The following is a 57,671-nucleotide window of genomic DNA, read 5'->3' as shown; positions in this document are numbered from 1 at the left end:
GTTGTTGCCCAAGTACATTCATCCGTTGGCAACAGGGTGTATCGTGATTAACGGTCGTCTTCACGGATCGAAGACGGGTGCCGGCACAGAGGCGCGACTGTGATGTCCATATAAGGGAACAGCGGCAACTGGCTGATCAGGTCCTGTAATTCGGCGTTGTCGGCAACATCAAAGATGCTGACGTTGGCGTAGCTGCCAGCGACCCGCCACAGATGGCGCCACTTGCCCTGCTGCTGCAGATCCTGGGCGTAGGCTTTCTCCCGGGCCTTGATGTCTGCCGCTACGTCGGCGGGCATGTCGTGAGGGATATTCACCTTCATCTCAACTTTGAACAGCATGTGCTTTCCTCCGTCTGTTGAACTTTTGCGTACTGATGCCTGACCGGCATTCAGCCCTTGCGGCGATAGTGAGCGAGCTTGTCCTCGTCAATCTCAACGCCCAGGCCTGCGCCGGTCGGCAGATCCACGCCGTTGTCGTGGAAGCGCAGCGGTTTGACTACGATGTCGTCTTTCATCAGCAGTGGGCCGAACATCTCGGTGCCCCAGTGCAGGGTTTCGAGCGTGGACCAGGCGTGCAGGGCAGCCGCGGTGCCGATCGTGCCTTCCAGCAAGGTTCCGCCGTACAGGCCAATACCGGCAGCCTGAGCAACCATGGCCTGTTCCAGAGCGCGGGCGGGGCCGCCCGCCTTGGCAATCTTCATGGCAACGGCACCGGCGAAGCCGGCGGCGGCCAGGCTGTACATATCCTTGGCGTCGGCTACCGCTTCATCGGCGAGAATGGGCAGATGAAACTTCGAGGACAGGCGCACCAGCGCGGCGTAATCCTTCATCGGCGTAGGCTGTTCCACCAGGTCGATACCGGCCGCTTGCAACTCGGCCATGCCCTTGGCGGCCGTAGCTTCGTCCCAGGCCTGATTGACATCCACCCGAACGCTGGCCTGGTCGCCGACAGCTTCTTTAATAGCGGCAACGTGGCGGACGTCGTCCATCACCGGGCGCGAGCCGATTTTCAATTTGAAGTCACAATGACGGCGAGCGGCGATCAGGCTAAGGGCCTCATCGATGTCTTTGGCGGTATCGCCGCTGGCCAGGGTCCAGAGCACCGGAATGTGTGCATGTACGGCACCGCCGAGCAGGTCTGATACCGGGCGATTCAGCCGCTTGCCCTGCAGGTCAAGCAATGCCGTTTCAATGGCAGATTTGGCCAGACTGTTGCCCCGGGTGGAGCGGCCCAGCATTACCCTGAGAGTATTGATGTTGCCGGCAGGCTGACCAATCAGTTGCGGTTTGAAATAGGTATCAATGGTAAGCTTTACACTTTCCGGGCTTTCCGGGCTTTCCGGGCCGTAGGCCAGGCCGCCGATGGTGGTTGCCTCACCAAGGCCTTCGAGCCCGTCCGAATCCTTCATTCGCACGATCACCATGGTTTGAACCCCCATGGTTGTCATCGACAGCTTGTGCGGCCGGATGGTCGGGATATCAACCAGGATGGTTTCAAGGGACTCGATGGTGGCGGACATGTGCTCTCCGAATAACAGGTAAAAGATCTGTGATTCGAACAGTACGAAGTTTCACGAGCGTGAACCAATATTGATTAAGTAATAACCGATACCCTGGAGGTATGGATGGAGCTGAGACACTTGCGGTACTTCGTTGCCGTGGCGGAAGCGCGCAACTTCACCCGGGCGGCAGAAAAACTGTTTATTGCCCAGCCACCGCTTACCCGGGCCATCAAACAGCTGGAAGAGGAAGTCGGAGCAGAACTGTTTATCCGCAAACCCCGGGGCCTGGACCTGACCGCCGGCGGAGAATACTTTCTCGGGCAGGCGCAGCAAATTCTCGACAAGGTGGCCGCCACGGTCGACGACACCCGGCGCATTGCCGAACATCGCAAAACCGTTTTCTCGATCGGTTTTGTACCATCGGTGTTTTACGGCCAGCTGCCTTTGATGGTGCGCCGGTTACGCCAGAACAAAAACCTGGAGATTATTCTTCACGAGCTGAAGACCCGGGAGCAGGTCGAAGCCCTGAAGTCCGGCAAGATCGACATCGGCTTCGGTCGCCTGAGAATAGAAGACCCGGATGTCGAACAGGAAAACCTGTTTGACGAACCGATGATTGCGGCGATTCCGGCATCACACCCCTTAACCCGTCATCCGCCATCACTGAAAGAACTGTCTGAAGTGCCAATGATTACCTTTCCGGCCGGGCCCGGGCCTAACTTCGCGGACATCACCCAGGGGCTGTTCCATCGCCGGGGCTTACGAGTGCACGTCATTCAGCAGGTCAACGACGTTCAAACGGCGTTGTCACTGGTGGCTTCCGACATGGGTTTTACTCTGGTTCCAGAACAGGTACGGCGACTTCAGCGGGAAGGCGTGGACTACATGCCTCTGGAAGACGACAACATCACCACGCCTGTGATTGCCTCCCGGCGCCGGGGCGAGAATCCCAACGCCGTGATGCGACTGACCAACACCATCCTGGCGGAATTAGTGGAGAACCGGTTGACCGGCCGTTATCCGTAGCCAGTGAGCCGGGTTCGCTAACGCGTTGCCCGACTCACTGCTTCGGCCGCCTTCTGCAAACGGGGCAAATACACGGTTTTCAGGGTATTCATATCCACCCGAGCGGCGTTGGTACTGATGTTCAGGGCTCCCAGCAGTTCACCGCCGCCAGAGAATGCCGGCACCGCCACCGACCGAAGCCCAAGGTCCAACTCCTGATCCACCACCGCATAGCCCTGCTGCCGGGCCAGTTCGATTTGTGCCCGCAACCGGCCTTTATCCGTGACGGACGATTCCGTGAAACGCTCCAGTGACACCCGCTCCAGAAACTCGTCCAGCTCGCTGGGTGACAACTGGGCCAACAACACCCGACCCATGGAGGTGTAGGCCGCCGGCAGCCGGGTGCCCACAGAAAGCGTAATCGCCATCAACCGGTGCCGGGCGGCAGAGCGCACCACGTACACCACATCCTGACCATCCAGTACCGCCAGCGAGGACGACTCCCCCAGTTCTGCAGTGATGTCTTCCAGATACTGCTGGATTACCGCCCGGTACTGATTTGAGGCCTGGTAGGCATAGCCCAGCTGCAACACCCGCGGCGTCAGTTCAAATTGTCGACCGTTGCGTTTAACAAAGCCCAGGGCGTGCAACGTGAGCAGGAAACGCCGGGCCTTGGCCCGGTCCATGTCGGTGCGCACCGCCACTTCACTCAGAGTCATCCGTGGGTGCTCGGCATCAAAGGCCTGCAACACCTCCAGCCCCGAGGCCAGTGCCCCCACATAATCCCGGTCTCCGGGTTTGAGAGTCTGTTCGTCCATTCCGGCTCCTTTTGCGCCCCTTACAGTCAGTTGCAGCGCATAGTATCAGTTAGTTCGCACCCCGAACATCCGTGCATTTTTACAATCTGATGAAAATTTGTACTTGACGATAGAAAACCAATCGCGCCATTATGTTCGCATATAAAACATATATTCGTACAACGAACATTTCAACAACAGCACGATGGAGACACTGCGATGGCTGAATTCCTCTCCCTCCAGGAAGCGGTGAGTCAACACATCAACAACGGCGACACCGTGGCGATGGAAGGCTTCACCCACCTGATCCCGTTTGCCGCTGGCCATGAAATCATCCGCCAGGAAAAACGCGATCTGACCCTCATCCGCATGACCCCGGACCTGATCTACGACCAGATGATCGGTGCCGGCTGCGCCAAAAAGCTCATTTTCTCCTGGGGTGGTAACCCCGGTGTCGGCTCCCTGCACCGTCTGCGGGATGCCGTGGAAAAGGGCTGGCCCAATAAACTCGAGATCCTGGAGCACAGTCACGCGGCCATGGCCAATGCCTATGAAGCCGGTGCCGCCGGCCTGCCCCTGGCGGTGCTGCGTGGTTACGTTGGCAGCGATCTGCCCAAGGTGAACGACCAGATCAAGTTCATCGAGTGCCCGTTCACCGGCGAACGCCTTGCTGCCGTACCGTCAGTTCGTCCGGACGTCGCCGTGATTCACGCCCAGCGGGCTGACCGGAAGGGCAACGTGCTGATTGAAGGCATTGTGGGCATCCAGAAGGAAGTGGTGCTGGCCGCCAAGCGCAGCATCGTGACGGTAGAAGAGGTGGTAGACGATCTGGGCGCCTCGGTAAACGCCTGCGTACTGCCGTCCTGGGCCGTCACGGCGATCGCCGAGGCCCCCAGAGGGGCCAGCCCGTCCTACGCCCTGGGTTATTACGAGCGCGACAACGCCTTCTACAAAGCGTGGGATGGCATCGCCCGTGACCGGGACACCTTCCTGAGCTGGCTGAAAGACAACGTTTTCGAAAAAGGAGCTGCGTGATGAGCCTGGAATTTACGTCTTCCGAAATGATGAGCGTCACTGCCGCCCGCGCACTGACAAATGACATGACCTGCTTCGTCGGTATTGGCCTGCCCAGTGAGGCCGCCAATCTGGCGCGCCTGACCCACGCGCCCGACGTTACCCTGATCTACGAATCCGGCACCTTGCAGACCAAACCGGACGTTTTGCCGCTGTCCATCGGCGACGGCGAACTGTGCGAATCCGCCCTGACCACCGTCTCCGTGCCGGAAATGTTCCGTTACTGGCTGCAGGGCGGCCACATCAGCGTTGGTTTTCTTGGCACCGCCCAGATCGACCGATTTGCCAATCTGAACACCACGCTGATCGGTGACTACCGCGCGCCCAAGGTACGCCTGCCCGGCGGTGGCGGCGCTCCGGAAATTGCCACCAACGCGAAAGAAGTGTTCATTACCGTCAAACACTCCAAGCGCACCTTTGTGAAAGACGTGGACTTCATCACCACCGTCGGCTTCGGCCGTGACGGCAAAGCCCGGGATAACGTGCCCAATATCGGCCGTGGCCCCACCGTGGTGATCACCGACCTGTGCATCCTCAAGCCGGACCCGGACACCAAAGAATTGGTCGTCACCTCACTGCACCCGAACGTCACCCGCGAAGACGTGATCGAAGCGACCGGCTGGGAAATCCGGTTCGCGGACCAGTTGGCCACGACGCCAGAGCCGACTGCCAAAGAACTGGAGGTGCTGCGTGACCTGAAAGCCCGCACCGATGCCCACCATTCCGCCGCGCAATCCGGCCAACAGTGAGGTCTGCCATGACTGACGTCTATCTTTGCCACCCCCGCCGCTCGGCCATCGGCCGCTTCGGCGGCACCCTCGCCAGCGTGCGCCCGGACGATCTGGCCGCACACATTTTTAAAGCCGTACTGGAACAGGCACCGGAGCTGGACCCTGCCGCCATCGAGGAAGTGATGATGGGCTGCGCCAACCAGGCCGGTGAAGACAACCGCAACGTGGCCCGCATGTCTGCGCTGCTGGCCGGTTTGCCCACTTCCGTCCCCGGCACCACCCTGAACCGCCTGTGCGGCTCTGGAATGGACGCTGTGGGCACCGCTTTCCGGGCGATTCGCGCCGGCGAAATGGAGCTGGTACTGGCCGGCGGCGTGGAATCCATGTCCCGCGCGCCCTACGTGATGGGCAAGGCCGATTCCGGGTTTTCCCGGGGCCAGAAAATTGAAGACACCACCATCGGCTGGCGCTTTGTGAATCCGCTGATGAAAAAGCAGTACGGCATCGACTCCATGCCGGAAACTGCTGAGAACGTCGCCGAACAGTTTGGCATCTCCCGGGGAGATCAGGATTTGTTCGCCTTCCGCTCTCAGCAAAAAACCGCCCGGGCACAGCAGGAGGGCGTGTTCGCTGAAGAAATCGTGCCGGTGACGATTCCCCGCCGCAAGCAGGAGGCTCTGGTATTCGACACCGACGAGCATCCCCGCAGCACCACACTGGAAAAGCTGGCTGCGCTGCCTGCTCCGTTCCGCGACGGCGGCAGCATCACCGCCGGCAATGCCTCCGGCGTGAATGACGGCGCCGCCGCCATGCTGGTCGCCAGCGAAGCGGCGGTAAAGCAGCACGGCCTGAAGCCGATGGCGAAAATTCTGGGCATGGCCACCGCTGGCGTCGAACCCCGCATCATGGGCATCGGCCCGGTGCCAGCGGTGCGCAAACTGCTGGAAAAACAGGGCCTGACCATCGCCGACATCGATGTGATCGAGCTGAACGAAGCCTTTGCCGCTCAAGGTCTGGCGGTCCTGCGGGAACTGGGCATCGCCGACGACGACCCCCGGGTAAACCCCAACGGCGGCGCCATCGCCCTGGGTCACCCGCTGGGCATGTCTGGTGCGCGCCTGCTGCAGACCGCCGCCCACCAACTCCACCGTACCGGTGGCCGTTACGCCCTGTGCACCATGTGTGTCGGCGTCGGCCAAGGGATTGCCACACTGATTGAGCGGGTCTGAGACCCGCCGAATTCACAACTAACAACAGGTTTCCCTGATGGAAGCGATAACCAACTTCTCCGTTCGAATTGTTCAACGCTACCTGCCCAGCGCATTTGTCCTGGCCGTCATCCTGACTGCGATTGTTTTCGTTCTCGGCATCACGGTATCCAGCCAGTCCCCCATGGACATGGCCGGCTACTGGGGAGATGGCTTCTCCAAGCTGTTCACCTTCGGCATGCAAATGGTTCTGGTACTGCTGACCGGCTATGTGCTGGCACTCACGCCTGCGGTTCAGGCCATGCTCACCGGGCTGACCAAACACGCCAACACTCCCAGGCAAGCGCTGGTGATCACCATCGTGGTCAGTTTTGTCTGTTACTACCTGAACTGGGGCTTCGGCATGGTTGCGGGTGCCATTCTGGCCCGGGAGATGGGCCGCCGGGTGGCGGTTCACTTCCCGCTGATTGTCGCGGCCGCCTATGGCGGTGAACTGGTGCGCGGGCCCTCCACGTCTATTCCGCTGGTTATCGCCACACCCGACCACTTTATGGAAGACGCCATCGGCATTGTGCCGGTCAGCGAAACCCTGTATTCCAGCTGGAACATTGCACTGAACCTGGTCCTTCTGGTGTTGCTGGTTATATTCTTCCTGCTGCAAAAACAGCCCAAGCACATTATCCGCCTGCAAGCCGATGATGACGATGTGGAACCAGCACCGGTCAGCAAAGCCGGCCAAAGCCCTTCCGACCGCATTGAAAACAGCCGCTGGCCTACCCTGTTCCTGGGGCTTCTGGCCGCCTCTTACCTCGTAGGCAAGGTGATTGATCACGGTTTCAGCATCAACCTGAACACCATCATTCTGTTGTTCCTGGCCCTCGGTCTGATTCTGCACAGAAGCCCTGCGGCCTACCTGAAAGCTGCAGAAAAAGCCGTCAATGCAGGCCGTGGCATCATTGTTCAGTTCCCTCTGTATGCGGGCATTGCCGGCATGATGACCAACGCCGGGCTGGTCACCCAGTTCTCGGAGGCCATCATTGCCGTTGCGACGCCCGAAACCTTCCCGCTGCTAACCTTCCTCTCGGCCGGCATGGTGAACTTCTTCATCCCGTCCGGCGGTGGACAATGGGCCATTCAGGGGCCGATCATGATGGAAGCCGCTGCCGCTCTTGGCGCTGACCCGGCACAGACCATCATGGCCTTCACCTGGGGTGATGGCTGGACCAACCAGATTCAACCCTTCTGGGCGTTGCCGCTGCTCGGTGTTGCCGGACTGTCTGCGCGCGACATCATGGGCTATCTGCTGATCTGGTTATTGATTTCCGGGGTGGCGATTGCAGGCACCTTTGTAGCGCTGTCGGTATTCGGCTAAGCACCGGTTAACAAGGAGACCCTATGTCTTTTGCAAAGATCAACCAGCGCACAGTGGCCTACAGGCTGCTGGGCGACACGGACAAACCCTTACTGGTGCTGGCTCACCCCCTGGGTATGACCCAGGCGGTATGGGACGACATGCTGCCCGCCCTGATGGGCAAGTTCCGGGTGTTGACCTGGGACCTGCCCGGGCACGGCGCCAGCAGCGCCTGGCCAGCGGACGCCGGTGATATCACTCCGGAGAATCTGGCCCAGGAAGCCCTGGCACTAGCCCGGGTGGCGGGCACAACCCGCTTCCACTTTGCCGGCACCTCCATCGGCGGCGCGATTGGCCAGCAACTGGTTGCCAAGCACAGCGATAGCCTGTTGTCCGCAACCCTGACCAACACCGGCGCCGTGATCGGCACTCCTGAAGCCTGGAACCTTCGGGCTGCAAACGTGCGGGAACGAGGGCTGACAGCCATGGCCGGCGACATCGTACCGCGCTGGTTCGGCCCGATAGCCTGCCAGGAACAACCGGCCCTGCTTGATGGCTGGAAAGTCATCATGGGCCGCGGTGATGACAACAGCTATGCCCTGTTGTGCGAAATGCTGGGCAGGGCAGACTTCCGGGAAAGCTTGCTGAACCGGGGCGTACCGTTGCTGTTGATCGGCGGTTCCGACGACCTCGCAACCCCGCCCGAATCGCTGAAGGCGCTGGCTCAAGCCTGCGGCACCGGCGATCCGGTTATCCTCGAGGGCGTTGGCCATGTTCCGTCGGTTGAATGCCCGGCACGGCTCACCGAGCTGCTGCTGAAACATCTGAGCTGACGTCGACAACCGGCACCTCAACGAAAGGCGGTAACATGCAGGTAAAGCCATTTACGTACAACGCCAACCCGGCGCATATCCTTTTTGGCCCCGGCAGCCGCTCAGCGCTTGCACAGGAAGTGCGGCGCCTGGGTTGCCGGCGGGCATTAGTGCTTTCAACACCAGGCCAGCGCGCCAGCGCCGAACATCTTCTCAGGGAGCTTGGTAAGCTGGGCGCCGGCGTGTTTACCGAAGCGGCCATGCACACTCCGGTGAGCGTGACCGAGCAGGCTTTGATGGTGTTTGCAGGCATTAATGCGGACTGCGTGATCGCCGTCGGCGGAGGCTCGGCGATCGGGCTTGGCAAAGCCATCGCCTATCGTAACGGCGCGCCACAGATCGCCATACCCACGACCTATGCCGGTTCCGAAGTAACGCCGATTCTGGGCCAGACTGAACACGGCCTGAAAACCACTCTCAGGCAGGACTCCATCCTCCCTAATATGGTGATCTACGATTCCGAACTGACCCTGCAATTACCCGTTGCCGTAACGGTCAGCAGTGGCCTGAATGCCATGGCGCATGCGGTGGAGGCGCTTTATGCCCGGGATCGCAATCCGATAACCTCATTGATGGCGCTTGAAGGGCTTCGTAGCCTGAAAGCGGCACTGCCAGCCATCGTCCACCAGCCCCGAAACGTCGATGCCCGCAACAACGCACTCTATGGCGCCTGGCTGTGCGGAACCGTGCTCGGCACCGTCGGCATGGCGCTGCATCACAAGCTCTGCCATACCCTGGGCGGCAGCTTTGGCCTGCCCCACGCCGAAACCCACGCGATTCTGTTGCCCCATACCGCCAGCTATAACTCAGAGGCGGCGGCAGACGTGCTGGCGCCTGCTGCTGACGTGTTTGGCGGGAACCTGGCCCTTGGGCTTCAGGATTTTGCCCGGTCGTTGGGTGCGCCCACGGCGCTCAAGACGCTGGGACTGGCGAAGTCAGACCTGAAACGGGCAGCCAGTCTGGCGGTGCAGAATCCGTACTGGAACCCACGTCCTCTGGACGCTGACGCCTTGTTGGCGTTGCTTGAACGCGCTTGGGATGGCAGTCGCCCTCAATAGGGAACACTGACGATTCAGCGGGAAGAATGGTGTGAAATTTGAAGGCTCTGCCTCCCTGACCCTTCAACCAGGGAGGCCATACGTGCCGGTCAGAAGTGAATAACGGTCCGGATACTCTTGCCTTCGTGCATAAGATCAAACGCTTTGTTGATGTCTTCCAGCGGCATTTCGTGAGTGATGAAGACATCCAGCGGAATCTCACCGGTCTTGGCTTTCTCCACGTAAGACGGCAGCTCGGTGCGGCCTTTTACGCCTCCGAACGCTGAGCCTTTCCAGACCCGGCCAGTCACCAGCTGGAACGGACGCGTGCTGATTTCCTCGCCGGCACCGGCCACGCCGATGATGATGGATTCACCCCAGCCTTTGTGGCAACACTCCAGCGCAGCCCGCATCACCTTGACGTTGCCAATGCACTCGAACGAATAGTCCACACCGCCGTCGGTCATTTCAACAATGACTTCCTGAATCGGCTTGTCGTAATCGTTCGGGTTGACCACATCGGTGGCGCCCAGCTGTTTGGCAATATCAAACTTGCCGGGGTTGATATCAACGGCAATGATCCGGCTGGCCTTGGCCATGGTGGCGCCGATGATCGCAGCCAGGCCGATACCGCCGAGGCCAAACACCGCCACGGTGGCGCCTTCTTCAACCTTCGCTGTATTCAGCACCGCACCGATACCGGTGGTCACGCCGCAGCCCAACAGGCACACCTTGTCCAGCGGTGCTTCCTTGGGGATTTTGGCCAGGGAGATTTCTGGCAGCACGGTGTACTCGGAGAACGTAGAGCAGCCCATGTAGTGGTACAGCGGTTCGCCCTTGTAGGAGAACCGGGAGGTGCCATCGGGCATCACGCCCTTGCCCTGGGTAGCGCGCACCGCACCACACAGGTTGGTCTTGCCCGAAGTGCAGAACTTACACTCGCCACACTCGGCGGTGTAAAGCGGAATCACGTGATCGCCCACTTGCAGGTTCTTCACGCCGGGACCGACCGCTTCCACAATGCCGCCGCCTTCGTGGCCCAGAATGGTGGGGAACAGGCCTTCGGGATCGGCACCGGACAGGGTGTAGGCGTCGGTGTGGCACACACCGGTGGCCACGATTTTTACCAGAACCTCGCCTTCTTTAGGCGGGGCCACATCCACTTCGACGATTTCCAGTGGCTTGTTGGCGGCAAAGGCCACGGCTGCGCGGGACTTGATCATTCAGTGTCTCCTACTGTCCGGGTGGGCGGCTGAATGTGACACCAGCCGCAGAAATACAATCACGATTTTAACACGCATCCACGGCGAGCACTCACCGACCTATGGCGTCTATGGCGTCAAGCACTGCGTTAGCACCGTCTTTAATCTCGGCAATGACGCGCTCAACCGACTCCGCCTGCTCGCGACCCTCAATGGCCACATCCAGAACCTCACTGATCTGGCGCTCAACACCGCCAGACAACTCCAGAATGCTGTGAATCACATCGGCAATTTCACGGGTGGCCGCGCCGGTGTTGGCCGCCAGCTTGCGCACTTCATCCGCCACCACCGCAAAGCCACGGCCATGTTCGCCGGCGCGCGCTGCCTCGATCGCGGCATTCAGTGCCAACAGATTGGTCTGGTCGGCAACACCGGCAATGGTATCAACCATTTTCTCGATGCTTTGAGAGCGTTCATTGAGCTCGGCAATGATGCTTTTGGCCTTATCGACGCCCTGCTCGATTTGCTGTGCGGTTGCCTTTGATTGCCGCAACGCCTCATCGGCCCGGCCGACAATGTTGACTGTCTGAGTGGCAGACGCAGAGGCAACCGCCGCCGCATCCTGGGTTTGCAGGGATTGCTCTACGCGCTCGGTAATATCGCTGGCAAACTTCAACACCTTTTCCACCCGGCCTTTATCGTCCAGGACCGGGTTATAACTGGCTTCAAGCCAGAGATCACTGCCGTCAGAACGCCGACGATGGAAACGGCCGCTGCTGAAACGGCCGGCTGCCAGTGACGCCCAGAAATCCGGGTTTTCGCGATAAAAGGAATCATCACAGAACATTTTGTGGTGCTTGCCCTGAATCTGCTCAAGACGATAGCCGGTGACTGCCAGAAAGTTTCGGTTGGCCGTGATAATGGTCCCATCAGGGGTAAACTCAATCACCGCCATCGACCGGTCAATCGCATCAAATGCGGCCTGCTGATCTCTGAGCTGATCGTGCTTGACGCTGACGTCCGAGGCGATTTTCATCACCCGTTCCACGGCACCGCTGGCACCCCGAATCGGGAAGTAGGTCGCTTCCAGCCAGATCTTCTGACCATCCCGGCCGCGACGGGGAAAGGTGCCTGCGTGTGAGTTGCCGGCACGGAGAGAGTCCCAGAACTTGCGGTAGTCCGCAGAATTCGCCAGCTCCCGATCGCAAAACAGGCTGTGGTGTTTGCCCACGACTTCGTCCCGGCGATACTTCACCACATCCAGAAACAGGTCATTGACATCAACGATCAGCCCATCGGTCGTAAACTCGATGGTGGCAACAGACTCTTGAATAGCACGGTGAACCGCTTCGCACTTTGCGGCTCTGGTCTCGCACTCGGCCATTGCGTGTTTTTTCTTCGGGGTCAGGAACATAGTCATTCATCTCTAAATAAGGTCAACCACTAACGTCCTGTTTCATGGTGCTGAGTTATCGGCCCAGCAAGTCATTCCTCGAGTCGCGGCCAAGATCTTTTTTGCCATGTCTGGCGTAAGCTTATTCCAAAGCCGCAAAAACGAGACACTATACGTTGCGTACCCTTTATTGGTTTACCCGTGACCTGCGAATTCATGACAACGCCGCCTTGCTGGCCGCCGCTCGCTCGGACATGCTGTTGTGCGTGTATGTGGTCGACCCGCGCTGGTTTGCCAACGGACCCTTTCAGTGCCGTGGTATGGGCGAGCATCGGTGGCGTTTTCTGTGGCAAAGCCTGACCGACCTTGAGCGTAGCCTTCGCGCTCTGGGCCAGCGCCTGCATATTGCTTTTGGCGAGCCGGAACGAACCATTCCGGACCTTGTACACCAGCACAGCATCAGCCGGGTAGTACGTTCGCGTTTACCGGGTACCGTCGAAGCCCAGCAATGGCGTGCAGTACAGCAATCCTTGCCGGGCATTGTGATGCAAACATTCGAAACGCTGAGCCTGTTCACCGAAGGCACCTTGCCGATGCCACTCAGTGACTTGCCGGCAACCTTTTCCCAGTTCCGTAAGCAGGTTGAGAAACAGGGCGAGCGCGGCCCGGACATGTTGCGCATCCGCACCCTGACGGCCTTGCCACCACCACCGGGCTTCCCCGAAGACAATCGAGGCGAGTGCCCGCCCATACCGGAACCGACTTCCACACTGAGCTTCAGAGGTGGCGAGCATGCCGGGCTCGAGCGGGTTCAGGAATTTTCTTTCGGCAACCACGGCATCGCCACCTACAAGGAAACCCGGAACGCACTGGACGATTGGCCGTCGTCCTCCAAGCTTTCACCCTGGCTGGCTAACGGCAGTCTGTCGGTACGTGAGGTAGCAGCAACCATTGAAGACTATGAGCGCCGGGAAACCCGGAATGACTCCACCTATTGGCTGTGGTTCGAACTGCTCTGGCGGGAATACTTTTACTGGTACGCCATGAAACACGGCGACAGGCTGTTCTGCCGGGATGGCGTACAACGCAAGCACCGGCACGTCACTTTCTATGGTCACCGGTTCAAAGCCTGGTGTGAGGGCAACACCCATTACCCCATCATCAACGCGGCCATGAACCAACTTCGCCACACCGGTTACATCAGCAACCGCGCCCGGCAACTGGTGGCCAGCTGTCTGGTGCACGAACTGGAGCTGGACTGGCGCTACGGTGCCGCCTGGTTTGAACAACAACTGGTGGATTACGATGTCGCCAGCAACTACGGCAACTGGCAATACCTGGCGGGGGTCGGCGCAGATCCCAGAGGGCTCCGGCAATTCAATCTGGACAAGCAGGCACAACAGTACGATCCTGAAGGCCACTATGTACAACGATGGCAGGGTACAGCCGGACAACCGGTAGGCCTGCATACCGTAGACGCCGCAGACTGGCCAATTTTATGACCACAACCAACGACTCCCCCGCCAAGGTTCTGGCCCGGCTTATCGACATCAGCCAACCGGAAACCCTGCTTTGTTGCGGCCAGACCGCCCAACAGGTGGCCGCGGTCTGGCAACAGCAGGCCGGACAGCAGCTGTTAACGCTCGACACCACCGATCCTAACGCCCGGATGCCGCCAGCCCAGGTGGCGGACCTGGCGCTGATCAGCGAGACACTGGAACACCTGCCCTTTGAAGAGGGCGTACTGCTGCTCGGCCAACTGCGTAATTACGGCACCGCCCGGATCGCCGCGCTGGTGCCGGAGATGCCCGACTGGCGATTTACCGACTTTATCGGCCTGGGCTTTCAGCGCCACGCAGAGCTGGAAACCGAAAACGGTGCACTCACCTTGTATACCTATAACCTGGACACATACAACCACAAGCGGGCATGGAATAATCCCGACAACTGGGCCAATCCGCATATGTGGGGAAAATCGTGGTGGTAATAACAGCAACCTCAAAAGCACTGAAGCCAAGCACCATCCGCATCGGCACCCGCTACCGGGCCAACCGGCTGAAGGGGCCTTATGACGCCATTGTGATCGGCTCCGGTATCGGCGGCCTGACCACCGCCGCCTGCCTGTCCAAAGCCGGTAAAAAAATCCTGGTACTGGAACAGCACTACACCGCCGGCGGTTACACCCACAGTTACGCCCGCAACGGCTACGAATGGGATGTGGGTGTTCACTACATTGGCGACATGGGGGCAAAACACACCCTCGGCCGCCGACTGTTTGATTACATTACCGACGGCCAGCTTGATTGGGCGCCAATGGACGAAAACTACGACCGATTCTTTCTCGGTGACAAAGTGGTCAACCTCCGCGCCGGTAAAGAAGGGCTGAGACACTCGTTGCTGGCAGCATTTCCGGAAGAAAGTGACGCCATCGACCGCTACCTGGCACTGCTCGGTAAAGTGGCCGATGGTATGCAGTGGTACACCCTTTCGAAACTGGCGCCAGCGCTGGTCAGCCCGCTGATGTCTCGGGGGCTGAAATCGGTCTTGCCGGATTGCTTCAACCGCACCACCCGGGAGGTACTGAGCGAGTTAACCGATAACGAAGAGCTGATCGGCGCCATTACCGGCCAGTGGGGTGACTGCGGCGTTACCCCCAAACACTCCAGCTTCATGGTTCACGCCCTGATTGCCAAGCACTACCTGCACGGCGGCTTCTATCCGGTGGGCGGTGCTTCCGAGATCGCCAAAACCATCATTCCGGTGATCCAGGCCAGCGGTGGCGAGGTGTTTACCTACGCCGACGTGACTGACATTCTGATCGAAAACGGCAAAGCCGTTGGTGTGCGCATGGCAGACGGCGAGGAAATCCGGGCCCCGAAAGTCATCAGCAACGCCGGTGTTATCAACACCTTTGAGCGGTTGCTGCCGGCAGAGGTCGCCGATGAAATTGGCTACCCTCAGGAACGGGAGCATATTCGCCCCTCGATGCCCCACATTGGCCTTTATATTGGCCTCAAGGGCACGCCGGCAGAGCTGGGCCTGCCCCGCACCAACTTCTGGATCTACCCCAGCGCCGACCACGACACCAATGTCGAAAGCTTTTTGGAAGATCCGCACAACGCACCCTGGCCGGTGGTCTATATCTCGTTTCCCGCCGCCAAAGATCCGGACTATCAGAATCGCTGGCCCGGCACCTCGACGATCGAGATTGTCGCGCCAACCACCTGGGAGATGTTCGAGCCCTGGCAGGGCAGCACCTGGGGCAAGCGGGGTGAGGATTACGAAGCATTAAAAGTAAAAATCACCGATCAACTGATGGAAGTCCTCTACAACAAACTGCCCCAGCTGCGCGACAAGGTAGACTATGTGGAAACCTCCACGCCCCTGTCCACAGCCTGGTTCTGCCGATATGAGCAGGGGGAGTTGTACGGGCTGGACCACACTCCCGAGCGCTTCGAGCAACACTGGCTGAAACCGAAAACCGACATACCGGGCCTGTACCTGACCGGGCAGGACATCCTCACCTGCGGCGTGGTCGGTGCCATGATCGGCGGACTGATAACCACCCTGTCCATTCGGGGTCTGAAAGGCGCGGGGCTGGCTAAACGAATCTTCGTGGGTTGAGCATGGCCAGGGCTACCTGCGCACGCTGCGGTATGCATCCGAATACTTGCGTGTGCGACGAGTGTGAGCGTGTAGACAACAGCCAGCGGGTTGTCGTTCTGCAGCACCCGTCCGAAGTGAGTCACAGCAAGGGGACTGTGCGCGTATTGCGCCAGTGCCTGGCGCGTATAGACGTGCTGGTTGGTGAGGATCAAACGTCGTTTGCCCGTCAAGGACTGGAAGGCCTGCTGAGCAAAACCCGCACCGGACTGCTCTTTCCGTCTGCTGACAGTCAGCCGGTCGAAGGCGGCGCAACCTCTGACATCGACCAGTGGCTGGTACTGGACGGCACCTGGCGCAAGGCCGCGAAAATTCTGCATCTGAACCCGCAACTCGGGCAGCTACCCTGTTTTCACTTCGCTGATCCGCCAGTGTCGCAATACCGTATCCGAAAAGCCCCAAGGGCCGGGCAACTCTCCACCCTGGAAGCCGTCGCCCACTTATTGACGCTGACCGAGCCCGACACCGACATTGCGCCCTTACTTAATGCGCAGGAGGCCCTGGTTCGAAAACGGCTGGCCTTTGTGCCTGATGGCCACAGAGACAGCCGCCATCAAGCTTCCGGTATCGCCTACGCTTGCGGCCAACCCCAGTGCAAACCAAGGTGACTCGCCAGCCCGATTTCGCTATGTTGAAACGATCGCTTATCTCAAGGGTATCGGCCTATGGCATGGATCTCGGAAAAAACAGCTGCTAACGAGTTGAAGTCGCAAAGCGCCAAGGTTCACAGGCGCGATCTTGAGACACTCCTGGAGCGACAAAAGGCCATTGAGGAAAAAGTGAAAGGCAGTGGCCGCCTGAACCGATTCGCCACCGACATCCGGCTGATGTTTTCGCTGATCCGGGACTACTGGCAGGGCAATTATCGCGCGGTCCCCTGGAAAACCATAGCTGCCGTGGCCGGCGCACTACTGTACGTCATGAACCCGCTGGACCTGATCCCCGATCTCATACTGGGCATCGGGTTTATCGACGATGCGGGCGTGGTAGCGCTCTGCCTGAAACTCGCGGAGTCCGATCTTCACCGCTATGCCGCCTGGAAAGAATTACAGGAAACACCGGAAGGCAGCACCATTACCGATTGATCAAAGCCTGATCAGAGGATTACCATCCAGCCTTCTGATTTTAACCCAGCATTAACACTGGAGTTCCTTTGGATTTTGCCACCCTGATAGGTCTTGTGGGTGCCCTAATGCTGATCGCATCGTCGGTCATCCTGGGCGTTTCTCCCGACGTTTTCATCAACCCTCCCTCGCTGCTCATTGTGGTCGGCGGCACCCTGTTTGTGGTTCTGGCAAAATTCAGTGTTGCCCAGTTCTTCAGTGCTTTCCGGGTGGCGGCCAGGGCCTTCAAGTTCAAGCTGCCGGAAACCCGGGCGAGCATTGATGAGCTGGTTGAGGTCGCTCAGGTTGCCAGAAAGTCCGGCGTGCTGGGCCTTGAAGACCGGGAAGTGAGTTCGCCGTTCCTGGCCCAGGGTATTCAGATGCTGGTCGATGGCCACACCGCCGACACCATCAAGGCTCTGCTCTCCAAGGAACGACTGATGACCCTGGACCACAACCGGTCCGGCGCCAAGGTGTTTACCGCCATGGCGGACGTGGCACCCGCCATGGGCATGATCGGCACGCTGATTGGTCTGGTGCAGATGCTGTCGAACATGGAAGACCCCAAATCCATCGGCCCGGCGATGGCAGTCGCTCTGCTGACCACCCTCTATGGCGCCATGATAGCCACCATGATTGCCACCCCCATCGCCGACAAGCTCTCCCTGCGGATGACCGAGGAAGCCCGGATGCAATCCTTGTACATTGATGCCCTGGTGGCCATCCAGGAAGGCACCAACCCCAGAATCATCGAACAGATGCTGTCCAGCTACCTGACCCCGAAAGAACGGGTAAAGAACGAAGAACCCGAGGCCGCAGGCTGATACGTTATGGACGATTTGCCTGAAGAGGAAAAACCCGGCATTCCTGCCTGGGTAGTGACATTCGCCGACCTGATGTCGTTGCTGATGTGCTTCTTCGTGCTCCTGCTGTCGTTCTCGGAAATAGACGCCCAGAAGTTCAAGCAAATCGCCGGCGAACTGTCCAAGGCGTTCGGTGTTCAGCGTGAGGTGCCTGCACTGGAGATTCCGCAGGGCACCAGCCCGATTTTCGATACTTTCTCACCTGCCCCACCCCAGCCCACCGTGGTCAATGAGATCAAGCAGACCACAACGGATCAGCAGCCGGAACTGCAGACACTGAAAAGCCCGGACGAACAAGCCGTACAGGAAGCGGTGCAAGACAAGATGGACGCCAGCACGGCCCGGATCCTCGAAGTGCTGGAGCCCGCCATCATCGATGGGCGCATCAACGTATCTCAAGAGCAGCGCCGCATCGTTATCCGCATTGAAGAAAAAGGCTCCTTCCCCTCTGGCTCGGCCCAGCTGACCTGGGAATTCGAGGGCCTGCTACTGGACATGGCCGAGGTGCTCGCCGACATGCCCGGCGATCTGGCCATCGAAGGCCACACCGACGATGTGCCCATTCGCACCGACCGTTTCTACAGCAACTGGGATCTGTCCGCCGCCCGTGCCGCCGCCGTGGCCAATGTTTTGCTGGCCCGGGAGCAGGTGAGCCCGGATCGTCTTCGAGTCACCGGCCTCGCAGACACAGAGCCGAGGGTACCCAATAGTTCGGACGACAACCGTGCCAAAAACCGGCGCGTGGAGATCGTCATCGATCTGTCTGAACCGATGCAGGAGCAGGAGCTGCGCCTTCGAGAGCTGATCCGCTCCGAAAGTGAGCAGCAAGAAGCCATTATCGGCATTGAACCCGGCCAGGACACCCCGAGCGAAATCACCTGGTAAGCCATCCAGATTGGTGCACAAGCTCCCGGGGTGCACGCCTCTGGTGCATGCTCTCGAACAAAACTACCTCTCCCGCCACGATCAAATTCGCCAACCCCCCTGCGGTGCTTGATATGCATTGTTTTGGAACAGGGCTTGCTTACGTTGCACCCCATCAATGCACTACGGCTCGCCAGAAGCCGGATCATCAAAATACTCAGGAGAAAAACCCGTGGATATCACGAGTGCCGTACACACCCTGACCGAGAGCGCCAACACGCTCTTCATTCTGATTGGCGCCATCATGGTGCTGGCCATGCATGCCGGTTTCGCGTTCCTTGAGGTAGGCACGGTTCGACACAAAAATCAGGTCAACGCCCTGGTCAAGATCATGACCGACTTTGGCATCTCCGCGGTCGCCTACTTTTTCATTGGTTACTACATCGCCTACGGCGGCCATTTCCTGAACAGCGCGGCGGAGCTGACGGCCGCCAACGGCTATGAGCTGGTCAAATTCTTTTTCCTGATGACCTTCGCGGCAGCCATACCGGCAATCGTTTCCGGCGGCATCGCGGAACGGGCCCGGTTCTACCCCATGCTGATTGCCTCAGGATTGATCGTTGCTTTCGTCTACCCCTTCTTTGAGGGCCTGATCTGGAACGGCAACTTTGGTTTCCAGGCCTGGTTGGAGAACCAGTTTGGTGCACCCTTCCACGACTTCGCCGGCTCCGTTGTGGTGCACGCCGTCGGTGGCTGGATTGCGCTGGCCGCAGTGTTGCTTCTGGGGGCCCGCACCGGCCGCTACCGTAACGGCCGGGTCGTGGCGTTTGCCCCCTCCAACATCCCCTTCCTGGCCCTGGGCGCCTGGATTCTGACTGTCGGCTGGTTTGGTTTTAACGTGATGTCTGCACAGACCCTCGATGGCATCAGCGGTCTGGTGGCCGTCAACAGTCTGATGGCCATGGTAGGCGGCATTCTGGTGTCCATGCTGCTTGGCCGCAAAGACCCGGGCTTTATTCACAACGGCCCGCTGGCGGGCCTGGTCGCCGTGTGCGCCGGCTCGGACCTGATGCACCCGGTCGGGGCCTTGATCACCGGCGGTGTCGCCGGTGCCATCTTTGTGTATCTGTTTGAGTGGGCTCAGGCGAAAATTGAACGCCTGGACGATGTTCTGGGTGTCTGGCCATTGCACGGGGTGTGTGGTGTCTGGGGCGCCATCGCCTGTGGCATTTTCGGCCAGGAGGCTCTGGGAGGACTCGGCGGCGTCAGCCTGATGGCACAGATCATCGGTTCCCTGGCCGGCGTTGTCGTGGCGTTTGTGGGCGGCCTGATCGTCTACGGTGCCATTAACGCTATTCACGGTCTGAGACTGACCGAGGAAGAGGAGTTCAACGGCGCAGACCTCAGCATTCACCGCATCGGTGCGAACGCGGCTGAATAAAGCGGCCCACCGGCGGGCGCAGCGCTCAGAGCTTTTCGGGTATCCGATATCCGGCTAGCTCTGAGCGCGCCATTCCCGGAACTGCTCCACCCAGGACAATAGTGCCGGAATCACCAGCAGCACCAGGAAGGTCGCTAACCCCAGCCCAAACGCGATCGACGTCGCCATGGGTATCAGGAACTGCGCCTGCAGCGAGGTTTCGAACAGCAGGGGCAACAGGCCACCGATGGTGGTCAGCGAGGTCAGTAACACCGCGCGCACCCGCTGCACGGCGGCTTCGTTCAATGCATCGGTGATATTCAGCCCTTTCTGGCGTTGCTGATTGTAGAAAGCCACCAGAATAATGGCGTTGTTGACCACGATGCCGGACAACCCGAACAGTCCGAACAACGACAAAATGGTTAACTGCAGCCCCATCAGCCAGTGCCCCAGCAAGGCGCCCACCAGGGCAAAGGGGATGATGGCCATCACGATCAAAGGCAAGCTCCAAGAGGCAAACACCCACGCCAGTACCACGTACATCAACCCGACACCGATCACCAGACCGGTTTTCATGTCGTCCATAGTTTCGCGCTGGTCGGCGGAGCGGCCCTCAAAGCTGTAGCGCACGCCATAGCGGCTGGCGATATCGGGCAGGGCATCGGCTTGCAGGCTTTCCAGTACCTGATCGGTGGTGGCCACCCGGGTATTGAGCGCCGATGTGACTTCCACCGCCAGCTTGCCGTCGGCATGGCGCAGGGCCTGAAAACCCTGGCGGTGATCCAGGTTCATCACCTGCGCCAGGGGCACAAACCGACCGTCTGGCACCCGCACGGTCATGCGCTCCAGGGTGGAATACTGCTCTCGCTGATCCCTGGGTAATTGCACCCTTACTTCCACTTCGTCCCGCCCGTCCTGATAGATCTGGGCAATCCGGCCGTCAAAGGCAGCCCGCAACTGCCGGCCCAGGTCCACCGTGGTCAGCCCCAGCGCTTCTCCGTAAGGGCTGACCTGGTAGATCAGCTGCTCCCGGCCCCAGGGCATGTCGTCCTCTACATCCAGCACGCCGGGCAGCGTGCTCAAGGCCTGGGCGACCTCATCGGCAGCCCGCTTGAGGTTGTTGGCGTTTTCACCGGTCAGGCGCACATTGACATCCCGTCCGGGCGGGCCCGCCTGGCGTTCGTTAATGTTGAGAGCATCCAGCCCGGCCGGCAAGGTCAGGCGACTGCGCCACTCGCGCATGAAGTCCGGGTTACGCACATCACGCCGATCAGAGGGCACCAGCTCCACCAGCATCGATCCCAGCTCATCGTCGTTGCGAGAACTGCCTTCGGCACCCTGAGTGGCCCCGTAGGTGGTCACCGCGTGCAAAATCAGATCACCGCCGAGGGCGTGTTCGGTGTCGTTCAGCGTCTGCTGCATGTCCCGCATAAACCGATCAACCGTGGCTTTGTCGGTGCCGGCCACAAAACTGGCGTTGGCGTAGAACACTGAAGGCTCAGGGGTTGGGAAAAAGTTGAAGCCCAATCGACCACCGGCCAACAAGCCCACCGTGACCAGCGCCAGCGCCAGGGCGCCGGCCACCGTGACACCCCGGTGCTTCAGGCTGTAGCGGGAAAATTGCCGGAACGGGCCTTCCCGGAAGCGGTCAAAACTCTGCTCGAACCGATCCCGGAACCGGCTAACCGGATTACCTCGGTGCGTCGTCTCAATCTCGCTGGCCTGCGGTTTGTCCTTTACGCCCTTGTCCTTTACGACAAAGGCGTGGCGTAAATGCGCCGGCAATACCACAAAGCATTCGAGCAGCGAAGCCACCAGCACACAGATCATCACCAGCGGAATGTCCCCCAGGATGTTACCTATGATCCCACCCACCACCAGCAGAGGCATAAACGCCGCTACCGTGGTCAGGGACGAGGCCAGCACCGGCCATACCATTCGCTTGGCGGCGCCTTCGGCAGCGTAGATGGACTGCTCGCCCATGCGGGCGTGGGCATCGGCATCTTCGCCTACAACAATGGCATCATCTACAATCACCCCCAGGGCCATAATCAGGGCAAACAGCGACATCATGTTGATGGAGCCCCCCAGCAGCCACAGCACCGCCAGGGCGGCCATGAATGCGGTGGGAATACCAATGGCCACCCAGGCCGCAACACGGCCCGGCAAAAACAGGTACAACAGGGCGATCACCAGCACCAGTCCCGTCAGGCCGTTGTTCACCAGCAGCGAAATACGGTCTTCCAGTAGCTGCCAGGTTTCATCGTACACGTCCATTTTCAAGGTGGGCGGCAGCGCCGGCCGGGTCTCTTCCAGCCAGTTTTCGAGCACCCGGGCGGCGGCCAGGGAGTTGCCGTTCTCTGCCCGTTGCAGCTGCAGCTCCACCGCCGGTTGGCCTTTGTTTTCCATCACCGTCTGGTTGTCACGGGCTTCCTGACGGATGATCGCAATGTCGCCCAGTTGCAGACGAATGCGATCGTTGCTGAGCACCGGAATGGTTTCAAAGGCCTGGGGGCTTCGGCGCTGCTCCACTGAGCGCAGCTCCCGGGTGGCGTCCTGCTGAGCCATCATGCCGGCGGGCAAATCCCGGGACAGGGACGCCACCCGATCGGCAATCTGCTCCAGTGTCAGCCCGAGGCTTTCCAGCCGCTGTACAGGAACCTCAATGCTCACCTGCTGTTCCGGCAAACCACGAATGCTGATGCGGTCAATACCACGCTCCAGCAGCTCATCCTCAAATCGGTAGACCAACTGCCGCAGCTCGGTCCGGTCCACCTCGCCATAGATCAGCAAACGCGCTACCGGCTCGTAGCGCTCAACCCGCGTAACCTGGGGCTCCTCGGCATCCCCCGGCAAATTGTTGAATTCATCCACTTGCTGGCGCACATCGTCTACCGCCTGAATCGGGTCCGTGCCTTCGTGGAATTCCAGGCTGATGGACGACACGCTCTGGGCCGAGGTGGAAGTCATTTTCTTCAGGCCGTTTACACTGCGCAGACGCTGTTCCAGCGGGTCGGTAATGCCCCGCTCGACGTCCTCGGCCGAGGCACCGCTCCAGACCACCCGAACGCTCACCACATCCAGCGCGAAGGTGGGGAAAAACTGGATGTTCATGCGGGTCAGGGCCAGCACGCCGCCGAGCAGCATGACCAACATCACCAGATTGCCGGCGACCCGGTGGTGAACAAAAAATCCGATCACACCTTTCTTGCGCCTCACTGACCCGGCTCCCCGGCGGCATCGGCCAGCTTAACTTTCAGGCCGGTCACTGCATTCGGTAAATGGGTGGTAATCAGGCGGGCCCCGGGGCGGAGTTGGTCACCTGCAATCAGCAACCGGCGTTCGCCGCTGTCGCTTTGAGCCTCGCCGATTCGCTCTACCTCAATCCGGGTCATCCGGCTGTCGTCGGTCATGAGGTACACGCTACCGGCACCGTACAGGGCACTGAAAGGCACCTCTACCGCTTTTTCCCTGGCCGGTCTTTCGAGTGTCAACGGCAACAGGCCTCCGGGGCGCAAGCCACCGGGTTTGCCCTGAAGCTCCAGAACGGCCTCGGTACCGGCCGGGTCAGACAAACCGGCAAAACGGGCCAGTACAAATTCATGCCCGCTGTCCGAACGAGCCATCAGGATTTCGCCCTGCTCCAGAGCCTCGATCAGCTCAGCTTGGAACACCTGAGGCACCCGGGCCCGCACTTCCAGCCCCTGGGTCGGGTACACCGTCAGCAGGGCTTCATTACGCGCTACCTGATCGCCTACGGCCACCTGGATACCGGTCACCACGCCCTCAAACGGCGCGACCACCCGGGCCCGCTCGACATCCCGTTCCGTCGCCGCGAGATTGGCACGAGCCTGGGTCAATTTGGCCTCCAGGCTTTGCAGGCGGGCTGGATGTTCCTGAATCGCACGCTGGCGAGTGCTAACCGTGAGTTCTGCCCGGGCCAGGGCATCTGTTGCCGCTTCCAGATTTTCCCGGGAGGCCAGATTACGGCCGACCAAGGATTCGATCCGCTCAAACTGGCGGCGGGCATTATCGAGTATGGCCTGTTCACTTTTCAGGGCGTTCTGGTCATTACGGTAACGCACCTGCTCCGAGCGGATCTGGGCGTCCAGATCATCCACCTGCGCACTGGCCTGTGCCAGTGCCGGGCCGATATCGGCTTCATCCAGCGCAAGCAGAAGCTCACCCGGCCTGACCGCCATCCCTTCCGATACGGGTCGCTCTGCCACCCGGCCCGCCAGCGTGGCGGTGATGGTTCGCTGATCCGGTGCCAGCACCTCGCCATAAAGCGAGAGAACCGGCACCCGGGTGGCCAGCTCGACAGGCTGCACCTGTACCCTCCAGCTGCGCTCGGTGGCGGTCACTTCCGCCGGCTCTGGTCGAGTGGCTTTGAGTATCATGAATCCGGCGATGCCAGCCGCAACAATGATCAACGGTATCAAACGTTTTAACATAGCCAGGTTTGTGCTCCGGTTGGCAAGGGGTGCGTTAACACGCTAAAACTACTATACAATTTACAAGGCAGAACGGATTGTTCGCACCCTGCGACAAATCCACACAGGCCCGATTGCCCGAGCAGGAACCCGACACAATGCAGAGCACCCACGATACCCTGTTGAACGTTACCCTGCTCAACGGTTCGCTGGTGTGCATCGTGGTGTTCATCCACAACGAAACCCTGCTTCGGCTCAGTACCACACTCAGCAAGATGAGACGAAGCCACCACTTCCGTTTGATTGTCGCCGTGCTCGGATGCCTCACATCACACGCACTTCAGGTCTGGATTTTCGCGACGGCGTTCTGGTTCATGCATCATGCCGAAGGCTGGGGGCAGTTGCTGGGCAACTTTAACGGCAGTCTGCTGGACTGCGTATACTTTTCGTTCACCACCTTCACCACCCTGGGGTACGGCGATATCGAGCCCGTCGGACAATTGCGCTATCTAACGGGCATCGAAGGCCTTACCGGCTTCCTGCTGATCACCTGGAGCGCCTCATTCCTGTTCCTGGAAATGCAGCGCTACTGGCCCGCCCGCTAGCGGCTTCAAACCCACTTGCAGCGGGCCAGGGTGTAGTACAGCAATGGCACCACAATCACCGTGAACAGCGTGGACATGGCCAGCCCGAACACCAGCGAAATCGCCAGGCCGTTGAAGATCGGGTCGCTGAGGATGAAGTAAGCCCCTACTACGGCAGACACCGCAGTCAGCGCAATGGGCTTGATCCGCACGGCACCGGCCAGCACCACCGCCTTCTCCAGCTCCATGCCTTCGTCCAGCAGCTGCTTGATAAACACCACCAGCAGGATGGAATTACGTACGATAATCCCCGCCAGGGCGATCATGCCGATCATACTGGTGGCGGTGAATTCCTTACCCAGAAGGGCATGGCCGGGCATGATGCCGATCATGGTCAGCGGAATCGGCGCCATGATCACCAGCGGCAGGATGTAGGAGCGGAACTGGGCCACCAGCAGTACGAAGATCATGAACACACCCACACTGTAGGCAGCGCCCATATCCCGGAAGGTTTCGTAGGTGATCTGCCACTCGCCATCCCATTTCAGGGTGCCTTTTTCCGGCAGTGGCGGTTGCTGGATAAAGAACTGCTCCGGTGCCTGCTCCTGCTCGTTCAGCAAACTGACCATCCGGAACATGCCGTATAGCGGTGAATCAATCTCGCCGGCCATATCCGCCGTCACGTAGGTCACCGGCAGCAAGTCCTTGTGATAGATAGCGCCCATCCAGTCCGCTTCCCGCACCTCGGCCACACTGGCCAGCGGCACCAGCTCGCCACTGCGGCTACGCACCTTGATGGACAACAGGGCAGACGGCTGGGCCTTGTCGGCTTCAGACAAAATCACCCTGATTGGCACCGGGTACTTGGCCTGTTCATCGTGCAGGTAACTGACGTTAACCCCGCCCAGGGTGGTCTGCAGGGTAGCCACCACCTGGGCCTGGGAAACACCCAGCCGGGCCGCCCGGGCCCGGTCCACCACCACTTCCCACTGACGGGTAGGTGCTTCCAGGGTGGTGTCGATATCCACCAGCCCCTCAATGTTTGCCATATCTCCGGCAATCAGGTTGGCCAGCTCCGCCCGGCGGAAGCCATCGGCGGCGTAGACTTCCGCTACCAGCGGCGACATCACCGGCGGCCCCGGCGGCACTTCCACCATTTTCACCTTGGCGCCGTACCTGTCGGCAATCTCGGTGAGCGGGCCACGAAGGGTCTGGGTGATGTCATGGGAGGGACGGCTGCGCTCCTCCGCGCTGGCCAGGTTGACCTGGATATCACCCTGGTAGGGCTCGCTGCGCAGATAATACTGGCGCACCAGGCCGTTGAAATTGATTGGTGACGCGGTACCGGCATAAGCCTGCCAGTTATCCACTTCGTCCACGGTTTCCAGGTAATGGCCCATTTCCGTCAGCACCCGCTGGGTTTGCTCCATGGGTGTGCGCTCGGGCATATCCACCACCACCTGCAATTCCGACTTGTTGTCGAAAGGCAGCATTTTCAGGATCACCGCCTGGAACACCGGCAAAGAGGTGGCGCCCAGCGTCAGCAGGACCACCCCAAGCGCCAGCAAACGCCGGCGCCAGGCGTGTTCACCCAGAAACGGCCCCAGCACGGTATTGAAAATTTTCAGGGACACCGGGCTGACGCCATCGGCAGAGCTGCCGGAATCGCCATCCTCTTCCAGGGCCTCGCCTTTCTTGTGCTTGAGCAGCCGGAAGGCCAGCCAGGGCGCCACCACAAACGCCACAACCTGGGACACCACCATACCGGCCGATGCGTTGATCGGAATCGGGCTCATGTAGGGGCCCATCAGCCCGGACACAAACGCCATGGGCAGCAGGGCCGCCATGATGGTCAGGCTGGCCATGATGGTGGGTGTACCCACTTCATCCACTGCTACCGGGATAATATCCTTGATGGCCCTGCGGCTGTTCTGGATGCGACGGTTAATGTTCTCGGTGATGACAATGCCGTCGTCCACCAGGATGCCGATGGAAAAGATCAGCGCGAACAGCGAGACCCGGTTCAGGGTAAAGCCCCAGGCCCAGGAAAACACCAGGGTCAGCAGCAGGGTGATCAGCACCGAAATACCGACGATCAGCGCCTGGCGCCAGCCCATAAAGGCGAGCACCAGCAGCATCACCGCCAGGGTGGCGGAGACCAGGTCGGAAATCAGCTTCTGCGCCTTGTCAGACGCGGTCACTCCGTAGTCACGGGTTACCAGCACCTCCACGTCAGCCGGCAGTGCCCGGTTGCGCAGCTGGCCCAGGCGCTGTTCGATTGCGGTGGTGATATCAATGGCGTTTTCACCCGGTTTCTTGGCAATCGCGAGGGTGACCGCCGGGTAGACATCGCCGGCCTTCCCTGCCCGCTCGTCGCCATGGGCCGGTCCGAAGCCCGCCAGCACGCTCTGGTCGGGTACGGTACTGCCGCGACGAACCTCCGCCACATCATCCAGGTACACAGCCGCGCCCTGGTGCATCCCCACCACCAGGCGCTTTACGTCTTCGAGGGACTGCAACAGGGTACCGGCCTGCACCGGTATCGAGAGATTATCCCGGGTTACCCGGGCTTCCTGGCTGGAGGCGTTGGCAGACTGCAGGGCACTTTCGATATCCGCCGTGGTCAGGCCGAAACCGGCCAGCAGAGCCGGATCAAATACGATATCCACCCGGTCGGGCACGCCGCCCACTGTGTAGATATCCCGGGTACCGGGTACCCGCTTCAGGGCCACTTCCAGCATATGGGCCAGGCGGGTAAGTTCTTCCCCGCTGTGGGTGCCGGTGGGGTCATACAGTGTCAAGGTCATCACCGGTACATCATCAATGCCCCGGGGTTTTATGACCGGCTGGGAGGCGCCGAGATTCTGCGGCAACCAGTCCTGGTTCGAATACACCTGGTTGTACAGCCGAACCAGGGCGTCCTGGCGGGCGATGCCCACCTCGAACTGCACGGTGATCACCGCCTGGCCCTGACGGGACACGGAATACACGTGCTTCACGCCCTTGATTTCGCTCATTACCTGCTCGGCAGGTGTGGCAATGGCGCTTTCAACCTCCCGGGTGCTGGCACCGGGCATGGCCACCATGATGTCCGCCATGGTGACATCAATCTGAGGTTCTTCTTCCTTGGGTGTCACCACGACAGACAGGACACCAAGAATAATCGCAAGGATCGCCAGCAGCGGCGTCAGGTGGTTGTTCTGGAATACCCGGGCAATGGCTCCGGACGGGCCGACCGGCGGCAGGTTATCGCTCACGGCCGTTACTCCCCTTTGGTTCCGGAATCTTCGGTCAGGTTCAGCCGTTCGCTACCCACCAGCACCTGTGGATTGGCCACCACCCGCTCGCCTTCGGACAGCCCGGCCAGCACTTCCAGGCGACCCTCATCCCGGGCGCCAACTCGGACCTGGCGCAGGCGTGGTTGATCCTTCTGATCCATCACGAATACCGCCCGCAGCTCGCTACGCTGCACCAGGGCGCTGGCGGGAACCCAGAGGGCATCCCGGCTGGCCACCGGCACTCCCACTTTCACCAGCATGCCCGGGAACAGACTGCCATTGGGTTCGTTCAAACGCAGGCGTAACCGGAAGGTATGAGTCTCGGGGTTGGCATAGGGGTAGAACGTCAGCTCGCCGGTTTCCAGCACCCGGCCGTCGGCCAGGGTAACGGTAGCCTGGCGCTCGCTGCGGGCCAGGTCGGCGTACTTCTGGGGCAGGTCCACCACCACCCGCAGCTGCTCCAACGTCAAGCCGCTGAGCAAGGGCTGGCCCGGGTTGACCGACTCACCCAACTCGACATGGCGCTCAGTCAGAATGCCACCGTACGGAGCAATGATGCGGGTGTAGTCCAGTTGCTTCTGCGCCTCAGTAACGGCTGCCTCAGCCCGCTCCACCCGGGCCTGAGCGGCACTGAGATTATTCCTGGCCTGATCAAATTCCTGCCGGGATACCAGGCCCCGCTCATGAACGGCTTCGATGCGGGTGAACTGCTGTCGGGCGTTCTGCAATCCCGAGCGGGCTTCTTCTAACCCGGCTTCGGCTTGCCTCAGGCGCGACTGCTGCTCGCTGTCTTCAAGGCGCACGATCAGGTCACCGGCTGCTACCGAATCATCCACATCAAAAGGCAATTCGACCACTGTGCCACTGGTCTGGGCCGATACGGTGCTTTGCTGTACCGCCTCGATCAGCCCGTCAAGATGCACCATTTCATGCAACGAAGCCCGGGTAACACTAACGGTCTGCAGCTCCTCTGCCTGTCCGGCAGCCGGAATCAGTAGCCAGGGTGCCAGCATCCACCCCAGCAGCGCGCGCTTGGCCATCCACTTATTCCTTTTTGGTATTTGCTAATAACCACATTCTAGCACCCTTTCCGCAAAGCAGAATCAGGCCTGAGGCTTCTTTTGTGCGTCATTTTCCGGAGCGTCCGGATCATCCACACCCGTCTCTTCAGACTGATTCCACCCTTTGTCGCCGAAATCATCGTGTTCGGCCAACAGCCTGAGCAGGCGCTCCCGGGTCATGGCTTCGTGCAATTCGATCTGCCGCTGCTCATTGCGCAACGATTTCAGCAACGCAGTCGCCATAAAGATCATCAGCACCATGAACGGGAAGGCGGCCAGTATGGAAATGGTCTGCAATGCTTCCAGCCCGCCACTCAGCAACAGTACACCGGCCACCGATACCTGCACTATGCCCCAGGTCAAACGGGACCAGCGTTTCGGGTTGAGCACGCCTTTGCTGGTAAACATCCCCAATACAAAAGTAGCTGAGTTGGCGGAGGTAATAACGAATAATACGATCAGCACCAACATCAAGCCGCCCAGAATGGCGGTGCCAGGCAGATACTCCAGCGTCGCGAACAGCGCCGAACTCATTTCGGTCACCACCGCGTCGCCCAGAGCCGCCCCTTCGAACAGTTCGAAATACAGCGCCGAACCGCCAAAAGTTGAGAACCAGACAATACTCAACAGAACCGGCATGCCAATCACCCCGAACACAAACTCCCGGATGGTGCGCCCGCGGGAAATACGGGCTATAAAACTGCCGACAAACGGCGCCCACGATAGCCCCCAGGCCCAGTAGAAAATGGTCCAGCGCTCTACCCAGTCATCGCCCGTGTATGGGGTCATCACCAGGCTCATGCCCACCATGTTGGAGAAATAATCTCCGATGGCGTTGGTCATCACCGCGGTAATAAAATCCGTGGGGCCGAAGAAGAAGACGAAAACCAGCAGGCCCCCTGCCAGTACCATGTTGGCATCACTCACGTAGCGGATACCGCTTTCCAGCGGCGCCAGCGAACACAGCAGAAATACCGCGGCCACACCCGCCAGGATGAACAGCTGCTGGCTGACCCCGAATGCCGTGCCGGCCACCGCCCCCAGACCACTGTTAATCTGGATAACCCCCAGCCCGAGTGTGGTGGCAACCCCGAACACCGTGGAGACCACCGCCAGGATATTGATGGCATGGCCGGCACCGGAATCCACACGGTCGCCCATGGTGGAGCGGAAGGCCTCACTGATCAGCCCCGGGCGCTGCAGCCGGAAGCGCACATAGGCAATGGCCAGCCCCACCAGAGCGAAGTTCGCCCATTGGTGAAAGCCCCAGTGAAACAGCGAATAGCGCATGGCCATACTGGCTGCCTGAGGACTTTCCGGAGCTGCGGAGCCAAAGGGCGGTGAGACAAAATGGCTCATGGGTTCGGCCACGGCCCAGAACACCAGGCCCACACCCATGCCTGCCGAGAAGATCATCCCCAGCCAGGTGAGATAGGAAAACTCCGGCGCCTCACCGTCTGCGCCCAAACGGATCTTGCCGTAATTGCCTCCCGCAATGGCGATGCAGAACACCAGGAAACCCGAGGTCGCAAACAGATAAAGCCAGCCAAAATGCAAAGTGGTGAACTCAAGGGCCGCCTGAGCATAAAACGACAGTTGTTCCGGCATCAGCCCGCCCGCAACCACAAACAGAACCAGCAGAATGAAAGAGCAATAGAAAACCCAACCGGGGCGGTGATTCATGGCAAATCCGATAATTTAGAGGTGCGTGTATTTCAACCTCATTCTAGCGGGATTGGCGGGCAGTTCCGAACGGCGCCCGGAAGGTAAATAAAAAAGCCCCGGGCAGATTGAGAATCGGCCCGGGGCACAAATGTCACCCGCCGGCTATGAGAAGCGGGTAACCGCCATAATCGTCTTTACCACCGGGCCGTGAGTGCTGCGCGCAAGGTACGGCCGGGTTCGTTGACCCGGAACACACCACCATCACCCAAATTGTCTTTACTCACGTGGCTAGCCCAGGTTTTGTCGAAGACATTATCGACCGCCCAGGTCAGGCTCAAGTTAGCCATAAGCGGGTGGGTGCCAGACAGGTTGAACACGCCGTAACCTGGCGAAGTACTCGGATCCAGCCCCCCGTCCGCCACCAGGTCTACCCGGTCCTGCCGGCGGGCCAGCTGCCATTCTGCCTCTAGGGTGTGGCCCTGATGATGCCAGCCAAGGGTCTGGATAAACTGAATCGGCGGAATCCGCGGCAGCGCCTTGTCGGCATCCCGGTTTTCACCCCTTACAGACGCCAGCTTGCTGTTGGTGCTCCAGGTACCGTTGCTCCAGCCCAGCTGACCTTCAACGCCCAGCAGGCGGGCATCGATGTTGGTGTACCGGGTATCCGTAGTGCCGTTCGCATTACGAATATCAAAGCGGTAAACATAGTCATCCACCTGATCGACCCATACCGCCGGCCGCCATGTCCAGTCACCCTCGCGGCCCGACAGGCTTGCCTCCAGCTTGTAGTGCTTTTCGGTCTCCAGGTCCGGGTTACCCACCCAGCTGCCTTTCATGGTTTTCTGGGCCACATAACGCTCGTTCACGCTCGGCGACCGGACACTGTGGCTGGCAGTAACTTCAAAAGTCTGGCGTGGGGAGAAACGCCATTCGCCGGTCACGAAACCACTGACGTTATCGTCATTCGCCTCGGCATCTGTTGCACCATACTCAGACGCATACAAGGCTGAAGGTGAAAAGCTCATCCCACCCATGGGTGAAGGGGTGAACGTCTGCTCCGCGCGAGTCGCATCCATCGCTATCCGGTCGTAACGAATACCGGCACCCAATCGGGTATTTATGCGAATCTGGTGGAAGGCCTCAACAAATACACCCACACGATCACGCTCAACACCTGGCCACATCAGGGATGCTTCGTTGGTGAGGTTCATGCCGTTATACATGGTGGCATCCCACTCATTGCTTTCCACATCGACACCGATGGCAATGTCTTTGGTGAAGTTAATGGTCTGATCCAGTACCAGACGGGCACCCTGGGTGCGGGTTTCCGAGTTGGTCTGCATTTTCATGGGCGATTCACGCAGACTGAAGTTGTCCATCACGTGATCCACATCCGCCTGCCAGGCCATCAGGTTCCAGCCGCCATTGGCCACCGGCGCACCCAGCTCCAGTCGATACAGGTCGGTGTCGGTTTTGGGTGCATCCATACCCCGGCCCGGGAACTTCACATCCCGCTCTTCCTGGCGGCTGACCAGGCCTTTGATGTAGAAACCGTTGTCCGCTGTCCAGGCGCCATCCACCCGGCCTTCGGTGTTTTCGTAGGAGCTGCGGACTTCGTTACCGTCGCCGTCTTCGTAGTCGTCCGCTTCGTCGTAGCCGCCGGCCAATCGAATGAAGGCATCCTTGCTACCGGCCGCTACGCTGCCGTTCACCAGTTTGCCTTCGCCATTATCGGCGCCGCCCAGCGTCAGGTGGCCGGTTGTGCGGTTGTCATCAGCAAATTCCGGGGCTGCAGTGGTGGCCACCACCTGGCCACCGGCAATCGGACCCCAGCGCAGGGTGCGGTTACTGGTGCGTACTTCCAGCACCGGCGCCAGCGCCGTGCTGAGCCGGCTGGTGGGCGGGTCCATCCGGCTCGGGCAGGCGCCCTCCACCCGCATACCATCCAGCAATACCTCAACCCGGTCTTCATTCTGGCCACGGATAACCGGGTCCAGGCCACGGCCACCCATTCGGGACAGCGACACAGACGCATCAGACGACAAACGTTGTACCGGCTCGGTCTGGATAGCCGCCTCGGAAAGTCTTGCAGACTCGGCAGACTGGCCTTCGGTTACGCGGATTAAAAGCGCGTCTTGTGTTTCGTTCTGAGCATGGGCAAGGGGAGCTATGGCGCAACCAGCCACAATGAGACTGATACAGCGTGCCAGATCGTGTTTTACCATTCGGGAGGGTCCTTTATTTACCGCACTGGACATTGGAAATAACAAGTTATGGCGGAATTGTAAGGCGCCTTCCTTCCCGTGGCTTGAGACACAATGCCGCACCCCGTTGGAGGTATTCATGGTAGGGTGCACCGGCCAATATTCAGGCCGACAGCTTGCCAAAGGGTGACCTGTTGTGGTGCAATCACTGCCCTTTTTTTGGGCAGCTGCATTTGCATGCAGCTTTCAATACGCGTATTCCGAGGGCTCCTCACATGACTGCAAAACTCGACGAAAAGCTGGAACCGATTTTTCAGGACGTTCTGCACCGCAATCCCGGCGAAAGCGAATTCCATCAGGCGGTCCACGAAGTTCTGGAAACGCTGGGGCCCGTTCTGGTGAAATACCCGGAGTTCGCCGACAAGAAGATCATCCAGCGTATTTGCGAGCCCGAGCGCCAGATCATCTTCCGTGTACCCTGGCAGGACGACAGCGGCGAGATTCACATCAACCGCGCTTTCCGGGTCGAATTCAACAGTGCTCTGGGGCCCTATAAAGGTGGCATGCGTTTCCACCCGTCTGTGTACCTGGGCATCATCAAGTTCCTGGGCTTTGAACAGATTTTCAAGAACGCTCTGACCGGCCTGCCTATCGGCGGCGGTAAAGGCGGCAGCGATTTTGATCCGAAGGGCAAGTCTGACGACGAAATCATGCGTTTTTGCCAGAGCCTGATGACCGAATTGTACCGCCACCTGGGCGAATACACCGACGTACCTGCGGGAGATATCGGCGTAGGCGGCCGCGAGATTGGCTACATGTTTGGCCAGTACAAGCGTATTACCAACCGGTATGAGTCCGGCGTGTTCACCGGCAAGGGCCTGGACTGGGGCGGCAGCCGCGCCCGTACCGAAGCCACCGGCTACGGCACCGTGTTCTTCACCCAGGAAATGCTGAAAGCCCGCGGCGATTCGCTGGAAGGCAAAACCGTGGTGGTTTCCGGATCTGGTAACGTCGCTATCTACGCCATCGAGAAAGCGCACCAGCTTGGTGCAAAGGTGATTGCCTGCTCCGACTCCCAGGGCATTATCGTGGACGAAAACGGCATCGACCTTCAGACCGTCAAGCGCATCAAGGAAGTGGAGCGTCGCCGTATCAGCGCCTACACTGAATACCACAAAGGCGCCAAGTACGTGGAAGACGGCAATATCTGGAGCGTGCCCTGTGACGTAGCGCTGCCCTGTGCAACCCAGAACGAGCTCAATGGCAGCGATGCCAAGACCCTGGTTGAAAACGGCTGTATCGCGGTCGCCGAAGGTGCCAACATGCCGACCACACCGGAAGGCATCATCCTGTTCCAGGAAGCCAAAATTGCCTACGGCCCGGGCAAAGCCGCCAACGCCGGCGGTGTAGCTACGTCAGCGCTGGAAATGCAGCAGAACGCCAGCCGTGACTCCTGGACCTTTGACTACACCCAGAAGCGTCTTGAGGAAATCATGATCGATATCCACAAGAACTGTTATGAAACGGCCGCCGAGTTCGGCTTCCAGGGCAATTATGTGCTGGGCGCGAACATCAATGGCTTCCTTCGGGTTGCCAAGGCCATGAACGCCATGGGCGTTATCTGATCCGGCCATGAACGGCGAAGAGCCTCTTCAGTCCACAGACCGGGTATCCACCGGACTGGCCGGGCTGGATGAGGTTCTCGATGGCCTTCGAATCGGCGATAACGTTGTCTGGCGGGTTTCCGACCTCGACGATTATCGCCGGTTTGTTCTTCCTTTTGTCGATGCTGCGGCTGAATCCGGCCGGCACATCATCTATCTTCGCTTTGGCGAACACCCCCCTGTCCTCGAACCACACCCTGCCGTTCGCACCATCGAAATCGATGCTCTTGGCGGCTTTGAAAGCTTTACCAGCCGAGTCTGGCACCTGATCGAACAGCATGGCCGTGGTGCCTTTTATGTGTGCGACAGCCTGAGTGAGCTGCTCAACGCCTGGGCGACGGACGCCATGGTGGGTAATTTTTTCCGCGTGGTATGCCCGTTTCTGTTCGAACTGGACACCGTCGCCTGGTTTGCCCTGAATCCGGCCCGGCATTCCCGGATGACCCTCGACCGCATTCGTCAGACAACACAAGTCATGCTCGATGCCCACCGCCAGGGCGACAAGGTGCAGATTCACCCGATCAAAGCCTGGCGCCGGCAATCGCCCACCATGTTTCTGCCCCACCGGGAACGGGATGGCCAGTTCCAACCCATCACCGACAGCAGCGACGCCACCCGCTTGCAAGCCAGCCTGGAACTGGAAAACCTGCACCGCCAGCCCCTGCTGGACTACTGGGACAGGCTGTTCCAGGACGCAAGCCGGGCGCTCTCTGAGCGCAACGAGAGCCACATGGCAGACCTTCAGGAACAGGTATTGCAAGTTCTGATTAGCCGCGATCCGCAGATTCTCGAACTGGCTCGCCGTTATTTGTCGCTGGAAGACCTGCTGGCAATCCGCAGCCGGATGGTGGGCAGCGGCTATATTGGCGGCAAGGCAACCGGCATGCTGATCGCCCGGAACATCCTGCTGAACGATGCTCCGGAATTGTGGCAGCAACACCTGGAGCCCCACGATTCCAGCTATCTGGGCACAGACGCCTACTACGCGTTCCTGGTGCACAACGGGCTGTGGCCTGCGATCATGCGCCAGCGATCTGCGGAGGGCTATCTCGCCGAAGCGCCGGCGCTGCAAAAAGGCATCCTGGGCGGGGAGTTTCCTCTTGAGGTGCGGACTGAACTGGAAAGGCTGCTGGACCATTACGGCCAGTACCCCATCCTGGTGCGTTCTTCGAGCCTGCAGGAAGACGGTTTTGGCAACGCGTTTGCGGGCAAATACGACAGCGTCTTTCTGGTGAACCAGGGCGCGCCGGAGCAGCGCCTGCAAGCTCTGGAAGACGCCATCCGGCAGGTTTATGCCTCGTCCATGAGCGAGGATGCCCTGGTGTACCGCAAACAGCGTGGCCTGGATCAACGGGAAGAACCCATGGCCCTGCTGATTCAACGAGTCAACGGCCGCTTTCACAACCAGTATTACTTACCCGACGCCGCCGGCGTCGGGGTCTCCCGCAATACGTTTGCCTGGGACTCCGGCATGGATCCGACAGCGGGCATGGTACGCCTGGTGATGGGGCTGGGCACCCGTGCGGTGGACCGTATAGAGGGCGATCATGCCTGTGTGATGGCGCTGGATCACCCCACCCGCCAACCGTTCCGAAATCAGGATGAAAGCTACCGGTTCTCACAACACCTGGTGGACCTACTCGACCTGGAAACCGGGGCGCTTGAAACCCGCCCCCTGAGCCAGGTTTTGGAAACCACCAGGGATCTGCCCATGCCACACCTGGCAGAAGTGGACCGGGCAGCCAGTACCCGGGCGGAGCAGATCGGCCTCAAGGGCCCGATCTGGCGCCTGACCTTCCGCCCGCTGGTGCAGCGCAGCTCATTCATCGCCCGACTGGCCCATCTCCTCAAAACCCTCGAAGCCGGCTACCAACACCCGGTGGACGTAGAGTTCACCTTGCACCTGAATGAGCAAGGGGAGCCGTCGTTCAACCTGGTGCAATGCAGGCCCCTGGCCACCATTGGTGAAACCGGCCCGGTACAGATTCCGGAGGCCCTTCCCGAACAGAAGCTGCTGTTCCGCACCCACGGGCATTTCATGGGTGGCAATATCAACCTGGCCATAGAACGGGTTATACGTGTCGATGCGTCAGTCTACGCCAACCTGACCACCAGCCAGCGTTATGACGTTGCCCGAGTGGTGGGCGAAACCGTACGATCCAGCAGGGCACCGACCCTGCTGATCGGTCCCGGCCGATGGGGCACCAGCAGTCCGGACCTTGGCGTACCGGTTCGCTTCTCGGATATTGCTGGCGTAGCCGCTCTGGTGGAGGTTTCGGAGAAGGCGGGCGAAATGGTGCCGGACCTATCCTACGGCTCACACTTCTTTCAGGACCTGGTGGAAACCGGCATCGCCTACGCAGCGCTTTTCCCGGAAACCAGCCAGTGCCAGTATCACCCGGATCGCCTGGAGCAAACGCCGATCAGAAATAGCGTCCTCACCGGCCCTGAAGCCGCGGTACACGTCCATGATCTCCGCGACTGCCGCCTACAACTGACCGGCGATGTCGTCAGTCAGCAACTGATCTGCTACTTCACAGATTGACCCCCGACAAACCAATGTACTTTTAAGAGCTCCAGGGACCAACAGACTGCTAGAATGCCGCTATGGAATGGCTCACATACTCCCAGACAGGCTTACGCCAGGCTGCCCGCTATCTGCTCGGCATGCGACTGGCCATTATCACCACTCAACTGGTGGCCATCGCTGTTGCAGAATCGATGATCACCCTGGCCCACCGTGCCGAAGCACTGTTACTCAGCCTGCTCTATGCTGTTCTGGCAACACTCGGCTGGCTGTGGTTCAACCGCCGCCCGCCAAAATCCTCGCTCCCGGTCAGCCTGACCCTGGCGACGGATTTGTTGCTGATCGGCCTGTGGCTTTTCCTGACCGGCGGCTACACCAACCCTCTTGTCTCGGTGCTGTTATTGCCCATTGCGGTTGCCATTATCCTGGTCCCCACCCGCCAAAGCATCGGCCTGACCCTTGCTGGCATTGCCGTCTATACCGCTCTCGTACTCTGGCCGACCCCCGTTACCCATGACCACCACGGCGGCGACCTGGCGCAGTTGCACCTGGTGGGCATGTGGGTCACCTTCGCCCTGACCGCCGGCATTCTGCTACTGGTTGTCGGCACTCTGGCCAGGCGACTCCGGCACCAGCAAAGCCAATTATCCGAGTTCCGGGAAAACCGGTTACGGGACGAGCAGGTTATCGCCCTTGGGTTGTCGGCAGCAGCGGTGGCTCACAGGCTTGGCACGCCCCTGAACACCATGACCCTGCTGCTCGATGAAATCCGTTCAAACACCGCAGGTCAGGCCACTCCGGAGCTGGAGGACGATCTGGAACTGATGAGTCAGCAGGTCAAACTCTGCAGCGGCCATCTGCAACAATTGACCAAAGCTGCGGTCGAAGCAAAAACCGCGCAACTGGAAACCCTGACCGTCCGGGACTGGCTGACCCGGTTAAGGGAGTCCGCCACGCTCTTGTGGCCATCCGGCCCGGTGCAATGGGCGAAAGACTACCCGGACGCCAGAGTGGCGGTCGACGCCACTCTGGACCAGGCCGTGCTGAACCTGCTGGCAAACGCGCTGACCGCCAGCCCCCACTGGGTGGCCGTCAGTAGCCGGCTGACCGGCACTGGGCGAGTGGAAATCGTAGTCGAAGACCATGGAGATGGCCTGGAAGCAGCCATGCTGGGGGCACCCGGCGAAGACATCGTCGATTCCCGAAACGGTCTGGGCGTGGGCCTGTTTCTATCCAATGCCACCATTCAGAGGCTGGGCGGAAACCTGAAAGCCACGACCAGTGAATCAGGGACCACCATGATGATCGACCTGCCGATTGCAGGTAATGAAAGCACCGAGGGCTAGTGAGATGTCAGCACAGGAACAGTGGTTACTGGTGGATGATGACCCGGCCTTCCTGCAGGTTCTGACCCGCTCGCTGGCCCGCAATGGTATCGAGGCCATCACCGCGACTGACCACGACAGCGCACTGAATGCGATTGATGCACACAACTTCAGCCGATGCGTGCTTGACCTCAACCTGGCCGGCGAGAGCGGCCTGCAGCTGCTGCCAGAACTACTCGACAGCGCCCCGGATCTCGACATCCTGGTACTCACCGGATACGGCAGCATTGCCACAGCGGTTGAGGCCATGCGCCGGGGCGCTGTGAACTATCTGTGCAAGCCGGTCACGGTGCAACAACTGATCAACGGTTTCGAACCATTGGAAGCGCCACCGGAGCTTCGCCCCGAACCCCCCTCTGTCGAAGAAATGGAGTGGGAACATATCCAGCGGATACTGAACGAACACGATGGCAATATTTCCGCCACCGCCCGTGCGCTCAACATGCACCGCAGAACCCTTCAGCGGAAGCTGCAGAAACATTCACGCTGGCGATAAGTTAGTCAGCGCCTGCCAGGCCTCATAAGTGCTCAGATGCACCCGGCCTCCCAGATGGCACAAGAGCTCTGTGTCCTTCAAGCGGTCCATGACCGGCCCCTTGACCTCCGACAGGTGCAGCCGCACGCCGGCATCCCGCAGCCGTTCATTGATCGTTTCCAGGCTCTCCAGTGCCGAGGCATCCACCAGGTTCACGGCCGGGCAAACCAGCACCAGATCAGTCAGTTCCGGCTCCCGGGTGATCAGATCCATCACGGTTTCTTCCAGGAACCGGGCGTTGGCAAAGTACAGGCTTTCATCGACCCGCAGAAAGGTGACTTTCGGGCATAGCTCCACGTCGTGCCGCAGGACGTTCCGGAAGTGCTCGGTGCCCGGCACCCGGCCAACAACCGCGCAATGGGGACGGCTGGTGCGGTACAGAAACAGGCCGATGGACAGGGCCACACCGGCAATAATACCCGCCTCAACACTGTGCACCAGCGTCAACAGGATGGTTGCCAGCATGGCGCCGAAATCGGTGCGCGAATAGCGGAAGGTTCGTCCCAGCGCAGGCAGGTCAATCAGGGTTGCGACCGCCACTATAATGGTCGCCGCCAGAGTCGCCTGGGGCAGCCAGGCGATAACCGGGGTCAGGAACAGGGTCGCCAGGGCAATGCCGACAGCAGTGTAGGCGCCAGCCGCAGGGGTTTCTGCACCGGCATCAAAGTTCACCACCGAGCGGGAGAAACCACCTGTGACCGGCATGCCGCCAGAAAAGCCCGAGCTTAAGTTGGCAGTTCCCAGGCCAATCAGCTCCTGGTCGGGATCAATGCGCTGGCGCCGCTTGGCCGCTAGAGTCTGGCCCACGGAAACGGATTCGACAAAACCCACCACACTGATCAACAGGGCGCTGACCGCCAGTTGGGACCAGAGCGCCGGATCCAGGCTCGGCATGGTGAACGACGGCAAGCCCGATGGCACTGTGCCTACCAGCTTCACCCCCTGCTCATCCAGCCGCAACGCCCAGGCCACCAGCGTGGTCGCCAGTACCGCCAGGATGGGCGCAGTTTTGGTGAGGATATCCGCCGCCCGGGCGGCCAGGCCAAGCTTTCTCAGCAGCGGTTTCAGATAACGCCTGGACCACAGCAGAAAAAGCAGAGCGCCCCCGCCCACCAACAGCGTCGGCAGGTTGGTGTCGTTCAGCGATTCCGCCAGCGAACGGCCAATATCCAACAGATTGTGCCCCGAAGACTGGACACCAAAGAGGTGTTTGAGCTGGCTGGTCGCGATGACTATGCCTGATGCTGAGATAAAGCCGGAGATCACCGGGTGGCTGAGGAAATTCGCCAGAAAGCCCAGTTTCATTACGCCCATCACCGTGAGCATCAGGCCCGACATGACAGCAATCAGAACCGCGCCGGCAAGGTAAGCCGAAGTGCCAATCTCCGCCAACGGCGCCAGGGCCGCGGCGGTCATCAGCGACACAACGGCCACAGGGCCCACAGAAAGCGTTCGGCTGGTGCCGAACAGGGCATACACCACCAGAGGCAGGATGCTGGCATACAGCCCGACCTGCGCTGGCAGCCCAGCCAGCAAGGCATAGGCCAGCGACTGGGGAATCAGCATCACCGTGACAATCACCGCCGCAATCAGGTCACTGGTGGCCTGCCCGCGATTGTATTGCGTTGCCCACTGCAGAACAGGCAGATAGCGTTTCAGATTCATGGCCGGCTCAGAACCGGTTAACCGGAACTTTCAGGTAAACCTGGCCGTTATCCTCAGCAGGCGGCATATGGCCCGCACGCATGTTTACCTGTACCGACGGCAGAATCAGCCGGGGCATGTCCAGGGTGGCGTCCCGCTCTGTGCGCATTTTGACAAACTCGTCTTCAGAGACGCCTTCATGGACATGCACGTTGGCCCTGCGTTGCTCGGCCACCGTGGTCATATGGTGATACTCATCCCTCCCCGGCGCCTTGTAGTCATGGCACAGGAATACCCGGGTCTCTGCCGGCAAGCTCAGTACCTTCTGGATGGACCGGTACAGCGTGCGGGCATCACCGCCCGGGAAATCACAGCGGGCGGTGCCGTAATCCGGCATAAACAGAGTGTCGCCCACAAAGGCAGCATCACCGAACACATAGGTGAGGCAAGCCGGAGTATGGCCCGGCGTATGCAGAACCCGGCCTTCCAGATGACCGATGGTGAAGGTGTCGCCTTCCTGAAACAGCCGGTCGAACTGGCTGCCATCCCGGGCAAATTCAGTGCCGGCATTGAAGGCTTTTCCAAAAATATCCTGAACATCGACGATTTTCGCACCGATGCCCGTTTTTCCGCCGAGATGTTCGTGCAGATAGGGTGCTGCTGACAGGTGATCGGCGTGCACGTGCGTTTCCAGAATCCACTCAACGCTCAGACCATTGTCGCGAACGTACTGGATAATCTCATTCGCTGAGCGCACATCGGTACGGCCGGCGGCGTAATCAAAATCCAGCACCGAATCGAGAATCGCGCAGGCCTGGCTGCCAGGATCACGCACGATATAACTGAAGGTATTGGTCGGTTCGTCGAAAAAATGTTGGACGATGGGCTGGCTCATGGGTGTCACCTCTGATCTCGCCTGATCTTAAATTTAGTTCTAAGAATATACCAGAACGATATATGAGGTGAAATGCTGTTTTTTTATATGCGCTATATACCCAGACCATCAATCACGCAGTCCCGGCCGCGCTGTTTGGCAAGATACAGGCGATGGTCCGCGTGATCGATCATCAAGTCTGGCGTCACCGGCTGCCCCGTCAACTCGCCAACACCAATCACACCGGCGCTGGCGGTGAGTGGCAAGGCATGCCCGTTGTAGATAAAGGACTCTTTTCGAACCGCCTCCAGCACCCGCATTACCAGGACTTTGGCATCCGATGCATCAACGCCGGCAAACACCACCAGAAATTCCTCTCCCCCAAACCGGGAAATCACGTCGGTGGTGCGGGTGTGTTGCCTGAGGAGTTCCGCAAACCCCTGCAGGATGAAGTCGCCGCCCAGATGACCAACCGAGTCATTAATCTTCTTGAAGTGATCAATATCAAACATGGCCAGTGCAAAAGGCTCACCCTGCCGATTGCTTCTGGCCAGCAACTCTTGCAACCGGGGGATCAGATATCGCCGGTTGTGCAGTCCGGTGAGCGGGTCCAGAATCGACTGACTCAGCAACTCTTCCTCGAGACGGTGCCGCTCCAGCGCACCCGACAGCAGGCCAGAAACAATGATCAGCAAATCGCCCTGGTCGGTTCGCCAATCCCGCTTTCGCAGTGAGTCGACGCCAAAAAATCCCGTTACCCGGCCCCGAATCCGGATCGGCACACAGAACATCGAACTCACGCCCTGCTCTTGCAGCAGGGCTCGCTCCAGCACTGCGTCGTCCGGCAGGCGATCCACGTCCTCGATAAACACCACCTGATTACGCTCCACCATGGCGTCGATCTGTGTGCGCCACCAGTAGAACTCACCAATCGGCACAGCTTTCTGGCTGTCTTTTAGTGAAGGCACACCGACAGCACACCATTCGTGGGTGTTACTCATCAAGTCATAGCCGTCTGAGAAAGCGTAAAGGTAGGCTCTGTCAACCTGGAAGAAACGGCCAATCGACAAGAGCAGCTCATCAATACATTCATCGATGGTGCCAAAGCCGAGGTTGATAAACTCAGTGGATAACCGGGCGATGAGATTCTGGAAACCGGCCTGAAAGGAAAACTCGGCCTCGCTGTCCCTCAGGCTCTGTTCAAGCACTTTGTAGCGCTGGATATCGTGAAACTGGCCATACCAGAGCGTGCTGCCGTCAGGCTGGCGCTCGGGCTCCGAATGGGCTTCGAACCAGTGAAACTCGCCGCTCTTCAGCTTAAGGCGGGCCTGATAAATCCACGGAGTGAGGTTTTTTGCCGATTCCAGAATACTCTCGCCAACACCGGGCACATCCTCCGGATGAATCACTGAAAATACAACGTCGGCATTTTCATTCAGTAATGCCGGGGGCACACCAAACAGCTTTTGAATCTGATCACTGACAAAGGGGTAGCGGTGGGATGTGCCGTCCGCGCTGAGCCAATAGGTGAACAGAACACCGGGGATACCAGAGGCGAGCTTCTGAAAAAAATCGTGGGGCGGGGCTGCCTGCCGCCCACCATTAGACTTGCTTGCCATCAACCACAGCTCTCCCTGAAGGCGTCACCTACGCTTCTTACAGAAAGTGTAGTCCACCAAAGCAGGTGCAGCTAACCGGTGCCCTTTTTAAAGATTACTCAGCAGACCCTCCGCCTCTCGCTTGCGCCCGATGTCCGCGACTTCGCGGCCCGGACGCCCGGGAGCCATCATTACTTTCTGAAGATAGGCACGGGCCCGCTCCGGTTCGCCCTGATCGATCAGGTAATCGCCGAAGAAATAATTGGCATCTATACCATCGGGGTTAATGGCCAGTGCTTTTTGCAGATAGCCGCGTGCCTTGTCATCATCACCAAAGCCCAGCGGCCAGCCGGGCACCTGATAATAGAGGCTGCCCAGCGACGTGTAGGCAGAACCCTCCAGAGCACTGGCATCCAGCTCCAAAGCCGCTTCCAGAGATACCCGCGCTCGCTTGACCAACCCAAGCGCGCCCAGACCACCCTTGGCACCGGCCCAGGTACTGAGCACAATACCCTGCCAGATCAACGGTTCAGCCCTGTCCGGATAACGCTCCACAAACGCTTCTGCTTCCGTCGCCAGCGCCTCGAACGCCTTTTCCTGATCTTGCTCAGGCAATTGATACCGGATTTCCGCCCAGCGCTGCTGGATACCCGCCAGCTCGGCCGGCAGGTCCGCCGCCCACACCGGCAGGGCTAATAGCCAGGCCGTCATTATGATTGTCCACCTCATGACACAGCTCCTGTATTCAAAAAGCGTCGGATAACCGGCAGTTGTTTCAACATGGCCCTATCCACAATCTTCGGCAGAATGCCGTTAATCACCACAAACAGCTTTTCCGGCCAGCCCAGAAAGCGCCGGCGCTCGTCCTTCGCCATGGCTTTCAGGATTTCCGCCGCCACGGTCTCCGGCGCATCCATCGTGTTACCCAGCGCCCGGTTCAGCTCGGTCACGGCATCCGGGTTCATGGCGGTTGCAGTGGCTCTCGGCGCTACGTAGATAACCTGTAACGGGGTATCGGCCAACTCCCGACGCAGGGCTTCGGTAAAGCCGCGCAGGCCAAACTTGCTGGCACAGTAGGCGGTGTAGCCCGGGAAACCGATGCTGCCGAACGTCGAACCCACAAACACCAGGGCACCAACGCCAGCCTTACGGAAACGCGGGACAAAGTGCTGCGCCACCAGCAGGGCCGAGCGCAGGTTTACCGTGAGCTGGGCATCCAGCTCACTCACCGGCATGGCATCCAGTGCGGCGAACCGGTTTTGCCCGGCGCAGTGGATCACGCCGTCAATGTCGGGGTAGACCTCGCTCAGTTGCTGCAACTGTTCGTCCAGGTTCATACTGGCCAGGTCAAGATACACCGGCAGAACACCCCGGCGATGTGCCAGCTGTTCCAGGCGACGCGTAGCAACCACCACACGGGCACCGGCCTCCAGCAGCGGATCAATCAAAGCCTTGCCGATGCCGCCGGTCCCGCCCAGCAACAGGAAGGTGCGGTCATGCAGCTGCATGGCTTTGCTCCTTGCGACTGGCGGTCACGGGAATGCTGTGCAGCATGTCGCCATACAAGCGATAGACCATGCGGGCAGAATCGATAATGGCCTGTTGATCGTCCGGGTCGGTCATGCTGTTCATCAGGCTGCGGAAGAACTCGAAGTGGTCCTGATCCAGCGCGCCATGGGAGTAAAGGTAACTGAAGGCCTGGTCCGGCAGGCCAAGCTGTTTCTGAATCGCTTCACCCAGGGGCGTGGCCAGCTCCACCGAGGTGCCTTCAAGCACCTGAACCATGCCAAAAAATGCTGCGGGATTGCCGCGATGGATACGGTCGTACAGATAGGCCACCATCAGCTCGATCGAACTGTCCGGACGGCCGTGGCGGATGGCCTCTTTGTCTTCACCGCAGGCGGCCAGATCATTCAGTATCCATTCGTGATGGCCGTATTCTTCCTCGATGTATTCCACCAGTGCCTTGCGCACGAATTCCAGGCGCTCCGGCAGGCGGCCACCACAGGCCATCATTAGCGGCACCGTGTGTTTCACGTGGTGGTATGCCTGGGTCAGAAACCAGGTGTAGCCTTCCAGGCTGAAGCGGCCTTCACGGATGGCTGCAACCACCGGTGCGTTGGCGACATGGGTGCGGGCTTGCGCGGTTTCAGATTGCAATCGGTCAAAAAATGTCATGGTGGGTACTCCCGGGATGGTTGGTTCGGATTGACGGTTTGGAGCGACTGAAGCCGCCCCGTTAACAGGGATGAATAAGGGAAAGGCTTCTGCCATCAGCACCGGTAAGTCAGCCTGTATCTGATGGCGCACGGGGCGACCGTTGGCGGTGACATAGCCTTCGGCCTGAGTCAGTGGTTGCCGGCGCAGATAAACAGCGGCCAGCCTGGCGTAATCCGGCAGTCGGGCGTTCAGATCAGTTAAAGCCGCGCGCAAAGTGTCTGGCGCGCGGCTATCGCGGATCACCAACAAAGCCATGGGTTGCGGTTCGCCGTCTCCGAACACCACGGCCTGGGCGGCGCCCAGAGCCTGAACCAGTTCGCTTTCCAGCCATTCCGGGCTGATGTTCCGGCCAAAGCTGGTAATCAGCAGGTTCTTGGCCCGGCCGTTCACGGTCAGGAAACCCTCCGGGCTCATCGCCCCCAGGTCACCGGTATCCAGCCAGCCCTCGGCTTCCGGCTCATCGCCCAAATAGCCCAGATGGGTGTTGCCGCTGACCAGAATGCGACGGTTGTCATCCACCTTCACCCGCACATGGCTCAGGGGCTGGCCGACGGTGCCCTCGCACTCAGCCCCCGGGACATTCAGTGCCACTACCGAACCGCATTCAGACAAACCATAGCCCTCGTATAGCGGCAGGCCCACAGCGCGCCCTCGGGCCAGCAGGTCGGGGGATACCCGGCCACCACCCACCGCCAGAAACCGGAAGGGCGCGCTGTTCAGCTGGCCCTGCTCGACTGCCTGAACCAGCGCCATGGCCAGTTCTGGCACCAGAATAATGGAGTGCGGCTGATGGCGGTGAATCCCGCTCACCAAGGCCGGTAGATCCAGGCCGCTGCTGCCAGTCATGCCCAGGCTTTGCAGGGGGGCAACGGTGACGGTGGCGCCCATCAGCAGCGGTACATACACGCCGGCTATGTTTTCCAGCAAAGTGGCCAGGGGCAGAATGCACAGATGCTGCTGTAGCGCCACGCCGTCAAGCCGCTCACACAAAGCCATGGTCGTGGCTGCCAGCTGTGCGGCAGACAGGCATACCCCTTTGGGCGTACCGGTACTACCCGAGGTAAAGGTGATTTTGGCGGTCTGCTCCGGCATCCAGGCGGCCGCCGGCGAGACCGGCAAATGCCGAAACCAGACCCCTTCGCCAATCAGCTCGGCATGATCCGCCTCGCCACTGAACAACAGGCAGTCCAACCCGGCCCGCTCAAACAGGTGAGCCGTCTGGCTCGTCGAGAAAAACACCGGCACCGGCACACACACCACGCCCGCCATCAGGCAAGCGAGATCCGCCAGCACCCAGGCGACGGTGTTGTCACCGCACAAACCAGCCCGTTTAACTCCCAAAAGTCGCAACTGGTCAGCCAGGGCCTGAGCCGCCTGCCACATGCGCTGGTAACTCAGCTCCGAATCCGGTCCGCGCAGAGCCAAACGCTCGGGATGCTGCTGAACCCGGGCGTGCAACAACTCAGGCAAGGTAGCCATAGGTACCCCCGACATCCCGGTTGGCCACGCTCACCGCAGGTTCAACCCGTTGCACGAGCTTCAGCAAACCCGCCTCTCGCAGTGCGGCAATGCCATCTGCCACCCGGATGGCCATTACCACCGGATGATGGTCGTAGTAGCGCCCCCAGCCAGCACCACCATCCGGCAGTCTGGCCGGATCCGCTTCAGCCACCACGGAAGTGGCAATGCCCAGGCGATGAAAACTGTTACGCAGCTGATCGGTGCCGGTGCAAACCACCCAGTCATAACCGGCGGAATCCAGCCATACCGACAGGGAGGCAAACAGATAGCGGCTGACGCCCGCCTCAACACCGGCCAGGTGGGCGATTTCAGCAATCCGGCTACGATCAACAGCGGTCTCCGGCATTACCGCCTGTACCGGCGCTGGCAGGTAGTCTTCCAGAAACAGGCGGTCCGTCCCGGCATTACGTACACCTACTGCCGCCATCAGGCTGCCCTGGGCCGTAGTCAACGCCAGCAACGCGGGAATGCGTAATCTCGGTTCTGCTCCGTAGGCCTGCATAAACCGGCGGCGGATAAAGCCCGCCACGGTATCGGCCATAGTGGTGTTCGGGGCAACTTCGCTGAACCACCGCCCGGCACAACGCAACGCCGGAACAAGCTCCGGCGAATCAGACGGGCAGTAAATCGACATCGTCAGCGGATCAGTCATTGGCGCTCTCCAACAGCCTCAGGGCGCAATGCCCTTGAATATGACTGCCAGACTAATGAGCAAGCCTTAATTGAGCCTTAAGACCAGACCACAGAATTCTTAAGCTCGCCTTAAGGTTTCTGTGGCAAACTCGTGATCAGTTAACGGAGCCGGACTCTTTAATGCGCATACTGTTGGTAGAAGACGACCACCTGCTGGCCCGCACCATGCTCGACATGCTGCGGGAGGATCAGAACACCGTAGACTGGCTGGACGATGGCCAGCAGGCTCTGAACGCCCTTGGCGATGAACACTTTGACCTGGCGATACTGGACCTGACCCTGCCCCGTATGGACGGGCTGGAGATTGTCCGCCGCAGCAGGCAGCAGGGCAATCAAACCCCCATCATCATTCTGACCGCCAGGGCCAATCTGGACGAAAAACTGCAAGGCCTGGATGCCGGTGCCGACGACTACCTCACCAAACCGTTCGCCATGGCCGAGCTCAAGGCCCGAATACGGGCGGTGACCCGGCGCGGACGGCCCGACAGCCAATCTGCCGGCATCACGGTGGGCCGCCTTACCCTGAACCCGGACACCGGCAACCTTTCGATCGGCGCGGACTCCGTGGTACTGCCCCGCAGTGAACTGCAGATCCTGCACTACCTGATGCGCCATCCTGACCAGGTGGCGACCCGACGCCGGCTGGAGGAACAGCTGTACGGCTGGGAACAGGGGGCCGAAAGCAACGCTCTGGAGGTTCATGTTCACCACCTGCGCCGGCGCGTGGGCAAAGCCACCATCCGCACGCTCCGCGGTGTCGGGTATCTGCTGGACAGCGAAGCCGCCAGCCAGGAGCCAGCGGAATGAGCCTGACCCGCAAACTGACGTTGCTGGTAACCGGCACGGTGTTTTTCATCACCCTGATCGCGGCCGGCTGGGGCTATTTTGTCAGCGACCACCAGATGGAAGAGCTGTTCGATGCCGAACTTGCCCAGAGCACGCGAATTGTTCAGGGCCTGGTGGAGCATTTATCCGGCACCCAATCGATCGATCAGCTCTCTCATACCCTGTCCCGAACGCTGCAACTGCCAGACAGCGCCTACCAGGGCGATGAGGAAGACGACGAAATTCTCGCGGGTGGCGCCGGTCACAAATACGAACGCAAACTGGCCTTTGAGGTCTGGTCACCGGCCGGCCAACCCATTCTGGACACTCTACGCGCCAACGATGCGCAGGGACTGGAACCCGGCTTCGCCTGGCAGGAAGTTGCCGGCTACCAATGGCGAACCTTCACCCTGCAAGACCCTGGGACCGGCTTCTGGATACGAACCGCCCAGCGTGAGGATGTACGGGACGAGCTCAGCGAGGAAATTGCCCTTGGCAATGTGCTGCCCTTCCTGATTGCCCTCCCGCTGTTGGCCCTGGCCGTGGTGGGGTCCATCCAGCTAGGGTTTCAACCATTGCGCAAGCTGGAAAAGCCGGTGCGCAATATGGCACCTGAAAACATCCACCCACTGGATGATCGCCAGGCGCCGCGCGAAGTGGCAGGGCTGGTACATGCCGTGAACGGACTGCTGAAACGGCTGAATCAGGCGCTGAAACGAGAACGTCGGTTTTCCGCCGATGCCGCCCATGAGCTGCGAACCCCGCTGACGGCCCTGCGCCTGAATCTGGAACAGCAGGCCGAGCGCCATCCCGGGGAGTTCGACAACCTGACGGCATCGGTTGACCGAATGGTTCATCTGGTCGAGCAGCTTTTGCTGTTAAGTAAGGTGGATGCTGGCGTGGACTTTCGCCCCGAACCCCAGAACCTGGCCGAACTGGTGGAGCAGAGCATTGCCGATGTCGCGCCGCTGGCTCTGAAAAAACAGATCGAACCCGAACTGGATAACCAGTGTGTGCTGGCCATGGTGAGCTGTCACAGCGCGCTGATCACCACCATGATGCGCTCACTGCTGGCCAATGCCATTCAATACAGCCCTTCAGGCACCCGGGTATGCACCACCATGCGCGAAGAGGCGGGCGGTTTCATGGTCATCATCTGCGATCAGGGGCCAGGCATTCCGCTGCAAGACCGCGAGCGGGCACTCAGCCGCTTCACCCGGCTGGATCAGCGGCAAGGTGCCGGGGCCGGACTGGGCCTGGCCATTGCCCGGCGCATTGCCGAGCTGCATGGAGGGCAGCTTACCCTCACCGAGAGAAAGGACGGGCAACCGGGGCTGTGCGTCAACATCTGGCTACCGGCCACAAAGACTGCATCTCGCTGACGCTAAGGATACAATCACCGCTTTCTTGCTTCAGGAGGTTGTGCGTGCCGAACGCCATCATATTGACCCGGGAATGGCAGGCGTTCTGGCTTGCGGTCGGGTTTCTCACCCGCATTCCCATGCTGGTGCACATCGACTATTCACAGCGCCTGATGAACCAAAGCAGTCTCTACTTCCCACTGGTAGGACTGCTGTTGGGATCGCTGCATGTGGCCGCTTTTTTCCTGCTCAGCCTGGCGTTCAGCCCGCTGGTGTCGGTCATTGTGGTGGTGATTCTGCACCTGTTCATCACCGGTGCCTTTCATGAAGACGGTCTGGCCGACAGCGTGGATGCCCTGGGCGGCGGCTACACGCTCGAAAAGCGTCTGGAAATCATGAAAGACAGCCGGATTGGTACCTACGGCACCGTGGCTCTGGTGATGGCGCTGATGCTGAAAGTGGCTCTGCTGGCCGAAGCTGACCTGATCTGGCTCGCCTTGCTGATAGCGCCCGCGATATCCCGGCTGACACCCCTGCTGCTGATGGCCACGCTGGCCTATGTGACAGACCCCGACAAAAGCAAATCCAAACCGGTTGCGGACGGCTTTTCTGCTGCCCGGCTGGTGAGCGCCAGTGCCTTTGTGCTGGTGCTGAGCGCTGTGCTGTCATTCTGGCAGCCGTTTCTGATCACCGGCACTCTGGCCGCGGTGTTGCTGGTGGCCCTGTTGTGGGGCAGCTACCTGCGCAGTCAGCTGGGGGGCTACACAGGAGATGCACTGGGCGCCAGCGTGGTGTTCAGCGAACTGGTTCTGCTGATGTTTTTATGATGGTCCCGGCTAATCGTTATCCACGGTAAACGACACAATCCGGGACAGATGGCTGATGGGCAGGCCGGTTTCCCGATGCCACTGATTAAACGCATTCTGGGCCTGGGTCAGCCCCTTTTTACTGGCAGGTGATGCATCCAGAATCCCGGCCCGGGACAGGGCAGTCACCACATCATGGGACATAATAAAGCCATCCCAACCCATCCTGCGCAGGAAATACTGGGCAGAGTTCCCACCCAGTCGCTCACCGTTTCGCTTCAGATAGAGCAATAAACCCACCTGGTCTTCGCCTGGCCACTGGGCCAAAAAGCGGCCAAAGCTGCCGTGGTCTTTCACCACGTCCATGATCATCCGGGCGTTTTCCGGTACGGTGCGGATTTTCTGCATATTCCGGACAATGCGCTCATCCGCGGCCAGTCGCTCCAGCACGTCTGGCGGAACTTGCTGCCAGTAGGCCGGGACAAAGCCCTCAAAGGCGGCCTCAAAACCCGGCCACTTATTCTCGATGACCCGCCAGACAAAACCGGCCTTGAAGATGCAGCGGGTCATTTCAGACAAGTAGCGATCGTCGGTGATCTCTGCCAGTCGATGCCTCTCCACCACCGGAGGAAGCAGGGACAGCAGAGCTTGCTCGCCGCCCTTTCGGGCTTGGGCTTGCTTGTAAAAATCCGAGAACGTCATGCCGACTCCTTAAAAGCCCCACATTGGGACTCTTGAGCCCCAATATGGGGTTGATAATACCCAAATCAGGGATTAAAGTACCCAAATTGAGTCCTTACAAGGTGTACCTGATCATGCCCGGAACCAGTATTGGCGACGCTCTGTTTACCAAAACCCAGCAACGCTTGCTCTCTCTTATTTATGGCCACCCGGATCAGAGCCTGTACCTCAACGAACTCGTTCGACTGGCGCAAGTGGGGCGTGGTGCTGTCGCCCGGGAACTGACCAAATTGACCGACTCCGGCCTGGTGATTATGACCCGCCAGGGCAATCAAAACCATTACCAGGCCAACCCGGACAGCCCAATTTTTCAGGAGCTTACCCACATCGTTCAGAAAACATTCGGGATTACTGAAGTGCTTACAGCAGCCCTTTCGCCGCTGGCAGAAAGCCTGACTCAGGCGTTTATCTATGGTTCTGTCGCAAAAGGCGAGGCCCATGCCGGCAGCGACGTCGATCTGATGTTGATTGGCGAAGACCTCAGCTACAGCGAGATTATGGAACTGCTGGCGCCGGCAGAACAGCGGCTTCAAAGAGCCATCAATCCCACGCTATACTCCCCCTCCGAGTTCGCGCAGCGTATCAGCGACAACCAGAGTTTCATCACCCGGGTAATGGAACAGCCCCGCATCGAACTCAGCCTCACTCACTGACCCAGGAACGACCGCATGGAAGCTCTCGACAATCTCGTCAAGATCCGACGACTCAAGGCCGAGCCGCCCGACGCCCGGGAATTCGAAGGTATGCTCCGCGCCGGGGACACCAAACTCCGGGATGCCAGCATTGATGGTTTGTCTGAGGACAGCCAGTTTTCTCTGGCTTACGGCGCCGCCCACGCACTCTCGCTCGCAGCCCTGAGGTGGCACGGCTATCGCTCCGAGAGCCGCTACCTCGTTTTCCAGTGCCTGCAACACACCCTTGGCTTACCCAATGCCAAGTGGCGCGTGCTGGACAAATGCCACTCCGCCCGCAATCTGGCCGAATATGAGGGCCATATGGACGTGAATCCCCAGCTACTGAGAGAGCTGATTGCCATCAGCCGAGAATTGCAGGTACTGGTAAAAGATCTACCGCCCATTAAGGGGTGAAGCGCTTTCAGAATGGGATTGGCTCAGAGTTGCAGCAGGCGCCTTAACCGATCGGTGTCCAGGCACTGCTCCACCTGATCTGCCAGGCGATCGAGCTGCTGCAGGCGGTGGCTCTGGTAGTCTACGGACTGCGCGCTCTGTGCGTTGAGGCCCGCCCAGGACAGAATGGCCTCGCAGGCCTCAGGCTCGTCAAAGAGCCCGTGCAGATAGGTGCCCGCTACCTGACGATCGTCATTGACCGCACCATCCGGGCAGCCGTCCAGCTCTGCAAAAGGGCGGACCAGCGCTGCGCCTTCGGTGACGCCGTTATGCATTTCATAGCCTTTTATCTCGGCTGATAACTCGCCGTTGGACAGGTGGGAGGTCAGCTGGCCGGTCACGGTCCTGAGCTGCTTGCCCGATACCATTCGAGTGACCATATCAAACAGCCCCAGGCCCTCGGTGTTGCCGGTCTCGCCTTCCAGGCCTTCCGAGTCTTCAACTCGCTGCCCCAGCATCTGAAAACCGCCACAAATACCCAGCAGTTTGCCGCCATAGCGCAGGTGTTTCTGGATGGCCTCCGGCCAGCCCTGCTGTTTCAGCCACTGCAGATCGTGCCGGGTGCTTTTGCTGCCAGGCAAGATAATCAGGTCTGCCGGTGGGATAGATTGGTCCGGCCCTACAAAGATCAGGTCCACACCCGGATGCAGCCGCAACGGGTCAAAATCATTGTGGTTACTGATCCGGGGCAACACCGGCACCACCACTTTCAGAGCGCCGGCCTCGCTGGTGCCAGCGGTACTGACGCTGTCTTCAGAATCAATCACCAGCCCGTGCAGATAGGGCAAGACGCCGTACACCGGCTTGCCGGTGTGTTCTGACAGCCAGTCCAGCCCGGGCTCCAGCAGCGCAATGTCACCCCGGAACCGGTTGATGATGAAACCCGCCGTTCTGGCTTGTTCACTGTCTGAAATCAATGCCAGTGTGCCTACCAACTGGGCGAAAACCCCACCCTTGTCGATATCGCCTACCAGTAGCACCGGGCAATCGGCGGCTTCGGCAAAGCCCATATTGGCGATGTCGTTGGCCCGCAGGTTGATCTCCGCCGGGCTGCCGGCACCTTCGGCAATAATCACGTCATAGCGGGCGCTCAGGGCTTGCCAACTTTGCATGACCGAGGCCATAGCTTCAGCCTTGTAGGCATGGTAATCCAGCGCATCCATATTGCCGTGAACCTTGCCCCGCAGGATCACCTGGGCACCGCAATCACTCTGCGGCTTCAGCAGCACGGGGTTCATGTCGCTGTGGGGCTCCAGGCCGCAGGCCAATGCCTGCAGGGCGGTGGAGCGGCCAATCTCACCACCGTCTATCGTGACCGCGCTGTTCAGGGCCATGTTCTGGGGTTTGAATGGCGCCACCGACACGCCCTGGCGCGCGAGCCAGCGGCACAAGGCCGCCACCACCGTGGTCTTGCCGGCATCGGAGGTGGTGCCCTGCACCATCAGGGTGGGCATTTACAGCTCCACGCCCTTCTGGGCCTTGATGCCCTGATCCTTGAAGGCGTGCTTGACCACACCCATTTCGGTGACGGTATCGGCCAGGTCGACCAGCTCCTGAGGCGCACCGCGACCGGTGACCACCACATGCTGCATCTCCGGGCGGGCCTGCAGGTCATCCAGCACCCGGTCCAGATCGATATAATCGTACTTCAGGGCGATATTCAGTTCGTCCAGCAGAATCAGGTCGTAGCTGGGGTCTTTCAGCATAGCGGCGGCGATGTCCCAGGCCTCTGTTGCACTCTTGACGTCCTGTTCGCGGTTCTGGGTTTCCCAGGTGTAGCCCTGCCCCATTACGTGGTAGTCAACGTTGGGCAGGCTCCGGAAAAAAGCTTCTTCACCGGTGCTGAAAGCGCCCTTGATGAACTGGACAATGCCCACCTTCATGCCATGTCCCAAGGCTCTGGCGACCATACCAAAGCCGGAGCTGCTCTTGCCTTTTCCGGGGCCGGTCAGCACCAGCAACACGCCCTGTTCTTTCTGGGCGCGGGCGATACGTTCCTGCATGATTTTCTGTTTGGCGGCCATCCGCTGGGCATGACGTTCAGGGTCTTTGGCGCGTTCACGCATGATGACTCTCCTTGCAATTGAGTTGTCGACAGTGGTCAGGAAAACAGGCAATGTTCGCCCTTGAAGATCGCCGCCACCAAATCCGGGGCGGATGGGAAGTAACCGTGGAAATAACTGGCCATCAGGTTTTGATCACGAAACACCGCCTCGCCCTCAGAACCAGCCTGCTTCTGCGCCCTGGCCGCAGGTTGCCAGGGCGTTTCAAGGCTGGAATGGTGATAGGTATGCCCCCGTAAACTGCCAAGCTGAGTCTCGAGGCTTTGCAGCCCTAAAGCGGTCAGTCGGTTGGCCATGGTCGCTCGGCCCGGTATCAGGCCCAGCAGTTTATGCACCTTGCCTTCTTTGTCTGCCATCTCTTCCGCGCAGGCCATCAGCCCTCCACACTCTGCCAGAATGGGCTTTCCGGCCTGATGGAAGCTGCGAATCGACGCCAGCATCGCCTGGTTTTCCGCCAACGTCTGGCCATGAAGTTCCGGATAGCCGCCCGGCAGCCAAAGCGCGTCCGCCGCCGGCACTTCCGAGTCTTTCAGGGGAGAAAAATACACCAGCTCAGCGCCCATGGCTGTGAGCAGATCCAGGTTGGCCCGGTAGATAAAGCTGAAGGCCGCATCTTTGGCAACAGCGATCCGATGTCCAGCCAGCAGCTGTTCTGGTTTGGGAGGTGCATCAAAATGAAAAGACACGGGCTTGGGCAGCGCATCCAGACCCGCCGCTATCAGGACTTCGGCGGCCTGATCCAGCCGGTCATTGAGGTCGTCCATTTCCGCGGCCTGCACCAGCCCAAGGTGTCGATCCGGAATGTTCATGGCGTCGTTGCGGGGTATCGCTCCCAACAGGCTGATGCCGTCGGGTAGGCTCTCCCGGAGCAGTTCGCCGTGGTATGGGCTGCCAATCTTGTTGGCAATCACCTGATGAACCGGCAGTTCCGGGTCAAAGCTTGCCAGTCCAAGGGCAACCGCGCCGAAGGTCTGGGCCATGCCTTTGGCATCAATGACGGGCAGGGCCGGAATACCCGCCAACTTGGCCAGGTCGCCGCTGCTGGGGCTGCCATCGAACAGCCCCATGGACCCTTCCACCAGAATCAGGTCGGCACTCTGGGCGGCTTCGGCCAGTCGCCAACGACATTCGTCTTCACCGGTCATCCAGGGGTGCAGCTGGTACACAGGATTACCGGAGGCGACCTCCAGCACCATTGGGTCCAGGTAATCCGGGCCGTGCTTGAACACCCGTACGTTCCGGCCGGCGTTCCGGTGCAGTCGGGCCAGGGCGGCGGTGACCATGGACTTGCCTTGGCCGGAGCCGGGAGCGGTGATCATGGCGGCTGGGACTCTAACAGTTGGCATTCGTGGGTTATCCATGTCGTCTGAATTTGGTGCAAACGGGCAGCGGGGCAGGGCTTTCCGGGACACGCGGTGAATACGTCCGTGTACGCTTGGCTGCAGCATCCCTGCTGCAGACAGTCCCGGAAAGCCCTGCCCCGCCACCCTCCCTATACGTCGGAGCTAGTCTCGTCTTGGCACAAAGAAAGGCGCTCCATCCACCTCCACTGTTGCCAGTTTCTGGTTGTACAAACGTTCCAGAGCGTTCGGCACCAGCATCCGTTCGGCCGGGCCCCAACAGGCTCCGCCATTGGGATACATCAGCAGAATATGATCACACCAGCGGGCGGCCAGATTCAGGTCATGCAGACACATGAAAATGGCGTTACCCGCTGCCGCCCGGTCGGTGAGCAATTTCATGACCGCCACCTGATGATGCAGGTCCAGGTGATTTGTCGGCTCGTCCAACAGCCAGGTGTGGGGCGACTGGGTCATCAGGGTGGCAATTGCCACACGCTGGCGTTCGCCGCCAGACAGAGTGCTGACCAGGCGGTCTTTCAGGTGCAGAACGTCCAGCGCTTCAAGTGACCTTTTGGCCATGACCAGATCGTCCGCCCCTTCCATCTGCCAGGGTGATAACCAGGGATGGCGCCCAATCAATGCGGTTTCCAGCACCGTAGCCGGAAAGCCGTCCTGCCGGTCCTGGAACACCAGCCCCAGTTGCTGGGAAAGGGCCCGACGCTTCAGCTCCCGCGCAGAGAGGTCATCGAGATAGAGGCCACCAGAACGCGCAGGCCGGAGCCCCGCCAGGGTGTGCAGCAGGGTGGTTTTACCGGCACCGTTGGGCCCGAGTACGCCCCATACCTGACCGGATTCGATCGTTAAATCCAGCGGATAGCCATCGGCTCGGCAGGGAATATCAATCACCAGTCGCCGGGTGTTGAGCGTCTGCATTGGCGGGCGTTTGATACCGGTCATCAGCGGCTCCGGTACAGCAGGTACAGGAAGGTCGGCACGCCCAACAAGGCGGTGATCACGCCGACCGGGAGTTGTTCCGGAGCAATCACCACTCTCGCCAAGGTGTCTGCGAGCACCAGCAAAGTGCCACCCGCCAATGCGCAGGCGGGCAAGATCAGGCGCTGGTCGTTACCCAGCACCAGTCTCAGCATGTGGGGGATCACCAGGCCGACAAAGCCGATGCTGCCGGCCATGGTGACGGCGGTGGCGGTCAGCAGGCTGGCCAGAACGTAGATCAGCCACTCCAGCGGCCGCACGGAAATGCCCAAAGCGGCTGCCTGCATCGGGCCCCGGGCCAGAACATTCAGACTGCGTCCCAGCGGCACTACTACAACACACACCACCAACAACAGCCCCAGGCCCGGCCATGGAGCTCTTGCGTAGGACACATCACCCATCAGCCAATACAGCATGCCAGGCAATTCTCTGGCGGGACTGA

General features: G+C 59.9%; 49 protein-coding genes (1 of these 49 only partly in view). 25 read left to right on the top strand and 24 right to left on the bottom strand.

The genetic code is table 11. The features are described 5' to 3' along the window. Positions 1–47: 47 nt before the first annotated feature. The gene (gene catC, locus QPL95_RS06285; protein WP_303290150.1) at positions 48–338 is read right to left on the bottom strand and encodes a muconolactone Delta-isomerase; all 291 of its coding nucleotides are present in this window, start codon (positions 336–338) and stop codon (positions 48–50) included. 50 nt (positions 339–388) lie between these two features. Further along, positions 389–1,519: a muconate/chloromuconate family cycloisomerase gene (locus tag QPL95_RS06280; protein WP_303290149.1), complete on the bottom strand. Its 1,131-nt coding sequence runs from the start codon at positions 1,517–1,519 to the stop codon at positions 389–391. Positions 1,520–1,624: 105 nt separating this feature from the next. Here QPL95_RS06280 and QPL95_RS06275 point away from each other — a divergent pair, with 105 nt between their 5' ends. Beyond that, complete coding sequence (locus QPL95_RS06275; protein WP_303290148.1) at positions 1,625–2,527, top strand: LysR family transcriptional regulator; 903 nt, start codon at positions 1,625–1,627, stop codon at positions 2,525–2,527. Positions 2,528–2,544: 17 nt separating this feature from the next. Here the strand turns inward: QPL95_RS06275 and QPL95_RS06270 are convergent, their stop codons facing one another. After that, positions 2,545–3,324: an IclR family transcriptional regulator C-terminal domain-containing protein gene (locus QPL95_RS06270; RefSeq protein ID WP_303290147.1), complete on the bottom strand. Its 780-nt coding sequence runs from the start codon at positions 3,322–3,324 to the stop codon at positions 2,545–2,547. Between the two features lie 198 nt (positions 3,325–3,522). On the opposite strand from QPL95_RS06270, the gene QPL95_RS06265 reads away from it, so the two are divergent. The 6 genes from QPL95_RS06265 to QPL95_RS06240 are packed head-to-tail and all read left to right on the top strand — an operon-like array spanning position 3,523 to position 9,597. Next, complete coding sequence (locus tag QPL95_RS06265; RefSeq protein ID WP_303290146.1) at positions 3,523–4,338, top strand: CoA transferase subunit A; 816 nt, start codon at positions 3,523–3,525, stop codon at positions 4,336–4,338. 5 nt (positions 4,339–4,343) lie between these two features. Further along, on the top strand, positions 4,344–5,126 hold the full coding sequence (locus QPL95_RS06260) for a CoA-transferase subunit beta (RefSeq protein WP_303290391.1): 783 nt from the start codon (positions 4,344–4,346) through the stop codon (positions 5,124–5,126). An 8-nt stretch (positions 5,127–5,134) separates the two neighbouring features. After that, a complete protein-coding gene (gene pcaF, locus QPL95_RS06255; RefSeq protein WP_303290145.1) occupies positions 5,135–6,337 on the top strand; it encodes a 3-oxoadipyl-CoA thiolase in 1,203 nt (400 codons plus the stop codon). A 37-nt stretch (positions 6,338–6,374) separates the two neighbouring features. Beyond that, a complete protein-coding gene (locus QPL95_RS06250) occupies positions 6,375–7,688 on the top strand; it encodes a short-chain fatty acid transporter (RefSeq protein ID WP_303290144.1) in 1,314 nt (437 codons plus the stop codon). 23 nt (positions 7,689–7,711) lie between these two features. Continuing rightward, the gene (locus QPL95_RS06245; protein ID WP_303290143.1) at positions 7,712–8,500 is read left to right on the top strand and encodes an alpha/beta fold hydrolase; all 789 of its coding nucleotides are present in this window, start codon (positions 7,712–7,714) and stop codon (positions 8,498–8,500) included. A 35-nt stretch (positions 8,501–8,535) separates the two neighbouring features. Continuing rightward, positions 8,536–9,597, top strand: a complete 1,062-nt coding sequence (locus QPL95_RS06240) for a maleylacetate reductase (protein ID WP_303290142.1) — start codon at positions 8,536–8,538, stop codon at positions 9,595–9,597. A gap of 89 nt (positions 9,598–9,686) precedes the next feature. Here the strand turns inward: QPL95_RS06240 and QPL95_RS06235 are convergent, their stop codons facing one another. Both QPL95_RS06235 and QPL95_RS06230 read right to left on the bottom strand, forming a co-directional pair. Beyond that, positions 9,687–10,799, bottom strand: coding sequence for an S-(hydroxymethyl)glutathione dehydrogenase/class III alcohol dehydrogenase (locus QPL95_RS06235; protein WP_303290141.1), 1,113 nt, complete (start codon positions 10,797–10,799; stop codon positions 9,687–9,689). 91 nt (positions 10,800–10,890) lie between these two features. Further along, positions 10,891–12,198 (bottom strand): PAS domain-containing methyl-accepting chemotaxis protein, encoded by a 1,308-nt coding sequence (locus tag QPL95_RS06230; protein WP_303290140.1) that lies wholly within the window; start codon positions 12,196–12,198, stop codon positions 10,891–10,893. 149 nt (positions 12,199–12,347) lie between these two features. On the opposite strand from QPL95_RS06230, the gene QPL95_RS06225 reads away from it, so the two are divergent. The 8 genes from QPL95_RS06225 (at position 12,348) to QPL95_RS06190 (ending at position 20,105) form a co-directional block, all read left to right on the top strand. Continuing rightward, positions 12,348–13,673 carry a DASH family cryptochrome gene (locus QPL95_RS06225; RefSeq protein ID WP_303290139.1) on the top strand — a complete coding sequence of 442 codons (1,326 nt, stop codon included), beginning with the start codon at positions 12,348–12,350 and terminating at the stop codon, positions 13,671–13,673. Then, a complete protein-coding gene (locus QPL95_RS06220; RefSeq protein ID WP_303290138.1) occupies positions 13,670–14,158 on the top strand; it encodes a DUF6231 family protein in 489 nt (162 codons plus the stop codon). Before QPL95_RS06225 ends, QPL95_RS06220 begins: the two co-directional genes overlap by 4 nt. Then, on the top strand, positions 14,152–15,795 hold the full coding sequence (locus tag QPL95_RS06215) for an NAD(P)/FAD-dependent oxidoreductase (protein WP_303290390.1): 1,644 nt from the start codon (positions 14,152–14,154) through the stop codon (positions 15,793–15,795). The genes QPL95_RS06220 and QPL95_RS06215 overlap by 7 nt, the downstream gene beginning before the upstream one ends. Positions 15,796–15,797: 2 nt before the next feature. Next, the gene (locus tag QPL95_RS06210; RefSeq protein ID WP_303290137.1) at positions 15,798–16,442 is read left to right on the top strand and encodes a tRNA-uridine aminocarboxypropyltransferase; all 645 of its coding nucleotides are present in this window, start codon (positions 15,798–15,800) and stop codon (positions 16,440–16,442) included. A gap of 57 nt (positions 16,443–16,499) precedes the next feature. Then, positions 16,500–16,919, top strand: a complete 420-nt coding sequence (locus tag QPL95_RS06205) for a YkvA family protein (protein ID WP_303290136.1) — start codon at positions 16,500–16,502, stop codon at positions 16,917–16,919. Positions 16,920–16,987: 68 nt separating this feature from the next. Further along, positions 16,988–17,761, top strand: coding sequence for a flagellar motor protein PomA (pomA, locus tag QPL95_RS06200; RefSeq protein ID WP_303290135.1), 774 nt, complete (start codon positions 16,988–16,990; stop codon positions 17,759–17,761). A 6-nt stretch (positions 17,762–17,767) separates the two neighbouring features. Further along, a complete protein-coding gene (locus tag QPL95_RS06195) occupies positions 17,768–18,685 on the top strand; it encodes a flagellar motor protein MotB (RefSeq protein WP_303290134.1) in 918 nt (305 codons plus the stop codon). Positions 18,686–18,896: 211 nt separating this feature from the next. Then, positions 18,897–20,105, top strand: coding sequence for an ammonium transporter (locus tag QPL95_RS06190; protein WP_303290133.1), 1,209 nt, complete (start codon positions 18,897–18,899; stop codon positions 20,103–20,105). A 54-nt stretch (positions 20,106–20,159) separates the two neighbouring features. Here the strand turns inward: QPL95_RS06190 and QPL95_RS06185 are convergent, their stop codons facing one another. Both QPL95_RS06185 and QPL95_RS06180 read right to left on the bottom strand, forming a co-directional pair. Next, positions 20,160–23,303 (bottom strand): efflux RND transporter permease subunit, encoded by a 3,144-nt coding sequence (locus QPL95_RS06185; protein WP_303290132.1) that lies wholly within the window; start codon positions 23,301–23,303, stop codon positions 20,160–20,162. Next, positions 23,300–24,538: an efflux RND transporter periplasmic adaptor subunit gene (locus QPL95_RS06180; protein WP_303290131.1), complete on the bottom strand. Its 1,239-nt coding sequence runs from the start codon at positions 24,536–24,538 to the stop codon at positions 23,300–23,302. The genes QPL95_RS06185 and QPL95_RS06180 overlap by 4 nt, the downstream gene beginning before the upstream one ends. Before the next feature lie 137 nt (positions 24,539–24,675). On the opposite strand from QPL95_RS06180, the gene QPL95_RS06175 reads away from it, so the two are divergent. Further along, positions 24,676–25,122, top strand: coding sequence for a potassium channel family protein (locus QPL95_RS06175; RefSeq protein ID WP_303290130.1), 447 nt, complete (start codon positions 24,676–24,678; stop codon positions 25,120–25,122). A gap of 5 nt (positions 25,123–25,127) precedes the next feature. Here the strand turns inward: QPL95_RS06175 and QPL95_RS06170 are convergent, their stop codons facing one another. From QPL95_RS06170 to QPL95_RS06155, 4 genes are all read right to left on the bottom strand, one after another. Continuing rightward, complete coding sequence (locus tag QPL95_RS06170) at positions 25,128–28,358, bottom strand: efflux RND transporter permease subunit (protein ID WP_303290129.1); 3,231 nt, start codon at positions 28,356–28,358, stop codon at positions 25,128–25,130. Between the two features lie 5 nt (positions 28,359–28,363). Then, positions 28,364–29,419, bottom strand: coding sequence for an efflux RND transporter periplasmic adaptor subunit (locus QPL95_RS06165; RefSeq protein WP_303290128.1), 1,056 nt, complete (start codon positions 29,417–29,419; stop codon positions 28,364–28,366). 63 nt (positions 29,420–29,482) lie between these two features. Beyond that, positions 29,483–31,123, bottom strand: coding sequence for a BCCT family transporter (locus tag QPL95_RS06160; protein WP_303290127.1), 1,641 nt, complete (start codon positions 31,121–31,123; stop codon positions 29,483–29,485). A 176-nt stretch (positions 31,124–31,299) separates the two neighbouring features. Beyond that, positions 31,300–33,330, bottom strand: coding sequence for a TonB-dependent receptor (locus tag QPL95_RS06155; RefSeq protein ID WP_303290126.1), 2,031 nt, complete (start codon positions 33,328–33,330; stop codon positions 31,300–31,302). A 254-nt stretch (positions 33,331–33,584) separates the two neighbouring features. Here QPL95_RS06155 and gdhA point away from each other — a divergent pair, with 254 nt between their 5' ends. The 4 genes from gdhA to QPL95_RS06135 all read left to right on the top strand — a co-directional run bounded on the left by gdhA (position 33,585) and on the right by QPL95_RS06135 (position 39,381). Continuing rightward, complete coding sequence (gene gdhA / locus QPL95_RS06150; RefSeq protein WP_303290125.1) at positions 33,585–34,934, top strand: NADP-specific glutamate dehydrogenase; 1,350 nt, start codon at positions 33,585–33,587, stop codon at positions 34,932–34,934. A 7-nt stretch (positions 34,935–34,941) separates the two neighbouring features. Then, positions 34,942–37,518, top strand: a complete 2,577-nt coding sequence (locus QPL95_RS06145; protein ID WP_303290124.1) for a PEP/pyruvate-binding domain-containing protein — start codon at positions 34,942–34,944, stop codon at positions 37,516–37,518. A gap of 62 nt (positions 37,519–37,580) precedes the next feature. Beyond that, positions 37,581–38,846 (top strand): sensor histidine kinase KdpD, encoded by a 1,266-nt coding sequence (locus QPL95_RS06140; protein ID WP_303290123.1) that lies wholly within the window; start codon positions 37,581–37,583, stop codon positions 38,844–38,846. A gap of 4 nt (positions 38,847–38,850) precedes the next feature. Continuing rightward, the gene (locus QPL95_RS06135; protein ID WP_303290122.1) at positions 38,851–39,381 is read left to right on the top strand and encodes a response regulator transcription factor; all 531 of its coding nucleotides are present in this window, start codon (positions 38,851–38,853) and stop codon (positions 39,379–39,381) included. On the opposite strand, the gene QPL95_RS06130 is transcribed toward QPL95_RS06135, so the two are convergent. The 7 genes from QPL95_RS06130 to QPL95_RS06100 form a co-directional block, all read right to left on the bottom strand. Continuing rightward, a complete protein-coding gene (locus QPL95_RS06130; protein WP_303290121.1) occupies positions 39,367–41,085 on the bottom strand; it encodes a SulP family inorganic anion transporter in 1,719 nt (572 codons plus the stop codon). The two genes, QPL95_RS06135 and QPL95_RS06130, sit on opposite strands and share 15 nt — an antisense overlap. Before the next feature lie 7 nt (positions 41,086–41,092). Then, the gene (locus QPL95_RS06125; RefSeq protein WP_303290120.1) at positions 41,093–41,959 is read right to left on the bottom strand and encodes an MBL fold metallo-hydrolase; all 867 of its coding nucleotides are present in this window, start codon (positions 41,957–41,959) and stop codon (positions 41,093–41,095) included. 92 nt (positions 41,960–42,051) lie between these two features. Then, positions 42,052–43,557, bottom strand: coding sequence for a diguanylate cyclase (locus tag QPL95_RS06120; RefSeq protein ID WP_303290119.1), 1,506 nt, complete (start codon positions 43,555–43,557; stop codon positions 42,052–42,054). An 87-nt stretch (positions 43,558–43,644) separates the two neighbouring features. Further along, positions 43,645–44,265 (bottom strand): tetratricopeptide repeat protein, encoded by a 621-nt coding sequence (locus QPL95_RS06115; protein WP_303290118.1) that lies wholly within the window; start codon positions 44,263–44,265, stop codon positions 43,645–43,647. Next, the gene (locus QPL95_RS06110) at positions 44,262–45,044 is read right to left on the bottom strand and encodes an SDR family oxidoreductase (RefSeq protein WP_303290117.1); all 783 of its coding nucleotides are present in this window, start codon (positions 45,042–45,044) and stop codon (positions 44,262–44,264) included. The genes QPL95_RS06115 and QPL95_RS06110 overlap by 4 nt, the downstream gene beginning before the upstream one ends. Continuing rightward, positions 45,031–47,235, bottom strand: a complete 2,205-nt coding sequence (locus tag QPL95_RS06105; protein WP_303290116.1) for an AMP-binding protein — start codon at positions 47,233–47,235, stop codon at positions 45,031–45,033. The genes QPL95_RS06110 and QPL95_RS06105 overlap by 14 nt, the downstream gene beginning before the upstream one ends. Then, positions 47,219–47,929: a thermostable hemolysin gene (locus tag QPL95_RS06100; RefSeq protein WP_303290115.1), complete on the bottom strand. Its 711-nt coding sequence runs from the start codon at positions 47,927–47,929 to the stop codon at positions 47,219–47,221. The genes QPL95_RS06105 and QPL95_RS06100 overlap by 17 nt, the downstream gene beginning before the upstream one ends. 161 nt (positions 47,930–48,090) lie before the next feature. On the opposite strand from QPL95_RS06100, the gene QPL95_RS06095 reads away from it, so the two are divergent. From QPL95_RS06095 to cobS, 3 genes are read left to right on the top strand one after another with little or no spacing between them, the layout of a single operon-like run. Further along, the gene (locus tag QPL95_RS06095) at positions 48,091–48,777 is read left to right on the top strand and encodes a response regulator transcription factor (protein ID WP_303290114.1); all 687 of its coding nucleotides are present in this window, start codon (positions 48,091–48,093) and stop codon (positions 48,775–48,777) included. Next, on the top strand, positions 48,774–50,177 hold the full coding sequence (locus QPL95_RS06090; RefSeq protein WP_303290113.1) for an ATP-binding protein: 1,404 nt from the start codon (positions 48,774–48,776) through the stop codon (positions 50,175–50,177). The genes QPL95_RS06095 and QPL95_RS06090 overlap by 4 nt, the downstream gene beginning before the upstream one ends. A 44-nt stretch (positions 50,178–50,221) precedes the next feature. Further along, positions 50,222–50,983 (top strand): adenosylcobinamide-GDP ribazoletransferase, encoded by a 762-nt coding sequence (cobS, locus tag QPL95_RS06085; RefSeq protein WP_303290112.1) that lies wholly within the window; start codon positions 50,222–50,224, stop codon positions 50,981–50,983. A gap of 9 nt (positions 50,984–50,992) precedes the next feature. On the opposite strand, the gene QPL95_RS06080 is transcribed toward cobS, so the two are convergent. Beyond that, entirely contained in the window at positions 50,993–51,664 is a 672-nt protein-coding gene (locus tag QPL95_RS06080) for a DNA-3-methyladenine glycosylase I (RefSeq protein ID WP_303290111.1), read from the bottom strand. A gap of 113 nt (positions 51,665–51,777) precedes the next feature. On the opposite strand from QPL95_RS06080, the gene QPL95_RS06075 reads away from it, so the two are divergent. After that, positions 51,778–52,356, top strand: coding sequence for a nucleotidyltransferase domain-containing protein (locus tag QPL95_RS06075; RefSeq protein ID WP_303290110.1), 579 nt, complete (start codon positions 51,778–51,780; stop codon positions 52,354–52,356). Positions 52,357–52,371: 15 nt separating this feature from the next. Continuing rightward, positions 52,372–52,791: a hypothetical protein gene (locus tag QPL95_RS06070; RefSeq protein WP_303290109.1), complete on the top strand. Its 420-nt coding sequence runs from the start codon at positions 52,372–52,374 to the stop codon at positions 52,789–52,791. 23 nt (positions 52,792–52,814) lie between these two features. On the opposite strand, the gene QPL95_RS06065 is transcribed toward QPL95_RS06070, so the two are convergent. From QPL95_RS06065 to QPL95_RS06045, 5 genes are all read right to left on the bottom strand, one after another. Continuing rightward, the gene (locus QPL95_RS06065; RefSeq protein WP_303290108.1) at positions 52,815–54,284 is read right to left on the bottom strand and encodes a cobyric acid synthase; all 1,470 of its coding nucleotides are present in this window, start codon (positions 54,282–54,284) and stop codon (positions 52,815–52,817) included. After that, on the bottom strand, positions 54,285–54,896 hold the full coding sequence (gene cobO / locus QPL95_RS06060) for a cob(I)yrinic acid a,c-diamide adenosyltransferase (protein ID WP_303290107.1): 612 nt from the start codon (positions 54,894–54,896) through the stop codon (positions 54,285–54,287). Positions 54,897–54,931: 35 nt separating this feature from the next. Then, positions 54,932–56,239, bottom strand: a complete 1,308-nt coding sequence (locus QPL95_RS06055) for a cobyrinate a,c-diamide synthase (protein ID WP_303290106.1) — start codon at positions 56,237–56,239, stop codon at positions 54,932–54,934. A gap of 159 nt (positions 56,240–56,398) precedes the next feature. Further along, complete coding sequence (locus tag QPL95_RS06050; protein WP_303290389.1) at positions 56,399–57,169, bottom strand: ABC transporter ATP-binding protein; 771 nt, start codon at positions 57,167–57,169, stop codon at positions 56,399–56,401. A gap of 23 nt (positions 57,170–57,192) precedes the next feature. Beyond that, a protein-coding gene (locus QPL95_RS06045; RefSeq protein ID WP_368389732.1) for a FecCD family ABC transporter permease crosses the window boundary here: on the bottom strand, positions 57,193–57,671 show its 3' portion. Its footprint extends 436 nt past the window's final position; 479 of the gene's 915 nt are visible here — the last part of the coding sequence; the start codon falls outside the window, past its right edge; its stop codon occupies positions 57,193–57,195.

The sequence above is a fragment of the Marinobacter sp. SS5-14b genome (assembly GCF_030541005.1).
Lineage (GTDB): Bacteria > Pseudomonadota > Gammaproteobacteria > Pseudomonadales > Oleiphilaceae > Marinobacter.
Note: the sequence above shows the minus strand (reverse complement) of the source record. Positions and strands in the feature narration are given on the sequence as shown.

Coding starts and splice junctions, on each gene's coding strand:
- catC (WP_303290150.1), bottom strand. CDS start 338: ATGCTGTTCAAAGTTGAGATGAAGGTGAATATCCCTCACGACATGCCC.
- QPL95_RS06280 (WP_303290149.1), bottom strand. CDS start 1,519: ATGTCCGCCACCATCGAGTCCCTTGAAACCATCCTGGTTGATATCCCG.
- QPL95_RS06275 (WP_303290148.1), top strand. CDS start 1,625: ATGGAGCTGAGACACTTGCGGTACTTCGTTGCCGTGGCGGAAGCGCGC.
- QPL95_RS06270 (WP_303290147.1), bottom strand. CDS start 3,324: ATGGACGAACAGACTCTCAAACCCGGAGACCGGGATTATGTGGGGGCA.
- QPL95_RS06265 (WP_303290146.1), top strand. CDS start 3,523: ATGGCTGAATTCCTCTCCCTCCAGGAAGCGGTGAGTCAACACATCAAC.
- pcaF (WP_303290145.1), top strand. CDS start 5,135: ATGACTGACGTCTATCTTTGCCACCCCCGCCGCTCGGCCATCGGCCGC.
- QPL95_RS06250 (WP_303290144.1), top strand. CDS start 6,375: ATGGAAGCGATAACCAACTTCTCCGTTCGAATTGTTCAACGCTACCTG.
- QPL95_RS06245 (WP_303290143.1), top strand. CDS start 7,712: ATGTCTTTTGCAAAGATCAACCAGCGCACAGTGGCCTACAGGCTGCTG.
- QPL95_RS06240 (WP_303290142.1), top strand. CDS start 8,536: ATGCAGGTAAAGCCATTTACGTACAACGCCAACCCGGCGCATATCCTT.
- QPL95_RS06235 (WP_303290141.1), bottom strand. CDS start 10,799: ATGATCAAGTCCCGCGCAGCCGTGGCCTTTGCCGCCAACAAGCCACTG.
- QPL95_RS06230 (WP_303290140.1), bottom strand. CDS start 12,198: ATGACTATGTTCCTGACCCCGAAGAAAAAACACGCAATGGCCGAGTGC.
- QPL95_RS06220 (WP_303290138.1), top strand. CDS start 13,670: ATGACCACAACCAACGACTCCCCCGCCAAGGTTCTGGCCCGGCTTATC.
- QPL95_RS06210 (WP_303290137.1), top strand. CDS start 15,798: ATGGCCAGGGCTACCTGCGCACGCTGCGGTATGCATCCGAATACTTGC.
- QPL95_RS06205 (WP_303290136.1), top strand. CDS start 16,500: ATGGCATGGATCTCGGAAAAAACAGCTGCTAACGAGTTGAAGTCGCAA.
- QPL95_RS06195 (WP_303290134.1), top strand. CDS start 17,768: ATGGACGATTTGCCTGAAGAGGAAAAACCCGGCATTCCTGCCTGGGTA.
- QPL95_RS06180 (WP_303290131.1), bottom strand. CDS start 24,538: ATGTTAAAACGTTTGATACCGTTGATCATTGTTGCGGCTGGCATCGCC.
- QPL95_RS06175 (WP_303290130.1), top strand. CDS start 24,676: ATGCAGAGCACCCACGATACCCTGTTGAACGTTACCCTGCTCAACGGT.
- QPL95_RS06165 (WP_303290128.1), bottom strand. CDS start 29,419: ATGGCCAAGCGCGCGCTGCTGGGGTGGATGCTGGCACCCTGGCTACTG.
- QPL95_RS06160 (WP_303290127.1), bottom strand. CDS start 31,123: ATGAATCACCGCCCCGGTTGGGTTTTCTATTGCTCTTTCATTCTGCTG.
- QPL95_RS06155 (WP_303290126.1), bottom strand. CDS start 33,330: ATGGTAAAACACGATCTGGCACGCTGTATCAGTCTCATTGTGGCTGGT.
- gdhA (WP_303290125.1), top strand. CDS start 33,585: ATGACTGCAAAACTCGACGAAAAGCTGGAACCGATTTTTCAGGACGTT.
- QPL95_RS06145 (WP_303290124.1), top strand. CDS start 34,942: ATGAACGGCGAAGAGCCTCTTCAGTCCACAGACCGGGTATCCACCGGA.
- QPL95_RS06140 (WP_303290123.1), top strand. CDS start 37,581: ATGGAATGGCTCACATACTCCCAGACAGGCTTACGCCAGGCTGCCCGC.
- QPL95_RS06135 (WP_303290122.1), top strand. CDS start 38,851: ATGTCAGCACAGGAACAGTGGTTACTGGTGGATGATGACCCGGCCTTC.
- QPL95_RS06130 (WP_303290121.1), bottom strand. CDS start 41,085: ATGAATCTGAAACGCTATCTGCCTGTTCTGCAGTGGGCAACGCAATAC.
- QPL95_RS06125 (WP_303290120.1), bottom strand. CDS start 41,959: ATGAGCCAGCCCATCGTCCAACATTTTTTCGACGAACCGACCAATACC.
- QPL95_RS06120 (WP_303290119.1), bottom strand. CDS start 43,557: ATGGCAAGCAAGTCTAATGGTGGGCGGCAGGCAGCCCCGCCCCACGAT.
- QPL95_RS06115 (WP_303290118.1), bottom strand. CDS start 44,265: ATGAGGTGGACAATCATAATGACGGCCTGGCTATTAGCCCTGCCGGTG.
- QPL95_RS06110 (WP_303290117.1), bottom strand. CDS start 45,044: ATGCAGCTGCATGACCGCACCTTCCTGTTGCTGGGCGGGACCGGCGGC.
- QPL95_RS06105 (WP_303290116.1), bottom strand. CDS start 47,235: ATGGCTACCTTGCCTGAGTTGTTGCACGCCCGGGTTCAGCAGCATCCC.
- QPL95_RS06100 (WP_303290115.1), bottom strand. CDS start 47,929: ATGACTGATCCGCTGACGATGTCGATTTACTGCCCGTCTGATTCGCCG.
- QPL95_RS06095 (WP_303290114.1), top strand. CDS start 48,091: ATGCGCATACTGTTGGTAGAAGACGACCACCTGCTGGCCCGCACCATG.
- QPL95_RS06090 (WP_303290113.1), top strand. CDS start 48,774: ATGAGCCTGACCCGCAAACTGACGTTGCTGGTAACCGGCACGGTGTTT.
- QPL95_RS06080 (WP_303290111.1), bottom strand. CDS start 51,664: ATGACGTTCTCGGATTTTTACAAGCAAGCCCAAGCCCGAAAGGGCGGC.
- QPL95_RS06075 (WP_303290110.1), top strand. CDS start 51,778: ATGCCCGGAACCAGTATTGGCGACGCTCTGTTTACCAAAACCCAGCAA.
- QPL95_RS06070 (WP_303290109.1), top strand. CDS start 52,372: ATGGAAGCTCTCGACAATCTCGTCAAGATCCGACGACTCAAGGCCGAG.
- QPL95_RS06065 (WP_303290108.1), bottom strand. CDS start 54,284: ATGCCCACCCTGATGGTGCAGGGCACCACCTCCGATGCCGGCAAGACC.
- cobO (WP_303290107.1), bottom strand. CDS start 54,896: ATGCGTGAACGCGCCAAAGACCCTGAACGTCATGCCCAGCGGATGGCC.
- QPL95_RS06055 (WP_303290106.1), bottom strand. CDS start 56,239: ATGCCAACTGTTAGAGTCCCAGCCGCCATGATCACCGCTCCCGGCTCC.
- QPL95_RS06050 (WP_303290389.1), bottom strand. CDS start 57,169: ATGCAGACGCTCAACACCCGGCGACTGGTGATTGATATTCCCTGCCGA.